General features: G+C 72.5%; 55 protein-coding genes (2 of these 55 cut by a window edge). 28 read left to right on the top strand and 27 right to left on the bottom strand.

Going from position 1 to position 55,395, the window contains the following annotated elements:
• The 5 genes in view from SACE_RS17120 to cysC are tightly spaced (at most 2 nt apart) and all read right to left on the bottom strand, a layout consistent with a single transcriptional unit that may run on beyond the window.
• Positions 1 to 1,015 carry the 5' portion of a sulfate adenylyltransferase subunit 1 gene (locus SACE_RS17120; RefSeq protein ID WP_009942183.1) on the bottom strand. 287 nt of this gene lie to the left of the window's left edge, so only the first 1,015 of its 1,302 coding nucleotides appear in the window; the start codon lies at positions 1,013 to 1,015; its stop codon lies off the left edge, out of view.
• Positions 1,015 to 1,917 carry a sulfate adenylyltransferase subunit CysD gene (gene cysD, locus SACE_RS17115; protein WP_009942185.1) on the bottom strand — a complete coding sequence of 301 codons (903 nt, stop codon included), beginning with the start codon at positions 1,915 to 1,917 and terminating at the stop codon, positions 1,015 to 1,017. Before cysD ends, SACE_RS17120 begins: the two co-directional genes overlap by 1 nt.
• A complete protein-coding gene (locus SACE_RS17110; RefSeq protein WP_009942187.1) occupies positions 1,917 to 2,678 on the bottom strand; it encodes a 3'(2'),5'-bisphosphate nucleotidase CysQ in 762 nt (253 codons plus the stop codon). Before SACE_RS17110 ends, cysD begins: the two co-directional genes overlap by 1 nt.
• Positions 2,675 to 3,535 (bottom strand): sulfite exporter TauE/SafE family protein, encoded by an 861-nt coding sequence (locus SACE_RS17105; RefSeq protein ID WP_009942188.1) that lies wholly within the window; start codon positions 3,533 to 3,535, stop codon positions 2,675 to 2,677. Before SACE_RS17105 ends, SACE_RS17110 begins: the two co-directional genes overlap by 4 nt.
• Positions 3,536 to 3,537: 2 nt before the next feature.
• On the bottom strand, positions 3,538 to 4,995 hold the full coding sequence (gene cysC, locus SACE_RS17100; RefSeq protein ID WP_009942189.1) for an adenylyl-sulfate kinase: 1,458 nt from the start codon (positions 4,993 to 4,995) through the stop codon (positions 3,538 to 3,540).
• A 264-nt stretch (positions 4,996 to 5,259) separates the two neighbouring features.
• Here cysC and SACE_RS17095 point away from each other — a divergent pair, with 264 nt between their 5' ends.
• The 3 genes from SACE_RS17095 to SACE_RS17085 are packed head-to-tail and all read left to right on the top strand — an operon-like array spanning position 5,260 to position 8,839.
• Positions 5,260 to 6,024: an alpha/beta fold hydrolase gene (locus SACE_RS17095; protein ID WP_009942190.1), complete on the top strand. Its 765-nt coding sequence runs from the start codon at positions 5,260 to 5,262 to the stop codon at positions 6,022 to 6,024.
• Positions 6,021 to 7,283 carry a cytochrome P450 gene (locus tag SACE_RS17090; protein ID WP_009942191.1) on the top strand — a complete coding sequence of 421 codons (1,263 nt, stop codon included), beginning with the start codon at positions 6,021 to 6,023 and terminating at the stop codon, positions 7,281 to 7,283. The genes SACE_RS17095 and SACE_RS17090 overlap by 4 nt, the downstream gene beginning before the upstream one ends.
• A gap of 41 nt (positions 7,284 to 7,324) precedes the next feature.
• Complete coding sequence (locus tag SACE_RS17085) at positions 7,325 to 8,839, top strand: MFS transporter (protein WP_044547412.1); 1,515 nt, start codon at positions 7,325 to 7,327, stop codon at positions 8,837 to 8,839.
• Between the two features lie 27 nt (positions 8,840 to 8,866).
• Here SACE_RS17085 and SACE_RS17080 read toward each other — a convergent pair whose 3' ends face one another.
• Positions 8,867 to 9,046, bottom strand: a complete 180-nt coding sequence (locus SACE_RS17080) for a hypothetical protein (protein WP_009942193.1) — start codon at positions 9,044 to 9,046, stop codon at positions 8,867 to 8,869.
• 175 nt (positions 9,047 to 9,221) lie between these two features.
• On the opposite strand from SACE_RS17080, the gene SACE_RS38330 reads away from it, so the two are divergent.
• The 5 genes from SACE_RS38330 (at position 9,222) to SACE_RS17060 (ending at position 13,622) form a co-directional block, all read left to right on the top strand.
• A complete protein-coding gene (locus SACE_RS38330; protein WP_009942195.1) occupies positions 9,222 to 9,389 on the top strand; it encodes a hypothetical protein in 168 nt (55 codons plus the stop codon).
• A 260-nt stretch (positions 9,390 to 9,649) separates the two neighbouring features.
• Positions 9,650 to 10,765, top strand: coding sequence for a Gfo/Idh/MocA family protein (locus SACE_RS17075; RefSeq protein ID WP_009942197.1), 1,116 nt, complete (start codon positions 9,650 to 9,652; stop codon positions 10,763 to 10,765).
• Between the two features lie 121 nt (positions 10,766 to 10,886).
• Entirely contained in the window at positions 10,887 to 11,372 is a 486-nt protein-coding gene (locus SACE_RS17070; protein WP_009942199.1) for an NUDIX hydrolase, read from the top strand.
• Positions 11,373 to 11,733: 361 nt separating this feature from the next.
• The gene (locus SACE_RS17065) at positions 11,734 to 12,720 is read left to right on the top strand and encodes a zinc-dependent alcohol dehydrogenase (protein ID WP_009942201.1); all 987 of its coding nucleotides are present in this window, start codon (positions 11,734 to 11,736) and stop codon (positions 12,718 to 12,720) included.
• Positions 12,717 to 13,622, top strand: coding sequence for a sugar phosphate isomerase/epimerase family protein (locus tag SACE_RS17060; protein WP_009942203.1), 906 nt, complete (start codon positions 12,717 to 12,719; stop codon positions 13,620 to 13,622). The genes SACE_RS17065 and SACE_RS17060 overlap by 4 nt, the downstream gene beginning before the upstream one ends.
• A gap of 6 nt (positions 13,623 to 13,628) precedes the next feature.
• Here the strand turns inward: SACE_RS17060 and SACE_RS17055 are convergent, their stop codons facing one another.
• A complete protein-coding gene (locus tag SACE_RS17055) occupies positions 13,629 to 14,414 on the bottom strand; it encodes an IclR family transcriptional regulator domain-containing protein (RefSeq protein ID WP_009942204.1) in 786 nt (261 codons plus the stop codon).
• A 187-nt stretch (positions 14,415 to 14,601) separates the two neighbouring features.
• Between SACE_RS17055 and SACE_RS17050 the strand changes: the two genes are divergently transcribed.
• From SACE_RS17050 to SACE_RS17015, 8 genes are all read left to right on the top strand, one after another.
• A complete protein-coding gene (locus tag SACE_RS17050; RefSeq protein ID WP_009942205.1) occupies positions 14,602 to 15,423 on the top strand; it encodes a CoA transferase subunit A in 822 nt (273 codons plus the stop codon).
• A complete protein-coding gene (locus tag SACE_RS17045; protein WP_009942206.1) occupies positions 15,420 to 16,184 on the top strand; it encodes a CoA-transferase subunit beta in 765 nt (254 codons plus the stop codon). The genes SACE_RS17050 and SACE_RS17045 overlap by 4 nt, the downstream gene beginning before the upstream one ends.
• A gap of 74 nt (positions 16,185 to 16,258) precedes the next feature.
• A complete protein-coding gene (pcaH, locus tag SACE_RS17040) occupies positions 16,259 to 17,011 on the top strand; it encodes a protocatechuate 3,4-dioxygenase subunit beta (RefSeq protein ID WP_009942207.1) in 753 nt (250 codons plus the stop codon).
• Positions 17,011 to 17,583 (top strand): protocatechuate 3,4-dioxygenase subunit alpha, encoded by a 573-nt coding sequence (pcaG, locus tag SACE_RS17035; RefSeq protein ID WP_009942208.1) that lies wholly within the window; start codon positions 17,011 to 17,013, stop codon positions 17,581 to 17,583. The genes pcaH and pcaG overlap by 1 nt, the downstream gene beginning before the upstream one ends.
• Before the next feature lie 11 nt (positions 17,584 to 17,594).
• The gene (gene pcaB, locus SACE_RS17030) at positions 17,595 to 18,911 is read left to right on the top strand and encodes a 3-carboxy-cis,cis-muconate cycloisomerase (protein WP_009942210.1); all 1,317 of its coding nucleotides are present in this window, start codon (positions 17,595 to 17,597) and stop codon (positions 18,909 to 18,911) included.
• Positions 18,908 to 19,669 (top strand): 3-oxoadipate enol-lactonase, encoded by a 762-nt coding sequence (gene pcaD / locus SACE_RS17025; protein ID WP_009942211.1) that lies wholly within the window; start codon positions 18,908 to 18,910, stop codon positions 19,667 to 19,669. The genes pcaB and pcaD overlap by 4 nt, the downstream gene beginning before the upstream one ends.
• On the top strand, positions 19,669 to 20,055 hold the full coding sequence (gene pcaC / locus SACE_RS17020; RefSeq protein WP_009942212.1) for a 4-carboxymuconolactone decarboxylase: 387 nt from the start codon (positions 19,669 to 19,671) through the stop codon (positions 20,053 to 20,055). Before pcaD ends, pcaC begins: the two co-directional genes overlap by 1 nt.
• A gap of 30 nt (positions 20,056 to 20,085) precedes the next feature.
• Entirely contained in the window at positions 20,086 to 20,889 is an 804-nt protein-coding gene (locus tag SACE_RS17015; RefSeq protein ID WP_009942213.1) for an IclR family transcriptional regulator, read from the top strand.
• 9 nt (positions 20,890 to 20,898) lie between these two features.
• Here the strand turns inward: SACE_RS17015 and SACE_RS17010 are convergent, their stop codons facing one another.
• Positions 20,899 to 21,663 (bottom strand): FadR/GntR family transcriptional regulator, encoded by a 765-nt coding sequence (locus SACE_RS17010; protein ID WP_009942214.1) that lies wholly within the window; start codon positions 21,661 to 21,663, stop codon positions 20,899 to 20,901.
• A gap of 220 nt (positions 21,664 to 21,883) precedes the next feature.
• Here SACE_RS17010 and SACE_RS17005 point away from each other — a divergent pair, with 220 nt between their 5' ends.
• The 4 genes from SACE_RS17005 (at position 21,884) to SACE_RS16990 (ending at position 25,973) form a co-directional block, all read left to right on the top strand.
• A complete protein-coding gene (locus tag SACE_RS17005; RefSeq protein WP_009942215.1) occupies positions 21,884 to 22,624 on the top strand; it encodes a (Fe-S)-binding protein in 741 nt (246 codons plus the stop codon).
• 14 nt (positions 22,625 to 22,638) lie between these two features.
• Positions 22,639 to 24,069 (top strand): LutB/LldF family L-lactate oxidation iron-sulfur protein, encoded by a 1,431-nt coding sequence (locus tag SACE_RS17000; RefSeq protein ID WP_197537771.1) that lies wholly within the window; start codon positions 22,639 to 22,641, stop codon positions 24,067 to 24,069.
• Positions 24,066 to 24,692: a LutC/YkgG family protein gene (locus SACE_RS16995; RefSeq protein WP_009942218.1), complete on the top strand. Its 627-nt coding sequence runs from the start codon at positions 24,066 to 24,068 to the stop codon at positions 24,690 to 24,692. The genes SACE_RS17000 and SACE_RS16995 overlap by 4 nt, the downstream gene beginning before the upstream one ends.
• Before the next feature lie 87 nt (positions 24,693 to 24,779).
• A complete protein-coding gene (locus SACE_RS16990) occupies positions 24,780 to 25,973 on the top strand; it encodes an acyl-CoA dehydrogenase family protein (protein ID WP_011874056.1) in 1,194 nt (397 codons plus the stop codon).
• 7 nt (positions 25,974 to 25,980) lie between these two features.
• On the opposite strand, the gene SACE_RS16985 is transcribed toward SACE_RS16990, so the two are convergent.
• Positions 25,981 to 27,024, bottom strand: a complete 1,044-nt coding sequence (locus tag SACE_RS16985; protein ID WP_009942221.1) for a DUF3616 domain-containing protein — start codon at positions 27,022 to 27,024, stop codon at positions 25,981 to 25,983.
• Between the two features lie 244 nt (positions 27,025 to 27,268).
• Here SACE_RS16985 and SACE_RS16980 point away from each other — a divergent pair, with 244 nt between their 5' ends.
• A complete protein-coding gene (locus SACE_RS16980; protein ID WP_009942222.1) occupies positions 27,269 to 27,499 on the top strand; it encodes a hypothetical protein in 231 nt (76 codons plus the stop codon).
• 198 nt (positions 27,500 to 27,697) lie between these two features.
• On the opposite strand, the gene SACE_RS16975 is transcribed toward SACE_RS16980, so the two are convergent.
• From SACE_RS16975 to SACE_RS16965, 3 genes are read right to left on the bottom strand one after another with little or no spacing between them, the layout of a single operon-like run.
• Positions 27,698 to 28,276: a GNAT family N-acetyltransferase gene (locus SACE_RS16975; protein ID WP_009942224.1), complete on the bottom strand. Its 579-nt coding sequence runs from the start codon at positions 28,274 to 28,276 to the stop codon at positions 27,698 to 27,700.
• Positions 28,266 to 29,750 (bottom strand): APC family permease, encoded by a 1,485-nt coding sequence (locus SACE_RS16970; RefSeq protein ID WP_021341883.1) that lies wholly within the window; start codon positions 29,748 to 29,750, stop codon positions 28,266 to 28,268. Before SACE_RS16970 ends, SACE_RS16975 begins: the two co-directional genes overlap by 11 nt.
• A 22-nt stretch (positions 29,751 to 29,772) precedes the next feature.
• Positions 29,773 to 30,468 (bottom strand): GOLPH3/VPS74 family protein, encoded by a 696-nt coding sequence (locus SACE_RS16965; protein ID WP_009942227.1) that lies wholly within the window; start codon positions 30,466 to 30,468, stop codon positions 29,773 to 29,775.
• A 400-nt stretch (positions 30,469 to 30,868) separates the two neighbouring features.
• Between SACE_RS16965 and SACE_RS16960 the strand changes: the two genes are divergently transcribed.
• Positions 30,869 to 32,755 (top strand): ABC transporter ATP-binding protein, encoded by a 1,887-nt coding sequence (locus SACE_RS16960; RefSeq protein WP_011874054.1) that lies wholly within the window; start codon positions 30,869 to 30,871, stop codon positions 32,753 to 32,755.
• Positions 32,756 to 33,033: 278 nt separating this feature from the next.
• On the opposite strand, the gene SACE_RS16955 is transcribed toward SACE_RS16960, so the two are convergent.
• Both SACE_RS16955 and SACE_RS16950 read right to left on the bottom strand, forming a co-directional pair.
• On the bottom strand, positions 33,034 to 33,519 hold the full coding sequence (locus SACE_RS16955; protein WP_011874053.1) for a MarR family winged helix-turn-helix transcriptional regulator: 486 nt from the start codon (positions 33,517 to 33,519) through the stop codon (positions 33,034 to 33,036).
• A 52-nt stretch (positions 33,520 to 33,571) separates the two neighbouring features.
• Entirely contained in the window at positions 33,572 to 34,561 is a 990-nt protein-coding gene (locus tag SACE_RS16950) for a PHP domain-containing protein (RefSeq protein WP_009942231.1), read from the bottom strand.
• 130 nt (positions 34,562 to 34,691) lie between these two features.
• Here SACE_RS16950 and SACE_RS16945 point away from each other — a divergent pair, with 130 nt between their 5' ends.
• On the top strand, positions 34,692 to 35,783 hold the full coding sequence (locus SACE_RS16945) for a tartrate dehydrogenase (RefSeq protein WP_009942233.1): 1,092 nt from the start codon (positions 34,692 to 34,694) through the stop codon (positions 35,781 to 35,783).
• 34 nt (positions 35,784 to 35,817) lie between these two features.
• On the opposite strand, the gene SACE_RS16940 is transcribed toward SACE_RS16945, so the two are convergent.
• From SACE_RS16940 to SACE_RS16930, 4 genes are all read right to left on the bottom strand, one after another.
• Positions 35,818 to 37,155, bottom strand: a complete 1,338-nt coding sequence (locus SACE_RS16940) for an amidase (RefSeq protein WP_009942234.1) — start codon at positions 37,153 to 37,155, stop codon at positions 35,818 to 35,820.
• A 61-nt stretch (positions 37,156 to 37,216) separates the two neighbouring features.
• Positions 37,217 to 37,381: a DUF5957 family protein gene (locus tag SACE_RS40170; protein WP_372491167.1), complete on the bottom strand. Its 165-nt coding sequence runs from the start codon at positions 37,379 to 37,381 to the stop codon at positions 37,217 to 37,219.
• Positions 37,382 to 37,465: 84 nt separating this feature from the next.
• On the bottom strand, positions 37,466 to 38,236 hold the full coding sequence (locus SACE_RS16935; RefSeq protein ID WP_009942236.1) for an ABC transporter permease: 771 nt from the start codon (positions 38,234 to 38,236) through the stop codon (positions 37,466 to 37,468).
• A gap of 118 nt (positions 38,237 to 38,354) precedes the next feature.
• Positions 38,355 to 39,323: a S1C family serine protease gene (locus tag SACE_RS16930; RefSeq protein ID WP_009942237.1), complete on the bottom strand. Its 969-nt coding sequence runs from the start codon at positions 39,321 to 39,323 to the stop codon at positions 38,355 to 38,357.
• Between the two features lie 252 nt (positions 39,324 to 39,575).
• Here SACE_RS16930 and SACE_RS39750 point away from each other — a divergent pair, with 252 nt between their 5' ends.
• Positions 39,576 to 39,704, top strand: a complete 129-nt coding sequence (locus tag SACE_RS39750; protein ID WP_011874051.1) for a hypothetical protein — start codon at positions 39,576 to 39,578, stop codon at positions 39,702 to 39,704.
• A gap of 15 nt (positions 39,705 to 39,719) precedes the next feature.
• On the opposite strand, the gene SACE_RS16925 is transcribed toward SACE_RS39750, so the two are convergent.
• Entirely contained in the window at positions 39,720 to 43,700 is a 3,981-nt protein-coding gene (locus SACE_RS16925) for a HAMP domain-containing protein (protein ID WP_011874050.1), read from the bottom strand.
• A 90-nt stretch (positions 43,701 to 43,790) separates the two neighbouring features.
• Positions 43,791 to 44,444, bottom strand: a complete 654-nt coding sequence (locus tag SACE_RS16920) for a response regulator (protein ID WP_011874049.1) — start codon at positions 44,442 to 44,444, stop codon at positions 43,791 to 43,793.
• 234 nt (positions 44,445 to 44,678) lie between these two features.
• On the opposite strand from SACE_RS16920, the gene SACE_RS40165 reads away from it, so the two are divergent.
• The gene (locus SACE_RS40165; protein WP_372491166.1) at positions 44,679 to 45,107 is read left to right on the top strand and encodes an ATP-binding cassette domain-containing protein; all 429 of its coding nucleotides are present in this window, start codon (positions 44,679 to 44,681) and stop codon (positions 45,105 to 45,107) included.
• Positions 45,108 to 45,467: 360 nt separating this feature from the next.
• Here SACE_RS40165 and SACE_RS16910 read toward each other — a convergent pair whose 3' ends face one another.
• From SACE_RS16910 to ureA, 5 genes are all read right to left on the bottom strand, one after another.
• Positions 45,468 to 45,890, bottom strand: a complete 423-nt coding sequence (locus SACE_RS16910; protein ID WP_009942240.1) for a CBS domain-containing protein — start codon at positions 45,888 to 45,890, stop codon at positions 45,468 to 45,470.
• A gap of 140 nt (positions 45,891 to 46,030) precedes the next feature.
• On the bottom strand, positions 46,031 to 47,338 hold the full coding sequence (locus SACE_RS16905) for an MFS transporter (protein WP_009942241.1): 1,308 nt from the start codon (positions 47,336 to 47,338) through the stop codon (positions 46,031 to 46,033).
• Positions 47,335 to 49,032, bottom strand: coding sequence for an amidohydrolase (locus SACE_RS16900; RefSeq protein ID WP_009942242.1), 1,698 nt, complete (start codon positions 49,030 to 49,032; stop codon positions 47,335 to 47,337). Before SACE_RS16900 ends, SACE_RS16905 begins: the two co-directional genes overlap by 4 nt.
• A 9-nt stretch (positions 49,033 to 49,041) precedes the next feature.
• Entirely contained in the window at positions 49,042 to 50,733 is a 1,692-nt protein-coding gene (locus SACE_RS16895; RefSeq protein ID WP_011874048.1) for an urease subunit alpha, read from the bottom strand.
• The gene (gene ureA, locus SACE_RS39265; protein WP_009942245.1) at positions 50,730 to 51,308 is read right to left on the bottom strand and encodes an urease subunit gamma; all 579 of its coding nucleotides are present in this window, start codon (positions 51,306 to 51,308) and stop codon (positions 50,730 to 50,732) included. Before ureA ends, SACE_RS16895 begins: the two co-directional genes overlap by 4 nt.
• 112 nt (positions 51,309 to 51,420) lie before the next feature.
• On the opposite strand from ureA, the gene SACE_RS16885 reads away from it, so the two are divergent.
• Both SACE_RS16885 and SACE_RS16880 read left to right on the top strand, forming a co-directional pair.
• Positions 51,421 to 52,635 carry an RsbRD N-terminal domain-containing protein gene (locus SACE_RS16885; RefSeq protein WP_009942247.1) on the top strand — a complete coding sequence of 405 codons (1,215 nt, stop codon included), beginning with the start codon at positions 51,421 to 51,423 and terminating at the stop codon, positions 52,633 to 52,635.
• Positions 52,636 to 52,766: 131 nt separating this feature from the next.
• Complete coding sequence (locus SACE_RS16880; RefSeq protein ID WP_009942249.1) at positions 52,767 to 53,384, top strand: dioxygenase family protein; 618 nt, start codon at positions 52,767 to 52,769, stop codon at positions 53,382 to 53,384.
• A 109-nt stretch (positions 53,385 to 53,493) separates the two neighbouring features.
• Here the strand turns inward: SACE_RS16880 and SACE_RS16875 are convergent, their stop codons facing one another.
• Together SACE_RS16875 and SACE_RS16870 are read right to left on the bottom strand one after the other, a co-directional pair.
• The gene (locus SACE_RS16875) at positions 53,494 to 53,730 is read right to left on the bottom strand and encodes a hypothetical protein (protein ID WP_143538156.1); all 237 of its coding nucleotides are present in this window, start codon (positions 53,728 to 53,730) and stop codon (positions 53,494 to 53,496) included.
• A 99-nt stretch (positions 53,731 to 53,829) separates the two neighbouring features.
• Positions 53,830 to 54,570 (bottom strand): FadR/GntR family transcriptional regulator, encoded by a 741-nt coding sequence (locus tag SACE_RS16870; RefSeq protein WP_009942252.1) that lies wholly within the window; start codon positions 54,568 to 54,570, stop codon positions 53,830 to 53,832.
• Positions 54,571 to 54,772: 202 nt separating this feature from the next.
• Here SACE_RS16870 and SACE_RS16865 point away from each other — a divergent pair, with 202 nt between their 5' ends.
• A protein-coding gene (locus SACE_RS16865) for a TetR/AcrR family transcriptional regulator (protein WP_009942253.1) crosses the window boundary here: on the top strand, positions 54,773 to 55,395 show its 5' portion. Its footprint extends 10 nt past the window's final position; the window shows 623 of its 633 coding nt (coding positions 1–623); the start codon lies at positions 54,773 to 54,775; the stop codon falls past the right edge of the window.

Genomic DNA, 55,395 nt, shown 5'->3' with positions numbered 1-55,395 from the left:
GCCGCGAGCCGGCTTCCAGGGGCCGTCCGGCCGACATCCAGCAGACCGTCGCGTCCACGCGGTCCGCTGCCACGGGCGGGGAGTCGACGGCGCAGAGCAGGTCGCCGCGCCGCACGTCGATGTCGTCGGCGAGGCGCACGGTCACCGACAGCGGCGCGCCCGCACGCCGGACCGGGCCGTCGGGCGAATCGAGCGCCGCGATCCGCGTGCGCGTCCCGGACGGCAGGTGCAGCACCTCCTGGCCCTCGACCGCCACCCCGGCGGCCAGTTGCCCGGCGCAGCCGGTGTAGCCGTCCGCGGCTCGGATCACGTACTGCACGGGCAGCCGCAGCGGAGCGCCGTCTCCGGTCGTCGTGGCGACGGTTTCGAGGTGTTCCAGCAGCGTGGGCCCCTCGTACCAGGGCATGGCGGGCGACGGGTCCACGACGTTGTCCCCGTGCAACGCCGCGATCGGGATCGCGGTGACCGCACCGAGTCCGATGCGCTCGGCCCGGTCGCCGAAATCCGCGGCGATCCGGTCGAACACCGACCGGTCGTAGCCGACCAGGTCCATCTTGTTCACCGCCAGCACGACGTGGCGCACCCGCAGCAGACCGGCCAGCACCGCGTGCCGGTGGCTCTGCCCGGTCAGCCCGTGGCGGGCGTCGGCGAGCACGATCGCCAGGTCCGCCGTGGACGCGCCGGTCACCATGTTGCGGGTGTACTGCGCGTGCCCCGGCGTGTCGGCGATGATGAACGCACGCCGCGCGGTCTCGAAGTAGCGGTGCGCCACGTCGATCGTGATGCCCTGCTCCCGCTCGGCGCGCAGCCCGTCGGTCAGCATCGCCAGGTCGAGGTGCTCGTCGCCGCGTTCGAGGCTCGCCTGCCGCACCGCGTCGAGCTGGTCGGCCAGCAGCGAGCGCGAGTCGTGCAGCAGCCTGCCGATCAGCGTGCTCTTGCCGTCGTCGACGGCTCCGGCCGTGGCGAAGCGCAGCAGCCCGGAGGCCGGCAGCGAGGTCGCGGTGGTCGTGCTCATCAGAAGTAGCCCTCCCGCTTGCGGTCCTCCATGGCCGCGGCGCCCGCGCGGTCGTCGGCGCGGGTCTGGCCTCGCTCGGTCACCGGGGTCGCGGCGATCTCGGCGATGACCTCGGCGACCGTGCCCGCCCGCGACGGCACCGCCCCGGTGCAGGTCATGTCCCCGACCGTGCGGAAGCGCACCGAACGCTCCACCAGCGGCTCGTCCGGGGACCGGTCGACGAACCGGCTGTCGGCCAGCAGCATCCCGTCGCGCTCGAAGACCTTGCGCATGTGGGCGAAGTACAGCGGCGGCAGCTCGATCCCGTCGCGCTCGACGTAGGCCCACACGTCGCGTTCGGTCCAGTTCGACAACGGGAACGCCCGGACGTGCTCGCCCGGCCGCACCCGCCCGTTGTAGAGGTTCCACAGCTCCGGGCGCTGGTTGCGCGGGTCCCACTGCCCGAAGGCGTCGCGGAACGACAGCACCCGCTCCTTGGCCCGCGCCCGTTCCTCGTCGCGGCGGGCGCCGCCGAACAAGGCGTCGAAGCCGTGCTCGGCGACCGTGTCGAGCAGGGTGACCGTCTGCGCGCGGTTGCGGCTCGGCCACCGCCCGGCCGGTTCGGCGACCCGGCCCGCGTCGATCGAGTCCTGCACCGAGCCGACCACCAGCCGCACCCCGAGCTCGGCGACCCGCCGGTCGCGGAACTCGATCACCTCGTCGAAGTTGTGCCCGGTGTCGACGTGCAGCACCGGGAACGGGATCGGCGCGGGCCGGAACGCCTTCTCGGCCAGCCGGAGCAGGACCGCGGAGTCCTTGCCCCCGGAGAACAGCAGCGCCGGGCGGTCGAGCTCGGCGGCGACCTCCCGCAGCACGTGCACCGCCTCGGCCTCCAGCACCGCCAGCCTGTCCGCTTCCGGCATCACGCCTCCCCCGCCCGCTCCAGCCGCGCCAGTTCGGCCAGCAGCGGCTCCGCCAGCGCGGGACGGCACACCACCAGGTCGGGCAGCCACGGATCGGGCCGGTTGTAGACCAGCTCCGAGCCGTCCAGCCGCGAGGTGTGCATCCCGGCGGCCCTGGCCACCGCGATCGGCGCGGCGCTGTCCCACTCGTACTGGCCACCCGCGTGGACGTAGGCGTCGACGTCGCCGAGCACGACCGCGGCGATCTTCGCCCCGGCCGACCCCAGCGGCACCGTGACCGCACCGAGGGCTTCGGTCAGCGTCTCGACGAACGCCGGCGGGCGGGTGCGGCTCACCGCGATGCGGGGCCGCGCGCCCCCGGAGTCGAAGTGCCGCGGCGGGTCGGCGGTGCTGAGCACCACGTCCCGGGCGGGCAGGGCCACCGCCCCGGCCACCAGCCGCCGGCCCTGCGCGAGCGCGACGTGCACCGCCCAGTCCTGCCTGTCACGCTCGCCGAACTCCCTGGTGCCGTCGAGGGGATCGACGATCCAGGTGCGGCCGTCCGCCCGCCGCGGCGGGCCGGCGGTGCCGTGCTCGGACAGGACCGTGTCGGCGGGGCGCTGCTCGGTCAGCTCCGCCAGGAGCAGTTCGTGCGCTCCCCGGTCCCCCGCCTCGCCCAGCGCCTTCGGGTCGGCCGGGTCACCGCGCCCGCGCAGGTCGACGAGGTGGCGGCCCGCCGCCTCGGCCAGCCGCGCCGCCAGCACGTGGTCGTTGTCGGTCAACTTCGTCCTCCTTCGTCGCCCACCCGCGCCGGGGTGGGTTGGCCGACCCGCAGAACCGCGGCCGCGGCACCGGCGGCGGCCACGGCGGGCACCACCGCGACGGCCACCGGCACCCCGAGCAGCACGAGTCCGGTCAGGATCAGCATCGTGCCCAGCGCCACCCTGATCGGGACGTCCGGCGTCCGGGCCGACAGCACCGCGCCGGCCAGCACACCCGGCACCGACCCTGCCAGCAGCGAGGCGACCAGGCCGAACTCGACGTCGCCGACCAGCAGGTGCCCGCCCGCCGCGACCAGCACCAGCGGCACGGCCTGCGCCAGGTCGGTTCCGACCAGCCGGGCGGAGGGCAGGCGCCGCTGGAGCAGCAGCAGGCACACGATCACGATCGAGCCGGAGCCGACCGAGGTCGTGCCCACGACCAGTCCGGCCACCGCGCCTAGCGCGACGGTGGCCACCGGCCGGGCGCGCGGGTGCTCCGGCGGGTCCGGCGCACGCGTCCGGTCCAGGTACATGCGGACGAACAGCGTCCCGGCCGCGACCACGACGGCCGCACCGGCCACGATCCTGAGCACGTCCTGGGTCCGCTCGCCCAGCGTTCCGGCCAGCACAGAGCCGACCGCCGCGCAGGGCAGCGAGCCGAGGCAGAGCAGGCCCACCAGTCGCAGGTCCACGGTTCGCCTGCGCAGGTGCACCGCGGCGCCGATGGGCTTGGTGACGGCGCTCGCGACCAGGTCGGTGGACACCGCCGCCAGCGGAGGAACGCCGAAAACCAGCGTCAGCAGCGGCATCGCCAGCGCGCCGCCGCCCATCCCGGTCAGGCCCACGAGCACCCCGGTGAGCAGGCCGGTGGCCGTCACGCCTAGGTCCACGGTCGCACCCAGCCCCGCTCCCGCAGCAACGCGAGCACCTGCGCGACGCAGTCGCGCACCGGCAGGCGCGAGGTGTCGAGCACCAGGTCGGCGTCCTCCGGCGACTCGTACGGCGCGGAGACGCCGGTGAACTGCGGGAGGTCCCCGCTGCGCGCCCGCGCGTAGAGGCCCTTGCGGTCCCGCCGCTCGCACTCCCGAAGCGGTGTCGCGACGTGCACCAGCAGGAACTCCCCGACCTCGCCGACGCGGGCGCGCACGTCGGCCCGGTCGGCGCCGTAGGGCGCGATCGGCGCGCAGATGGCCACGCCGCCGTGCCGGGTGACCTCGGCCGCCACCCACCCGATGCGGCGCACGTTGCGGCTGCGGTCCTCGGCGGAGAACCCGAGCCCCGCGCACAGCGACCGGCGCACCACGTCGCCGTCGAGCAGCGTGACCTCGCGGGCGTCGCACTGGGCCAGCTCGTCGCGCAGCTCCCTGGCAAGCGTCGACTTGCCCGCGCCGGACAGTCCGGTGAAAAAGACGGTGAAACCGCGCCGGTGCAGCGGCGGGGACAACCGGGACCACTCGCGCGCGACCGGCTCGGAGGCGAACCAACCCGGCAGCTCCTTCCCTGCCGCGAGCCGCTCGCTCAGCTCGTCCTCATCGAGTCCTCGACGCCGCTGGGCGGCAGGCACGTCCGCGGCCGGGCGCCAGCGATCCGCCTGGTCCCGGGCCATCTCCGGCGGTTCCACCACCGGGATGGGCGCGTGCTCCACGACCTGCTCGCTCAGCAGGTGCGTCGCGCCGTAGGCGGCCGCGACGTGGGCGGCCAGCAGTTCGTCCCGTTTCCCGTCGCCGTGGGAACGCAGCGGGACCGGCACGACCGTGGTGCCTCCGGGCAGTTCGGCCATCGCCGCGAAGGTGGCCCGCACCAGCGCCTGCGGCCTCGGGCCGGTGAGCCGCGGCAGGAGCAGGACCGTCGCACCGAGCTCCGCGCACAGGTGCCGGATCTGCGCCAGGCGCCTGCGGTCCAGCGGGCGCTGCGGCGCCAGCCCCAGCACCGGCCCCGGCGGCAGGCCGGCGCGGACGGCCGGTGCCGGTGGCCGCAGCGTGCGCAACGTCCGGCCCCGCTCGGCGCTCGCCGGTCGCACCGGACCCGCCAGGTGGGCCGCCCGTCCGTCCCACCACGGCGACACGTTGTCGACGACGGCGACCGGAGCGCCCTCCTCGTCGCGGAGCTCGACCCGTTCGTGGCGCGCGAGGTCGTCGGGGACTTCCAGCACGATCGGCACCGGCCACCGCGTGCCATCGGGCAGCTCGCCCGAATTGCGCACCGACTCCACCTCGTCGGCGGCCAGAAACCCGTGCAGGCAAGGGAAAGCGCCGTCGAGCAGGAGCTCCACATCGGACAGTCCTGCGGGATCGGGCACCCACACCGGACAGTCGGACTCCGTCGCGTTCGCGCTCACGTGCACCTCGGGTCGGCCGTTGCTCTACGAGAGGACCAGACCACCCTGTCCGACCGGTCCGCCGCCGGAGAACCCCGCTGACCACTTCTCGCCAACCCGCACGGCACCGCGTCCCGCCTGCCATCGCGGCAGTGGCGGGGGAACGTGAAATCCGGCAACCCCACTTCGAGTCCACTATGGATCACCGTTATGCGGCATTGACGATCGGTGAACCGGGCGACAAGGTGTGAACACCTCGTCGTGAGACCCGCGAAGGAGCCGAGAATGGCAGCGCACGTCCTCCCCCACGACCGCGTCGGAAACGGCGACCATGCGGTGCTGGTCGTGCACGGCTGGTTTGGCGACCGGACCAGCTTCGCCTCGGTGCAGGCCCACCTCAACCGGTCGGCGCACTCCTACGTCTTCGTCGACCTGCGCGGTTACGGCGAGGCCGTCGACGTCGCGGGCGAGAACACCGTCGGCGAGGCCGCCGACGACCTGCTGGCCACCGCGGACTCGCTCGGGCTGGAGCGGTTCTCCCTCGTGGGGCACTCGATGGGCGGCATGATCGCCCAGCACGTCCTGCTCAAGGCCCCCGAACGGGTGCGCAGGCTGGTCGGCATCTCCCCGGTGCCCGCCTCCGGCGTCCCGTTCGACGAGCAGACCTGGGAACTGTTCGCCGGTGCGGCCGAACGCCCGCAGAACCGCCGGGCGATCATCGACAGCACCTCCGGCAACCGGCTGCCCGACGCCTGGCTGGACGCGATGACGCGCCGCTCGGTCGAGCACACCGACAGCCGGGCGTTCCGGAGGATCCTGGACTCCTGGTCGGGAACCGACATCCACCAGGAGGTCGACGGCAACCCGACACCGGTCCTGGTGTGCGCCGGTGCGCACGACAAGTCGCTGACGCCCGAGGTGATGAAGGCGACCTGGATGCAGTGGTACCCCAACGCCGAGCTGGAGGTCTACGCCGACGCGGGCCACTACGCGCCCGACGAGGTGCCGCTGGCGCTGGTCGCCCGCATCGAGACGTTCCTGTCGTCGTGACCGCGACCGGGGTCCCCGACGTCTTCGACCCGCGCCGGTACTCCTCGGGCATCCCGCACGCCGACTTCGCCTGGTTGCGCGCGAACGCGCCGGTGAGCTGGCAGCCCGAGCACGCGGTCGGCGACTGGCCCGCCGGGCCCGGTTTCTGGGCTGTGACCGGGTACGACGACGTGGTCCGGGTGCTGCGTTCGCCCGGCGAGTTCTCGTCGTGGCTCGGTGCGACCCAGATCCGCGACCCCGCGCCCGCGGACCTGCCGTTCATCCGGCGGATGATGCTCAACCTCGATCCGCCCGAACACGGCAAACTGCGCCGCATCGTCAGCCGGGCGTTCACGCCTCGCCGCGTCGAGCGGTTCCGGGCCGAGGTGGCCGCCAGGGCGCGGCGGCTGGTCGACGCGGTGGCCGAGCGCGGCGGGTGCGACGTGCCGCCGGATCTCACCGACGACTTCCCGCTGCTGAACCTGGCCGACCTGATGGGTGTGCCGGAGGCGGACCGGCGGATGCTGCTGGAGTGGACCAACCGGATCATCGGATACCAGGACCCGGAGCACTCCGAGGTGGTCCGCGACGCCGACGGCCGCCCGCTGAACCCGCGCTCGCCGGCGATGCTCGCCGACATGTTCGGCTATGCCCAGGAACTCGCCGCGCACAAGCGCCGCCACCCCGCCGACGACCTGATGACCGCGCTGGCCACCGCCGAGGTCGACGGCGGGCGCCTGTCCGGCGCCGAGCTCGAGATGTTCTTCTTCCTGCTGTCGGTCGCGGGCAACGACACCGTCCGCAGCGCGCTGCCCGGCGGGCTGCGCGCGTTCGCCGAACACCCCGGCCAGCACCGGCTGCTGCTGGAGTCGCCGGAGCTGCTCGATCGGGCCATCGAGGAGACGCTGCGCTACCACCCGCCGGTGCTCAGCTTCCGCCGCACCGCCACCACCGACGTCGAACTGGCCGGGCAGGCGATCCCGGTGGGCGCCAAGGTCGTGGTGTTCCACTGCTCGGCCAACTTCGACCCGGCGCGCTTCGACGACCCGCTGCGCTTCGACATCCGGCGCGACCCGAACGAACAGCTCTCGTTCGGCACCGGACCGCACGTGTGCCTCGGCGCCCACTTCGCCCGGCTGCAACTGCGGGCGTTCTACTCCGAGGCCCTGTGGCGGTTGCGCGACCTGCACGTGACCGGACCGGTGCGCCACCTGGTGTCGAACTTCATCAACGGCATCAAGCACCTGCCGGTGGCGTTCACCGCGGTCCGCCCGCGCTGATCGGCACCGCCGCCCGCGGCGGGCACCCCTATCCTCGACGGATGGCATCCGACTTGCCGCGGGCGGCGACGGGGGCCGCGGTGGCGTTGCGCTCACCACAGGGGCGCTGGGTCATCGTGGCGACCATCCTGGGCTCTGGCGTGGCCTTCCTCGACGGTTCGGTTGTCAACGTCGCGCTGCCCGCCATCGGTCGTGACGTCGGCGGCGACTTCTCCGTCCTGCAGTGGGTGCTCGACGCTTACCTGCTCACGCTCAGCGCTCTGCTGTTGCTCGGCGGTGCGCTCGGCGACCGCTACGGGCGCAGGGTGGTGTTCAACATCGGGCTGGTGGTCTTCACGCTGGCCTCGCTGGCCTGCGGGCTCGCGCCGACCGGCGGCGCCCTGATCGCCGCCCGCCTGGTGCAGGGCATCGGCGGGGCGCTGCTGATCCCCGGGAGCCTGGCGCTGATCAACGCCTCGATCCGCCGCGAGGACCGCGGCCGGGCGGTGGGCACCTGGGCCGGGTTGACCGGTGTCTCCTCGGCGATCGGCCCGTTCGTCGGGGGCTGGCTGGTGGACGCCGTCTCCTGGCGCTGGGTGTTCTACATCAACGTCCCGCTGGCGGCGTTGGCGCTGCTGGTGACCACACGCCGGGTGCCGGAGAGCCGCAACCCCGACATGTCCGGGAAGCCGGACATCGCCGGTGCGGCGGCGGTGACCGCGGGCCTGGCGGGCACCGTCTACGCGCTGATCGAGGTCCCGGTCCGCGGCTGGAACGGCGTCACCGCGGCCGCGGCGGTCGTCGGAGTGGCGTGCCTGGTGACCTTCCCGGTGATCGAGTCCCGCAAGGCGGAGCCCCTGATGCCGCTGTCGCTGTTCGGCTCGCGGCAGTTCGCCGGGGCGAACCTGGTCACCTTCACCGTCTACTCCGCGCTCAGCGGTGCGCTGTTCCTGCTGTCGCTCCAGCTCCAGCAGACGCTGGGCTACGACGCGCTGCAGGCCGGGATCGCGACCCTGCCGATCACCATCATCATGCTGCTGCTCTCCGGCAGGATGGGTGCGCTGGCGCAGCGCACCGGACCCCGGCTGCCGATGACCGCGGGCCCGCTGGTGTGCGCGGCGGGGCTGGCCCTGATGACGCTGGCGGTGCCGGGAAGCACCTATCCCGGCGGGGTGCTGCCCGGAGTCGGCGTGTTCGGCCTCGGGCTGGCGATCACGGTCGCGCCCCTGACCTCGGCGGTCCTCGGCGCGGTCGACGAGCACCACGGCGGTACCGCGTCCGGCGTGAACAACGCGGTGTCCAGGGTCGCGGGCCTGCTGGCGATCGCGGTGCTGCCCCTGGTCGCCGGGCTCACGCACACCGGCGCGGGCGCACCGCTGGGCGCGGGCTTCGGGCGGGCCATGCTGATCTCGTCCGCCCTGTGCGCGCTGGGCGGTGTCCTGGCCTGGTTCACGATCGACCGCGCGCGGCGGGTCGAGAACATGCCGGTGCCGGGGCTGAACCACGCGTGCCAGGATCCGTGCACGTGCGCCTACCGTTCCGGTGAGCGCCGCGGGAGCGGTCCCGCGGTCAGCTGATCCGCACCCCCGTGGTCGCGGACCGCCTCACGCGGCCCGCTCGACTTCGCCCATGCGCCCGATCCTGCTCATCCACATCTCGAGCTCGACGAGCTGGCCGTCCAGGATCTCGCTGCCGTACATGTCCGGGCCCGCGCTCAGCACCATCAACTCCTCCCAGCGGAGGCGCATCTGTTCAGCGAGCTCACGCAGCGTACTCGGTCCCATCCGGCTGCCCCTTTCGTTCAGTCACCCAGGCGACAGTACGAACTTGGGACGTGTGTTCGGTAAGGCCTAAAGTCACGAGTCCGGTCACTCGGAGATCACCTTCCCCGCACGGCGGGGCTGTGGTCTGATCGAGAAGGTGGGAACATCCCCCGCTCGACCCCGAGGAGGGCGCGGTATGCGAAAAGGCCGGCGGGGGCATCCGTGCGACCCCGACACATCGCGGATCGGCCTGTGGCGCTGCGACCAGTGCGGCCAGCAGTGGGAGATCCACGGCGTGGAGGGCGACGTGCGGGTGCGCAGGGTGAGCAGGGTCGCGCAGTTCTTCATGTGGCTGCTCGGCTGACCGCCTCCACCCGACCGGCGGCGCCCGCCGAACGCGCCGCGGGTGTCTCACGCCCGGCGCCGCGGCATCGAACGTAACCGCTGCCGTCGCGGCGGACAAGATCGCGGGCCTGCTCCGTCCCGGCATTGCTGCATTCGCGCGCATGTCGGGCGCCGACCTTGACACCGTTCCGGAACGCCGATCACGATTCTTTCGTCTCACGCCCGAATTCCGCGCCGCCACAACGGGAAACGGCACGGATGCTTCAGGTGGGAGACGCGATGAGCCAGGCCCGCGAGCGGCTGAACATCGGAATCCTCGGAACCGGGACCATTTTCGGGGCGTACGCGCGAGGACTCTCGCTGTTCCCCCACCTGCCGGTCGTGCGCATCGCCGACCTCGACCAGGACCGCGCGCGCGACGCCGCGCGGCAGTGGCGCATCCCCGCGTGGGGCACCGGTGAGGAGCTGCTCGCCGACGACGAGGTCGACGTCGTCGTCAACATCACCCCGCCGTCCGCGCACGCCCGGCTCACCGACGCCGCGCTACGCGCAGGCAAGCACGTCTACGTCGAGAAGCCGCTCGCGGCGACCATGCGGGAAGCGCTGGACAACCTCGCGACCGCGAAGGAGACCGGGCGCGTGCTCGGGTCGGCACCGGACACCTTCCTCGGCACCGCCGGGCAGACCGCGCGCGCCGCCATCGACGCCGGGCTGATCGGCCGGCCGTTCGCGGGCACCTCGTTCGTCCGGTCTTCGAAGGCCCAGACGTGGCACCCCGACCCGTCGTTCCTGTTCCAGACAGGTGGCGGCCCGGTGCTGGACTGGGGTCCCTACCACGTCGCCGCGCTGGTCAACCTGCTCGGCCCGGTCGGCCAGGTCGCCGGAGCCACGCTCACCGCCGAGGGCGAGATCGACGTGACGGCACCACAACGCCGCGTCGAACGCATCCGCGTCGAGGTCCCCTCCCACGCCACCGGTGTGCTGCGGTTCGAGTCGGGTGCATTGGTGACGATGATGTACAGCTTCGACGTCTGGGACACCGAGCTGCCGCACCTGGAGATCTACGGCACCGAGGGCACCCTGCAGCTGCCCGACCCCAACACCTTCGACCGCCCGGTGCGCATCAGGCGCCGCACCGACGACGCCTGGTCTCAGCTACCCCCGGTGATCGAGCGCACCACCCCCGAGCCGCCCAAGCCGTTCCGCGCGCTGGGCGTGGCCGACCTGGCCGCACACCTCGAAGGCGACGACCACCGCACCAGCGGCGAGTTCGCCTACCACGTGTGCGAGGTCCTCGACGCGCTGCAGGCCATCACCCTCGACCAGGGACCCGTGGACGTCGCCAGCCGGACGGAGCGTCCGGCACCCGCGCTCGGGGCCCGCCGCCTCACCTGAGCCCGGCGGCGACGGCGTTCCGGAAGCGGACGACGCCCACCGGCGACGCGCGGCGATCACCCTGCGCCACCGGGAAATCCGTTAATGTGATCGGTCGCGCAGCCCACGGAAGGAGTGCACTATGGCCAGGTTCCGGTGGTTCACCCACTCCGTGCCGGACGGCCTCCCCGTGCGCCAGGTCTACGGGTTCCTGTTCGCCTCGGACGGGCGCGTGCTGATCCGCGTCGACGGCGCGAAGCACTCTCTGCCCGGCGGCCGTCCCGAACCCGGTGAGAGCACCTACGCCGACATCCTGCGCCGCGAGACCTACGAGGAGGTCACCGCCGACATCTCCGAGCCGCACTACCTCGGATACCAGCGGGTCGACGACGGCATCGCCCCCTACGCGCAGGTCCGGATGGTCGCGTCGCTGGCCAAGGTCTACCCGCCCGCACCGGACCCGGACAACGGCCGCACCTACCGGCGCCTGCTGGTTCCGCCCGGCCGGGCAGGCGAGCTGCTCAACTGGGGCGTCAGCGGCCGCAAGCAGGCGTCGGCGGCGGCAGCGGCGGCGATCGCGGTCCTCGGGCTGCCGCACCACGACCTGCCGGCACCGAGCTACATCTGACCCTCTCGGACGCACCCGAGTACTTCCGGCGACGTGCCGGCTGCATCCCGCGCAATGGCGGCTTCCCGCTCCGGCGACCCCGGTCACAGGCATGCCTCTGCACGCGCGTTCGCATCTCCGATAGCTCGTTCGCATAGCGCACATACCTGGGCGAGTCGCCGATCGTCGGCCGCGGCTCCGCGTTTCCGAACGTACTCGCACGTAGGTCGCGCATTGACGTCATCATTGAGGACGGCTAACGTCTTGTTCGCATGATGAAACTATGTTCGTATCGCGTTACGACGGGAGTGGCGATGACGGTGTCCGGTTCGCACGGCTACCTTCGACCCGAGGCGTACGCGCGACCGCGCGGAGCGTGGCGATGAAGGCACTCACCCTGACCTCGGCCCTGCACCTCGAGCAGGTGGACGGCTGGCCCGACCCGGAGCCCGGCGAGCACGACGTGGTCGTCGAGATGCTCGGCGTGGGCCTGTGCGGCTCGGACCTGTCGGTGTACGACGGAAAACGCGAGCCGGCCGCCATGCCCTGGATCATCGGCCACGAGGGGTGCGGCCGGATCGTGGAAGTGGGCCCCGCCGTCACCGACCGGTCCGTCGGCGAGCTGGTCGTGATCGAGCCGAACTACTGCTGCCTGCTCTGCCAGTGGTGCCGCCGGGGTCGCACGGCGCAGTGCGAGCGCCGCGGGATCGTCGGCATCAACCGCCCCGGGCTGCTGTCGCAGTTCGCCGCGGTCCCGGCCCGGTTCGCCTGGCCCGTGCCCGAGCAGTGGCCCGTCGAACGCCTGGTGTGCTTCGAACCGCTGGCCGTCGCCCAGGGCGTCGTGCGCCGCTCCGGCGTGCGGGCCGGCGAGAGCTGCCTGGTGGTCGGCGCCGGGTCCCAGGGGCTGCTCATCTGCCTGAGCCTGCTGGCGGCCGGGATCACGCCGGTGGTCAGCGAACCCCAACCCGGCCGGCTCGCGCTCGCGGTGTCCCTCGGTGCGAAGCCCGCCGACGACACCGACCGCCGCTACTCCTACGTCTTCGAGTCCTCCGGCGTGGAGCCGGGTTTCCACGACGCGCTGCGCGCCGCGGACAAGACCGCCGTGGTCTCGCTGGTCGGGCAGAACACGGCGCCGTTCTCGGTGGTCACGCAGGACATCGTGCAGCGCCAGCTCACGTTGCTGGGCGCGCTGATCTACGACCACCCCGTCGACTTCGACCACACCAGGACCGCGCTGGGAGACCTCGACCTGGCGCCCGAGCGGATCCTGCGCTCCCGCGCCACGCCCGCGCGCGCCGACGAGGCGCTCGCGGCGGCGCGCGAGATCCCCGGCAAGTCCTGGATCGACCTCTCCGACTGGTCCGCATGAACCCCCGCGCCACCGAGGAGACCCCGGTGTCCCACCCCTCGCGCCCGCTCGGCGTCGGCCACCTCACCGCGCTCGGCCTCGCCCCGCCCGCTCTGGTCACGACCGCGGCCGAAGCCGGGTTCGACTCGGTCGGGCTGCGCGTGCTCACCGGCAACGGGACGGAACGGCGCTGGCCGGTCGACGTCGGTTCGCCGATGCTGCTGGAAACCGTGCGGCGCCTGGAGGACACCGGCGTCTCGGTCCTCGACGTCGAGATCGTCGCGCTGAAGCCCGGCACCGCTCCCGCCGACTACGAGCAGGCCCTCGAGGTCGGCGTCCGGCTGGGCGCGCGGTTCCTGAACGTGATGTGCGACGACCCCGACCTCGACCGGGCCTCCGACACCTTCGCCGGCGTCGTGGAGCGCGCCAGGATCTACGGCATCCGCCCGGCGATCGAGCCGATGGCCTACAAGCGGGTCTCGAGCCTGTCGCAGGCGGCCGGCATCGCTCGCCGGTCCGACGGCGGCGGAGTGCTGCTAGACTCGCTGCACCTGCGGCGCTGCGGCGAGACCCTCGACGACGTCCGCGCGCTGGATCCCGACCTGCTGACCTACGTCCAGATCTCCGACGCGCCGCGCCGGCTCCCGCGTCTGGATCGCCCTGCGGAACCGCTGCCACGCGAGCAGGTGTGCGGCGACGACCCCGCCCAGGTGGAGAGCCTCACCGCGCGGCTGCCCGCCGGGGACGGCGAGCTGGGTCTGCGCGAACTGCTCGATGTCCTGCCACCGGACCTCGCCGTCAGCGTCGAGGCGCCGAACCTCGAGCTGATCGGCTCGCTCGGACCGCGTCGCTTCCTGCGGCGCCACCGCGACGCGGCACGCGCGCTGCTGCACTCCGGCACGCCCGGTCGCCGCAGCGCATGACCACCGCTACACCGGGGCCGACGGCTGCAGGTTCACCTCGGCCTCGATCCGCGAGGCCGTGGCCAGCAGCGGCGGCACCACCTCGCGCCGCACGTGGGACTCGTCGGCGCTGTGGGTCTGGAGGGAGACGTTGACCGCCGCCGTCACGCGCGCCGTGCGGTCCCGCAGCGGCGCGGCGACGCCGTGCAGGCCCTCCTCCAGCTCACCGTCGGAGATCGCCCAGCCGCGCTCCCGGACCCGTTCGATCTCGGCGGTGAGCACCTCGCGCGAGGTGATCGTGCGCGGGGTGAGCGCCCTGAGCTCCATCCCGTCGAGGCGTCGGGCCAGCTCGTCACCGGGGAGCCCGGCGAGCAGGACCTTGCCCATGGACGTGGCGTGCGCCGGGAACCGGGTCCCGACGGTGATGGCCACCGACAGCAGGCGGGAGCTGGGCACCCTGGCGACGTAGTAGATGTCGGTGCCGTCCAGGATCGCGACCGACGTGGTCTCGTGCAGCTCCCCGGCGAGCTGGTGCAGGTGGGGCTCGGCGATCTTGGGCAGCGGCCTGCCGGACAGGAACGCGTAACCGAACTCCAGCACGCGCGGCGTCAGCGCGAAGCGTCGTCCCTCCACCCGCAGGTATCCCAGGTCGACCAGCGTGAGCAGGAACCGCCGGGCGCCGGCGCGGGTCAGCCCGGTCGCGGCGGCGACCTCCGAGAGCGTCAGCTCAGGGTGCTCGGCGGAGAAGGCCCGCAGCACCGAGAGCCCCCGCTCGAAGGACTTGACGAAGTGCTCGCCGCGTTCCTCAGCCATCCCGAACCTCTCTCGTGCGCCGGCACAGGCGTGTCCCGGGTCGGCGGGCCATCGCCAGCAGGGGTGTTCGCATTATGAACTTCCGGATAGCCGGGCGGCCGAGCAGGTCCGGACCTTGACCGCGGAACAAGACTCGCCCTATCGTTCGTATAAAGCACATGTGTTCTCTATGCGCACGGAGGTTGGGGTGGCGCGGATCCTGTCGCTGGAAGAGGCGATCGCGGAACTGGTGCACGACGGCGACACGGTCGCGCTCGAGGGCTTCACACACCTGATCCCGGTGGCCGCCGGGCACGAGATCATCCGCCAGGGGCGTCGCGGCCTGACGCTGTGCCGGATGACGCCCGACATCGTCTACGACCAGATGATCGGCGCGGGCTGCGCGAGCAAGCTCGTCTTCTCCTGGGGCGGCAACCCGGGCGTGGGGTCGCTGCACCGCTTCCGCGACGCCATCCAGAACTCCTGGCCGGTGCCGCTGGAGATCGAGGAGCACAGCCACGCCGGGATGGCCAACCGCTACGTCGCGGGAGCGTCCGGTCTGCCGTTCGCCGTGCTCCGCGGCTACACCGGCACCGACCTGCCCGACCACACCGCGAACATCAAGACCATCGAATGCCCGTTCACCGGGGAGGCGCTGACCGCGGTGCCCGCGCTCAACCCCGACGTCGGGATCGTGCACGCCCAGCAGGCCGACCGCTCCGGCAACGTGCAGCTGTGGGGCATCACCGGGGTGCAGAAGGAGGCGGTGCTGGCCTCGCGGCGCAGCCTGGTCACCGTCGAGGAGATCGTCGACGAGCTGCGGCCCCGGCCGGGCGCGGTGGTGCTGCCGAAGTGGGCGATCACCGCCGTGGCCGAGGTCCCGGGCGGCGCACATCCTTCCTACGCGCAGGGGTACTCCGAACGCGACAACGCCTTCTACCGCGAATGGGACCCCATCGCCCGCGACCGCGAGACGTTCGAGAACTGGCTGGGCACCGATGTGCTGCGAGCGGAGAGGAGCACCCGATGACCGCGCGGGAGTACACCGCCGACGAGATGATGACGGTCTCGGCGTCCCGGTCGCTGCGCGACGGCACCGCGTGCTTCGTCGGCATCGGCCTGCCGAGCACGGCGGCCAACCTGGCCCGGCGCACCCACGCGCCGGAGCTGGTGCTGATCTACGAGTCGGGCACGCTCGGGGCCAAGCCGGACCGGCTGCCGCTGTCGATCGGCGACGGCGTGCTCGCCGACACCGCCGACGCGGTGGTGGGCGTGGCGGAGATCTTCAACTACTGGCTGCAGCCCGGCCGCATCGAGACCGGCTTCCTCGGCGGTGCCCAGGTGGACCGCTTCGGCAACATCAACACGACGGTGATCGGCGGCGACTACGAGCACCCGAAGGTGCGGCTGCCCGGTGCCGGGGGCGCGCCCGAGATCGCCGCGTCCTGCCGGGAGGTGCTGATCGTCATGCGCCAGAGCACCCGGGCCTTCGTCGACCGGCTCGACTTCGTCACCTCGGTGGGATACGGGGACGGGCCGGGCAGCCGCGAGCGGCACGGGCTGCGCGGCCGCGGCCCGGTCAAGGTGATCACCGACCTCGGCGTGCTGGAACCGGACCCGCGGACCCTCGAGCTCACCCTGACCAGGTTGAACCCGGGCGTGGAGGTGGAGCAGGCACGCGCGGCGACGGGCTGGGACCTGCGCGTCGCCGACGAGCTCACCGTCCAGGAACCGCCCACCGGCGAGGAGCTCGACGTCCTGCGGCGGCTCAAAGCCACGATCGAGGAGTAGCCCGCCCGCACCCCGCCGAGGCGCTTCGCGCCCACCGAGCACCAGCCGATGTCCCATCGGCACGAGGAGTCGCCATGACGCAATCCACCCAGTCCCGGTCGGAGTCCGGGCTGATCCTGCCCTCCTACCGGCGCGACGTCGGCTCGCACCCGCCGCTGGACTTCGCCGGGTACGGCTCGACCGCGCTGCGGCACCCCAAGCAGCCGTTGCAGTTGCTCCCCCACTACCTCACCGAGGTCACCGGGCCGCTGCTCGGGCACGACCGGGTCGGCGAGACCGACCACGACCTGACCGTCCAGCACGACGGCGAGCCGCTGGGCGAGCGCATCGTGGTGAGCGGCCGGGTGCTGGACTCCGGCGGACATCCGGTCCCGAACACGCTCGTCGAGCTGTGGCAGGCCAACGCCGCCGGCCGCTACCGGCACTCCGGGGACCGCCACCCCGCGCCGCTGGACCCCAACTTCTCCGGCGTCGGGCGGTGCATGACCGACGGCGACGGCAACTACCGGTTCGTCACGATCAAGCCCGGTGCCTACCCGTGGCGCAACCACGACAACGCGTGGCGTCCGGCGCACCTGCACTTCTCGCTGTTCGGCCAGGCGTTCACCCAGCGCCTGATCACCCAGATGTACTTCCCGGGCGACCCGCTGTTCGGCCAGGACCCCATCTTCAACTCGGTGCGCGACCCGAAGGCCCGGGATCGGATGATCTCGCGGTTCGACCTGGAGACAACCGTGCCGGAGTGGGCGCTCGGATACCGTTTCGACATCGTGCTGCGGGGCACCGAGGCCAGCGTGTTCGAGGACGAGGAAGAGGACGACGACTGATGGCGGCTGAAAGCCTCGAGACCACGCCGTCGCAGACGGTGGGTCCGTTCTACGCGCTGCCCGACGGCCTGCTGTGGCCGGACGGCCCGGACGTGGTGCCCGAAGGCACCGCCGGCGCCGTCGTGCTGCACGGCCGGGTGCTGGACGGCAACGGCGACCCGGTGCCGGACGCCGTCCTGGAGATCTGGCAGGCCGACGCCGAAGGGCGGTTCGACCACCCCGACGACCCGCGGCCCGGCACGTCCGGCGGGTTCCGCGGCTTCGGGCGGTGCGGAACCGATCCCGAGGGCCGGTTCCGATTCCGCACGGTCAAGCCGGGGCCGCTGCCCACACCGGACGGCGGGACGGAGGCACCGCACATCGACGTCACCGTGCTGGCGCGCGGCCTGCTCAACCGCGTCGTCACCCGGGTGTACTTCCCCGACGAGGAGCAGGCCAACGCCGCCGACCCGGTCCTGGGCGCGGTGGCCGAAGACCGCAGGCCGACGCTGATCGCGGCGGCGGACGAGGACGGCCTGCGCTTCGACATCCGGTTGCAGGGCCCCGGCGAGACCGTCTTCTTCGCGCTCTGAGGAGGCAATCGTTGTTCGGTCCGATGTTCGGCACGCCGGAAGTCACCGCGGCGACCGACCGCACCGCGTGGCTGCAGGCCATGCTGGACTTCGAGGCCGCGCTGGCCGCCGCGCAGGCCTCGGCGGGGGTCTTCCCCGCGGAGGCCGCTCGCGAGATCGTCCGGCACTGCCGGGCCGAGCTGTTCGACGCCGACTCGATCGCGCGCCGCGCGGCCTCCTCGGCGACACCGGTCATCGCCCTGGTCCGCGACCTGACCGAGCTGGTCGGGCCGTCGGCCGCCGCGCACGTGCACCGGGGAGCGACCAGCCAGGACGTCGTCGACACCGCCGCGATGCTGGTGGTGCGCCGCGCCCTGGAAACGGTCGTCGCCGACCTGCACGAGGTCGCGCGGCAGTGCGAGCGGCTGGCCCGCGAGCACCGGGGAACCGTGATGATCGCGCGGTCGCTGCTCCAGCAGGCGCTGCCCACGACCTTCGGCTGCCGCTGCGCGACCTGGCTGACGGCGGTGCGGGAGGCGACGGCCGCGCTCGAACGGGTGCGCCGGGAGCGCCTCGCCGTGCAGTTCGGCGGGGCGGCGGGAACCCTCGCCTCGCTCGGTGCCGACGGCCCGAAGGTGCTCGGGCTGCTGGCGGGTGAGCTCGGACTGGCCGAGCCCGTCGTGCCGTGGCACACCGACCGCACCCGCGTCGGCGAGCTCGCCGGCGCGCTCGGTACCGCGGCCGGCGTCCTGGGCAAGATCGCGCTCGACGTGAAGCTGCACGCCCAGACCGAGGTCGGCGAGCTGGCCGAGGGCGCGCCCGGCGGGTCCTCGGCGATGCCGCACAAGCGCAACCCGGTCGACGCGGTGCTCGTCTCCGCGGCGACCGAGCGGGTGCCGGGCCTGGTGTCCTCGCTGCTGTCGGCCATGCCGCAGGAGTACGAACGGGCCGCCGGGGCCTGGCAGGCCGAGTGGGAACCGCTCACCGAGCTGCTCGGGCTCATCGGGTCGGCGGCGTCGCGGACCCGGCACCTGCTGTCGGACCTGCGCGTGGACGCCGACCGCATGGCGGCCAACCTCGAACTCACCCGCGGCCTGGTGATGGCCGAGAGCGCGGCTGCCGCGCTCACGCCGTCGCTGGGCCGCAACGACGCGCAGGACCTCGTCGGACGGCTGTGCCGCCAGTCCGTCGAGCGGGGAACCACCCTGCGCGACGAACTGCTCGACGACCCCCGCGTGCGCGGGGTGCTCTCGCGCGACGACGTGCTCGGGGCCACCGACCCGTCGGCCTACCTCGGCTCGGCCACCGCCTTCGTGGACCGCGCCCTCGCCGAACAGGAGGAGTGTTGACCGTCCACCACGAGCTGACCGGACCCGAGGACGCCGACGTCGTCGTGCTGTCCAACTCGATCGGCACCGACCTCGCGCTGTGGGACGAGCAGGTGCCCGCGCTGGCGCGGCGCTTCCGCGTGCTGCGCTACGACCAGCGCGGACACGGCGGCACCCCGGCCAAACCCGGTCCGTACGACCTGCGGGACCTCGCCGGTGACGTGCTCGAGCTGCTGGATCACCTCGAGATCGGGCGGGCGCACTTCGCCGGGGTCTCGATCGGCGGCATGACGGGGATGTGGCTGGCCGAGCACGCCCCGGACCGGATCGCCGCGCTGGCGCTGATCTGCACCTCCGCCGAGCTGGGCCCGCCGCGGAACTGGCGCGACCGGGCCGCGCTGGTGCGCGAACATGGCACCACAGCCGTGGTGGAAGCGTCCTTGCCCAGGTGGTTCACCCCTGCCCTCGCCGAACGGCCGGACGTCGTCGCCAAGTTCGGCGGGATGCTCCGCGGCTGCGACGACGAGGGCTACGCCGGCTGCTGCGAAGCCATCGCGTCCATGGACCTGCTGGAGGAGCTGCCCCGGATCACGGCTCCGACGCTGGTCATCGCCGGACGCGACGACCCGGCCACTCCCCCGCCGCACGCCGAGCGCATCGCGTCGGCGGTCCCGGGTGCCAGGCTGGAAGTGCTCGGCGACGCGGCCCACCTGGCCAACGCCGAGCAGCCGGAGCTGGTCAACGACCTCCTGCTGGACCACTTCACGAGGAGCAGCTGATGCCGCAGGACGCCGACCGCCACGCCCGCGGCATGCGGGTGCGCCGGGAGGTCCTCGGGGACGCCCACGTGGACCGGGCCGTCGAGGGCACCACCGAGTTCACCGCCCCGTTCCAGGAGTTCATCACCCACTACGCCTGGGGTGAACTGTGGAGCGGCGACGGCGTCGACCGGCCCACGCGCAGCATGCTGACGCTCGCCGTCCTGGCCGCCACCGGCTGCGAGGAGGAGTTCGCGATGCACGTGCGCGCCGCGCGCCGCAACGGGGTGAGCCCCGAGCAGATCCGCGAGGTGCTGATGCACGTCGCGGTCTACGCCGGGGTGCCCCGCGCGAACCGCGCCTTCGCGATCGCCAATACGATCGTGCGGGAGGAGACCGGGAGCTGACCGGTCGACGAGCACCGCGAGGAGACGACGTTGGACGAGACCACCGAGCCGACCACCGGTTACGTGCAGTCGCTCGCGCGCGGACTGCTGGTGATCCGCGCGTTCAACGAGTCGCACCCGCAGATGTCGCTCAGCGAGGTCGCCCGCGCGACCGGCCTCTCGCGGGCCGCCGCCCGGCGGTTCCTGCACACGCTGGTGCACCTGGGCTACGTCTGGACCGACGGGCGGGTCTTCGGCCTCACCCCCCGCGTGCTCGAGCTCGGCTTCGCCTACCTCTCGAGCGTCTCCCTGCCCGAGATCGCCCAGCCGCACCTGGAGCGGCTGGTCGCCGAGGTGCACGAGTCGGCGTCGGTGTCGGTGCTCGACGGCACCGACATCGTCTACGTCGCCCGCGTGCCCACCTCGCGGATCATGACGGTTTCGATCAACATCGGCACCCGGTTCCCGGCCTACGCCACCTCGATGGGCCGGGTGATGCTCGCCCACCTGCCCGAGGAGGAGCTCGACGCCTACTTCGACCAGGTCCAGCTCGAGCAGCTCGCACCGCACACCATCACCACCGCCTCCGGCCTGCGCCGCGAGCTCGAACGCATCCGGGCGCAGGGGTGGTCGCTGGTCGACCAGGAGCTCGAGGCGGGACTGCGCTCGATCGCCGCACCGATCCGCGGCAAGAGCGACCGCGTGGTGGCCGCGATCAACGTCTCCTCGCACGCCGCGCGAACCAGCGACACCCACGCCCGGCAGGTGTTCCTACCGCCGCTGCTGGAGACCGCCGCCCGCATCGGGGCCGACCTGCGGATGGCGCCTTCCGGGGCGAACCCGCTCGCGCGCTGAGCGGTCCGGTCAGCCGAAGCCGGCGGTGCCGGGGACCCGGGCGTAGAAGCCCCGGATGTGCTCGACCATCCGCTGCTCGGCCAGCGCCTCGTCGCGGTCCCGCAACGCCTGGTGGATCGCGCGGTGGTCGTCGCGCAGGCCGTCGGCGACCGACGGCCACGACTCGCCCAGCTCGACGAACGCCCGCAGCAGCGGTCGGCGCATCGACTCCCGGATGGCGATCGTCATGTCGGCGACCAGGCGGTTGCCTCCCGCCTCGGCGATCGCCACGTGGAAGGCGGTGTCCAGCTCGTTGAAGCGCTCCCGGTCCGAGCCGGCCTCGTCCATCGCGTCGAGCAGCCCGGCCAGCTCCTCCAGGTCCTCGGCAGTGGCCCGGAGGGCGGCGTTGCGCGCGCTCTCGCGCTCGAGCATCACGCGCGCCTCGACGACGTTGTGCATCGGGAAGTTGGCCAGCGCGACGTGCAGCCGCAGGAACCGGGTGAGCGCCTGGCTCGGCATCGCGGCCACGATCGTGCCCGACTCCGGCCCGGTGCCCACCGACATGCGCAGCACGCCCTGCGCCTCCAGCGCGCGCAGCGCCTCGCGCACCGCGGCCCGGCTGACGCCGAGCATGCCCGCCAGGTCCCGCTCGGCGGGCAACCGGTCGCCGACGCGCAGCGCGCCGGTGCGGATCTGCTCCTCGACCCGGTCGATGACCAGCTCGTAGGTGCGCGCCCGCGCGACCGGCCGCCAGCCCGCCGCGTCGTCGCGCCCCGGGTCGTCCTGTCCCGCCATCGGCCCCCCAGGGTTCACATCCGCTCCATCGGTCTCTACAGTACGTCCTTGCTGTGGTCTGACCATAGATTGGTCGGCGGACGAGCGTGCTCGCGCCGCACCGGCCACAGTTCCGGTAGTGGTTCCCGGCCGGTGGTCGTTCGCCGGTGGTGGTTCGACGCCGGCGACGGTTCCGGGCCGGCACCGGTCCCGGCTCCCGCACACCAGGAGTGATGCCGCAATGAGGGTTGCCCTGTTCGCGACGTGTCTGGGCGACACCGTGTTCCCGGAAGCACCGAAGGCGACCGTGCGACTGCTGGAGCGGCTCGGGTGCGAGGTCGAGTTCCCCGCCGCGCAGACCTGCTGCGGGCAGATGCACACCAACACCGGTTACCGGCGCCAGGCCGTCTCCTCCGTGCGCACCTTCGTCGACGCCTTCGCCGGCTACGACGCGGTGGTGGCGCCGTCGGGCTCGTGCGTCGGGTCGGTCCGCCACCAGCACGCGGCGGTCGCCGACAGCTCCGGCGACTCCCGGCTCTCGCGCGCGGTGCGCGGGCTCGCCCCGCGCGTGCACGAGCTGTCGGAGTTCCTCGTCTCGGTGCTCGGCACGACCGACGTCGGCGCGTACTTCCCGCACCGGGTCACCTACCACCCCACCTGCCACTCCGTCCGGCTGCTGCGCGTCGGAGACCGGCCGCTGCAACTCCTGCGCGAGGTGCGGGCCCTTGACCTGGTCGAGCTGCCGCAGGCCGAGCAGTGCTGCGGGTTCGGCGGCACGTTCGCGCTGAAGAACCCGGACGTGTCGGTGGCGATGGGCGCGGACAAGGCCCGGCACGTGCGGGAGACCGGCGCGGAGCTGCTCTGCGCCGGCGACAGCTCGTGCCTGATGCACATCGGCGGCCTGCTGTCCCGGCAGCGTTCGGGCATCCGGGTCGTGCACCTGGCCGAGATCCTGGCCTCGACCGAAGGAGACCGAGCGTGAGCACGTTCCTCGGCATGCCGCCGTTCCCGGAGGCGGCCAAGCGGGCGGTCGCCGACTCCCAGCTCCGCCACAACCTGGCCGGCGCGACCGCGACGATCCGCCGCAAGCGCGCGTCGGTCGTCGGCGAGCTCGACGACTGGGCCGAGCTGCGCGAGGCGGGCGCGGCGATCAAGGCCCACACCCTGTCGCACCTGGACACCTACCTGGAGCGCTTCGAGGCGGCCGTCACCGCCGCGGGCGGCGTCGTGCACTGGGCGCGCGACGCCGAGGAGGCCAACCGGATCGTCGTCGACCTGGTCCGGGCCACCGGCGAGCGCGAGGTGGTCAAGGTCAAGTCCATGGCCACGCAGGAGATCGAGCTCAACGAGGCGCTGGGCGATGCCGGGATCTCGGCGTGGGAGACCGACCTCGCCGAGCTGATCGTGCAGCTCGGGAACGACGCCCCCAGCCACATCCTGGTGCCCGCCATCCACCGCAACCGCGCCGAGGTCCGCGAGATCTTCCGCCGCGAGATGGGCGGGGCCGGGGTGCCCGCGCCCGACGACCTCACCGACGAGCCGGCCCGGCTCGCCGACGTCGCCCGGCGCCACCTGCGGGAGAAGTTCCTGCGGGCCAAGGTCGCGGTCTCGGGCGTGAACTTCGCCGTGGCCGACACCGGCACCCTCGTGGTGGTGGAGTCGGAGGGCAACGGCCGGATGTGCCTGACACTGCCCGAGACGCTGATCAGCGTGGTGGGGATCGAGAAGCTCGTGCCGAGCTGGCGGGACCTGGAGGTGTTCCTGCAGCTGCTGCCCCGGTCGAGCACCGGGGAGCGGATGAACCCCTACACCTCGACGTGGACGGGCGTGACGCCGGGCGACGGTCCGCAGTCCTTCCACGTGGTGCTGCTCGACAACGGGCGGACCAACGCCCTGGCCGACGAGGTCGGGCGGCAGGCACTGCGCTGCATCCGCTGCTCGGCATGCCTGAACGTGTGCCCGGTGTACGAGCGCACCGGCGGCCACGCCTACGGCTCGGTCTACCCCGGACCGATCGGCGCGGTGCTCACCCCCCAGCTGCGCGGCACCGCCTCGCCCGTCGACCAGGCGCTTCCCTACGCGTCCTCGCTGTGCGGAGCCTGCTACGACGTCTGCCCGGTCGCCATCGACATCCCGGACCTGCTGGTGCACCTGCGCACCCGCGTGGTCGAGGAACACCACGGCGTCCGGTCCAGGCCGCTGGACCTGCTGATGGGGCTGGCGAGCTGGGTGCTGGGCGATGCCAGGCGGCTGGCCGCCGTCCAGCGCGTCGCGTCCTGGAGCAGGCGCTTCATCGGCCGGCGCGGCACCATCGGGCGGCTGCCGGCACCGCTGTCGCGCTGGACCGATGCCCGCGACGCACCCGCGCCCGCGCGGGAGTCCTTCCGCGCCTGGTGGGAGCGCACCCGAGGAGGCAAGCAGCCATGAGTTCCGCACGCGAGGTCGTTCTCGGCCGGGTCCGCAGCGCCCTGGCGCACGCGGACCGGCAACCCCTGGAGTCCGTCCCCCGCGCCTATGCCGCTCAGCGGCCGTCCGCCGACGTGGTTGCGCTGTTCTGCGAGCGCGTCGCCGACTACAGGGCGACCGTGCAGCGGGTGGCGGCTCCGGAGCTGGTGGACGCGATCGCCTCGGCGGCCCGGCGCTACTCGGCACGCCGCCTGCTCGTTCCGGCCGGCGTGCCCGAGCAGTGGCCGAGCGCGCTCGGCGGAGAGTTCGAAGTGGACGACGGCACCGCCACCGGCACCGCCGGGTTGGACCGCGTCGACGCCGTGGTCACCACCGCGACCGCGGGCATCGCCTCCACCGGCACGATCGTGCTCGACCACGGTCCCGGCCAGGGCCGCAGAGCCGCCACGCTGGTGCCCGACGTCCACCTCTGCGTGGTCGAGGAGTCCCGGATCGCCGACGACGTGCCCAGCGCGCTGGCCGACTTGGACCCCGCGCGGCCGCTGACGTTCATCAGCGGTCCGTCGGCTACCAGCGACATCGAGCTCGACCGCGTCGAGGGAGTGCACGGTCCGCGGACCCTGCACGTCCTGGTCACTCCATAGTGGACCGCGCTAGCCCTTCCAGTCGTCACCCTTCACCCTTGCGGGTGTGCAATGATCGATGTGCACATACCCGTGAAAGGGGACGACATGCCTGGTGGCGATGGGGGCGGACACGGCTCGGACGAAGCCGTGCGGCGCGCGGCGGGTCTGCGCGCCGTGCTCGCCGACCACCGGGCCACCGGCGACCAGGAGCGCAGGCTCGCTGACGAGGCGCTGCAGGCCCTCACCGACGCCGGCCTCTTCCGCGCCTGGGTCCCGCGCCGGTTCGGCGGGCTGGAGTACGACCTGCGCACGATCGTCGACTCGACCGCGGCGCTGGCCACCGCCGACCCGTCGGCGGCGTGGCTGGTGATGATCCTCAGCTGCGGCGACTGGCTGACGGGCCTGTTCCCGGAGCGCGCCCAGCACGACGTCTTCGGCGAGGACCCCGACACCCGGGTGTGCCAGGTGCTCACCCCCCACTCCACCGCGCGGCGCGTCGACGGCGGCTGGGTCGCCGGCGGGCGGTGGGGGCCGGCGTCGGGATGCCTGCACGCGCAGTGGGCGATGCTCGGGATCCGGCTGCCCGAGCACGACGGCCGGCCCGCGGGCAGCGCCTACGGGCTGGTGCCGATGCGGGAGCTGACCGTCAAGGACACCTGGTTCACCCTCGGCATGCGCGCCACCGGCAGCAACCTGCTGGTCGGCGAGGAGCTCTTCTTCCCCGACCACCGCATCCTGCCGGTCGGGCCGGCCACCGAGGGCAGGTACGCCCGCGAGGACGAGGAGAACGTCCGCTACCGGGCGGCGCTGGTGCCCACGCTCAGCACGCACCTGATCGCCCCGTTCGTGGGCATGGCCACCGCGGCGCTGGACTACGTGGTCGGCGAGTCGGACCGCCGCGGCATCTCGTTCACCAACTACGAGCGCATGACCGACTCGACGGCCTTCCAGATGGCCGTCGCCGAGGCGGCCACCAGGGCCGACGTCGCCCGCATGATCGCCTACCAGTGCGCGTCCACGGTGGAGTCCCACGCGCGGGCGGGCACCTACCCCTCCTACGTCGAACGCGCCCGGATCCGCCAGCACGCCAGCCACGCCGTGCAGCAGTGCCGCGAGGCGGTGGACCTGCTGGTCTCGGCCTACGGCGCGTCGGCTGTGGCCGACTCCAACCCGCTGCAGGGCCTGCTGCGCGACATCCACACCGGCAGCAGGCACGCCATCGCGAGCACGCTGGGCAACCCGGAGCTGTTCGGCCGCGCCATGCTCGGGGTGCGGCCCAACATCACCGAGCTGATCTGACCAGGCGTCAACGGCCGCCCGCCGCGACGACGTCGGCGAGCACGGTTCCCGGATCGGTCAGCCGCGACCGCGCCGGGCTGTCGTAGACGACCAGCAGCTCACCGCTGGGCAGCAGCGCGATCCCCTCGGCGTGGTCGTCGCCCTCGCCGTAGGGCAGGTCGATCTCGCGGCGCAGTTCGTCCCGGTGCACGACGTCGGGGGCCTCGATGCGCGCCGCGCCCGGCCACCGGTAGACCCGGACCGGGCCGTCGAGGTCCATCGAGGGCCCGGCCAGGACCAGCAGGTCGTCGCCCTGCGGGCACAGGTCGCGGATGCCCAGGCCGTCGAGGTCGAGGAAGTGCTTGAGGTAGCGCTGCTTGCCCTCCACGGGTGCCAGCCGCAGTTCGTCGCCGTCCTCCCTCGGGGCGACCTGCAGCACCACCGCCCATCCGCGCAGCACCGGTCCGCGCAGCCCGAGGAAGACCCGCTCCGCGCCGGGTTCACCCGCCACCGCGATGCCCTCGACGTCGAGCCCGTTGTCCTTGCCCGGGATCGCCAGGAACGGGGCCAGGTGCTCGTCCTCGTCGAGCAGGTCCACCAGCCCGGGCCCGCTGAGCGCCGCGCTGCGGTGGCCTTCCGGCGTGGCCCCGGCGGGCACGTGGTCGGAGAGCGCGATGCGTGCCAGCACGCGTCGGCTGGGTTCGTCGGTGACCGCCGCCAGGCGCTTGGCGGCCTTCCGGTCGGAATGGTTCGACTTGACCCGTTTGCGCCTGCGGCTGTGCGAGCCGACCGCCCACAGGTACGGGCCGTTGAGCGCCAATCCCTCGACGTCGACCTCCTCGTCGGCCTCGCCGGGCAGCGCCACGACGTCGGCCAGCGCGAACTCCACGTGGTCGGTGTAGACCACCGGCCGCTGCGGAGAGTCGCAGGTCAGCCGCTCGACGGTCGCGGTCTCGTCACCGGCGATCCACAGGTGCTCGCCGTCGGTGCGCACCGCGGAGAGGTTCACGTGCGTGCCGGCCTCGACCGCGCCGGGCGCGAACCGCAGGGCCACCGTTCGTTCGACGCTCATCCCCGATTTCTACCAGCAGCTTCACCGCCCGGCAGGCAGAACGGCGACCCCCGCCCCGAACACTGCGTACTCGCCGGTAGAGAGCACTCCACAATGGAGCCGGGCAAGGCACTCGAACGGTTCTGGAGCGTTGATCGACTTTCTGGGAGCATGGCGCCACACGATCAAGTGACAGCCGGAACGAACCGGCGGTGCCGGAAGTCGGAACGGGTTGTCGTTGCTCGTTTCAAGGAAGGGAGTTCCGGTGGGAGATGTCCGCGTACGCCTGCGCGGCGGTCCGGAGGACGGGCGGGAGATCAGCGTGGCCGCCGACGCCTCCGGGATGCCGGTTCCGCGGGTCACCCTCCCCGCACGCCGTGCGCACGGCACCCCGGGCGCCGCGGACCAGCACGCTCCGCTGCTGGCCTACGAGCGCAGGCGCAGCGGGTCCGACGGTGTCTGGGAGTTCGGCTTCGTAGGCACCGAGACCGACTAGGAACCGACGCGCGACGGGTCGATGTGACGTGTTGCCCGGCCTCCAGAACGGGGAGCACGCCACATCGGCGCGGAAATCGCGGCGCCTTCGGGCCGGCGGCGCCGCCTCAGGACCCGGGTTCGATCTTCGAGTCAGCGGTGCCGCTCGCCCACCCCCGCAACCGGCACCGCCACGCACGGCGAGTTCGAAGACAGGCGCTCAGGCCGCGTTCGGCTCCCGCCACATCGGATACAGCGAAGGGCCGTCCGGCAGCTCGATGGGCGCGCCCCGGTCGCGGAAGCCCAGCCGTGCGTACAGCCCGCGGCTGCGTGGCGTGCTGGCCTCCAGGTAGGTCGCCACGCCCTCGGCGTCCCAGCGCCGCAGTGCGGCGGTCAGCTCGCGGGTGCCGATCCCCGAGGCCTGCACGGCCGGGTCGACGGCGATGAGCGCGAGGTACTGGTGCGGCTCGTCGGGGTGGTTCGCCGAGGTCAGCTCCCCGAACTCGCGGAAGCGCGGCGCGGCTGCGCCCGCGATCTCCAGGAGCCGCCCGCGGCCTGCCTCGTCCAGCAGCTCCGGCGGCCCGTGCAGCGCGGAGAGCCAGACCTGCACCGCATCGCCGTCCTCACCGGTCAGCACCGAGCCCTCGCGCTCTGCGTGCTCCAGGACCATCCCGAACCATTCGCGGTAGACGGCGGGCCGGGCGCTCGGGTCGGGCAGCAGCCACCGGGCTATCCCGTCGTCGCCGAAGGCCCGCAGCAGGGTGCGCAACCGGACGTCGGCGACCTCCTCACCGGACATCGACCGCTTCCTGCTCCACGCGGACGGTCGCCGACCGCGCTCCCATCCCGATCCGCGCGTAGGCGTCGGGCCGGTTGCGCCTGAGCACCAGCCCCCAGCCGAGCCCGGCCACGACGACGACCAGGTAGGCCAGCGGCAACGCCCACGCCACCGGGTCGCCCTCCTCGACGCCGAGCACCGTGCCGAACGACAGCAGCGTCAGCACCAGGACCGCGCCCAGCGCGACCGCCGCCACGGCGGGCGCCACCAGCGTCTTCCAGCGGCCGTGCGCGTTCGGTTCCGCGCGCAGGAAGTAGCCGACCACCGCCACCGAGGTGAAGGTGACCAGCACCAGGACGCCCAGCGCACCGATGGAGGCGCACCAGTAGAACAGATGGGTGATCGGGTCGAGCCCGGTCACCACCACCGCGAGCACGACCACCGCCGACACCGCGGTCTGCGACAGCGAACCCGGCACCGGGGCTCCGGTGCGGGCGCTGGTGGTGCCCCACCACCGCGGGCCGACGCCCTCGCGGCCGAGCGCGAAGAAGTACCGGGCGCACACGTGGTGGAACGACAGCATGCCCGCGAACAGGCTGGTGACGTAGAGGGCCGAGCCGATGGTGACCAGCAGGCCCGGCAGGCGCTCGCCCGCCAGCACGAACATCAGCTCGGTGGAGTGCGCCCTGGCCTGGTCCACGATCTGCGACGGCCCGGTCGCCACCGTCATCGCCCAGGTCGAGACGCTGTAGAGCCCGCCGATGACCGCCAGCGAGATGTAGGTGGCGTAGACGACCGTGCGCGGGTCGCGCGCCTCCTCGGCGAGCACCGTGGAGTTCTCGAAGCCGATGAAGCCGGTGAAGGCGATCACCAGGATCACGCCTGCCGCCCCGGTGGCCAGCTGCGCAGGGTTCAGCGTGGTGAGCACGATGCCCTGCGGCGAGGGTGAGGACACGAATGCCAGGTCGAACAGCACGAGCACGGCGATCTCCGCGGCCAGCAGGACGCCGAGCACCTTGCCGTTGACGTCGATCCGCAGCCCGCCAAGGACGGCGATGGCCAGCACGCCCGCCCCGGCGAACAGCCACCACGGGATGTCGGCACCGCTGAGCTGGCGCACGAAGTCCGAGGCTCCGACGCCGAAACCGCCGACGAGGCTGACCTCCAGGACGTTGTAGGAGACCAGGGCGAGTCCACCCGCCGCGGTACCGCTGACCTTGCCCAGGCCCTTGGCGATGTAGGCGTAGAACGCGCCCGCGTTCTCGACGTGGCGGGCCATGGTGACGTAGCCGACCGCGAACAGCCCGAGCACCACCGCGATGGCCAGGTAGCCGATCGGGATACCGCTGATCCCGCTGACCGCGAAGCCGCTGACCGCGCCACCGCCGACCACGGTCTCCGGCGCGGCGGCGGCGACCGTGAAGAACACGATCGACGTCACGCCCAGCCTGGCGCCGGCCAGCGAAGTGGACACTTTGGACGGTGGCAAGGCCACCCACCCCTTCCGCTTCAGTTCCTCAGTACCTCGGCGTCATGGCCGACTGCTCCCGCGCGGCGGCCACCTCGTTGACGACGGTGCGCAGCGGTCCCGGAATGCGGGGCTCCCACGACTCCATGCGGTGCTCGCCCTGGCGCGCGACCTGGCGGGGCAGCAGCTGCCGCACCACGCCGGTCTCCCTGGCCAAAAGCGCGAAGGTGATCTCGACCAGCGCCTCCGGTGCGGTGATCATGCCGTTGCGCCCGTTGGCCGGGTCCGGTTCGGTGAACAGGCGTTCCAGGTCCTCGGCAGGCGCCTGCGGACCGGGCGCGGCCAGCCGCCACGCGCTGGCCGGGCTGCCGCGCCAGCCGGCCGACACCGGAACCTCGTGCAGCACGTCGGTGATCGTCAGCCGCGCCCGCACCTTCTGCGCGGCGGACTGGGCCAGGTACTCCAGCCAGGTCCGCAGTTCGTGGCCGCCTTCTTCCCGGATTTCCCGCAGCACCACCCAGGACAGGTAGTCGGGGCAGCGCCCGAGACCGCTGGCGCGCACGGTCGGGGTGACGGTGATCTCCTCGTCGAGGATGAGCTCGCCCAGCAGGCCGCCTGCGCAGCCCAGCGCGAGCAGGCCCGGGTCGACGCGGCTGGCCAGTCGTTGTTCACCGGTGTGGGCTGCGAGGAAGATCCTGTCGGCGAGCCGGAGGGGAATCCCGGTGGACTCCGGCGTGTCGTTCATCGCCGGGCACCTCCCGCGGGTACCGTCCGTCCACTCCCCACCGTCGAGCCTTTCGGCGGCATGCACACCCCAGCCGTTTTCCCTCCCGTCCCACTACCGGGACGGACAGCGCGCACTTCCGGGGCCCCGCACCTTTTCCAAGCCCCGAAACGTGTTCGAGTATGCGCACACAGTAACGCATGATCAGGTTAATTCAAGGTCCTCCCGATGGGACGCTCGCTACACCCGGTCGCCCCCCGCCTGGTTGAACGGACAAGGATTCTCACTCAAAGTGATGGGGCCGGAGCGGTCGCCGTCGCATCGCCGCAACCCGCGGTGCCGGCCCCGCCGCCTTGACTTCGAGCTAACGTGAAGTTCGAGGATCGGTGCCACCACATTCCCGCCCGGAAGGACCGCGACCATGACCGTGAGCTGGGAGACGATGCGCTCATTCGCCAGCGACGACTCGGTGACCCGCCAGCGGCTGGCACCCGGCACCGCCCGCCGCATCCTCGGCTACGCCCGCCCGTACGTGCGCGACATCGTGCCGTTCCTGCTCGTGGTCGCCGTCGCGGCGGTGCTGGGAATCGTCACTCCCCTGCTGTTCAAGGCCATCATCGACAACGGCATCCAGGCCAGGAACCTGCCGGTCGTGGTGTGGCTGTCGCTGGTGGTGGCCGGTGTGGCGCTGGCCGAGGCGGCGCTGTCGCTGCTGCAGCGCTGGTACTCGGCCAAGCTCGGCGAGGGCCTGATCTACGACCTGCGCGCGCAGGTCTTCGACCACGTCCAGCGGATGCCGGTGGCCTTCTTCGTCCGCGCCCAGACCGGATCGCTGGTCAGCAGGCTCAACAACGACGTCATCGGCGCGCAGCGCGCGCTCACCAGCACGCTGTCCTCGGTGGTCTCCAACGTGCTGAGCCTGGTGCTGGTGCTGGCCACGATGTTCACGCTGTCCTGGCAGATCACGCTGGTCGCGCTGGTGCTGCTGCCGCTCTTCCTGCTGCCGGTGCGCTGGATCGGCCGCAGGCTGCAGCGGGTGACCCGCGAGCAGATGAAGGTGAACTCCGAGATGAGCTCGCTGATGACCGAGCGCTTCGGGGTCGCGGGCGCGATGCTGACCAAGCTCTACGGCAGGGCCGACGAGGAGTCGGGCCGGTTCACCGAGCGCGCGGGCCGGGTCCGCGACCTCGGGGTGGTCTCGGCGATGTACAGCCGGGTCTTCTTCGTCGCGCTGACGCTGCTGGCCGCGCTGGCCACGGCGATCGTCTACGGCCTGGGCGGCGGCCTGGTGCTGGCCGGGGTCTTCCAGCTCGGCACGCTTGTCGCGCTGGCGGCGCTGCTCAACCGCCTCTACGGACCGCTGACCGCGTTGTCCAATGTGCACGTCGACGTGATGACCGCGCTGGTCAGCTTCGACCGCGTCTTCGAGGTGCTGGACCTTCGGCCGATGATCGAGGAGAAGCCCGGAGCCCGGGAGCTGCCCGCCGGCGCCTCCGACGTCGAGTTCGACGGGGTCTCCTTCCGCTACCCGGCCGCCAGCGAGGTGTCGCTGGCGTCGCTGGAGTCGGTGGCCCGCAACGACAACGCCCCGGCCCACGAGGTGCTGCACGACATCTCCTTCCGCGCCGAACCCGGTCAGACGATCGCGCTGGTCGGCCCGTCGGGCGCGGGCAAGACGACGATCACGCACCTGGCGGGCCGGCTCTACGACGCCGACTCGGGTGCGGTGCGCATCGGTGGCACCGACGTCCGCGACGTCCGGCTGGCGTCGCTGTACTCCACCGTCGGCGTGGTCACCCAGGACCCGCACCTGTTCCACGACACGATCCGGGCCAACCTCACCTTCGCCCGGCCCGGCGCCACCGACGCCGAACTGCTGGAGGCCCTGCGCACCGCGCAGCTCCAGCACCTGGTGGAAGGCCTGCCCGACGGGCTGGACACCGTCGTCGGCGACCGCGGCTACCGACTCTCAGGCGGGGAGAAGCAGCGGCTGGCGATCGCGCGCCTGCTGCTCAAGGCACCGCCGATCGTGGTGCTCGACGAGGCCACCGCGCACCTCGACTCCGAGTCCGAGGCCGCCGTGCAGAAGGCGCTGCGCACGGCGCTGTCCGGGCGGACCGCGCTGGTGATCGCCCACCGGTTGTCGACCATCCGGGAGGCCGACCGGATCCTGGTGGTCTCCGGGGGCCGCATCACCGAGGACGGCACGCACGAGGAGCTGCTGGCGCGCGGCGGGCTCTACGCCGAGCTGTACCGCACGCAGTTCGCGCAGGGCGGCACCGGTGACGACGACCTGCTGACCGCCTGACCCTCGGGGACAGGCAGCGAGTGCCTGTCTTCGATCTTGCCTGGATTTTGAGTCGGCGGGTCATGAGCGTGATCATGGCCGAGTTGACGACGGCCTCGGAGTGGTCTGGAAGACGTTCGTAGCCGCGGACATTGCGACGACCTTGGCTGATCCAGGACTGGGTGCGTCCGACGCCCCAGCTATCCAAGGCCCTCTCCTATCCCCAGCGGAGGATCAGGGACAGGCAGCGAAGTTCCGCCGCCGGAACCACCGCGCGAGGCGGGTCCGAAGACGGGCGCTCAGCGGCCGACCTGCGTGCACAGGCGGCCTCCGGGGTCCAGGTGCGCCAGCACCGCGCCGCAGATCTCGTCGAGCCGGCGCACCTGGTCCTCGTCGAGCCCGTCGAAGATCATCGAGCGGACCTGCTCGACGTGGCCGGGAGCGGCCTCCCGGACCTTCTGGTAGCCGGCTTCGGTCAGTTCGGCGACGTTGCCCCTGCCGTCGGCCGCGGCCCGGTGGCGGCGCACCCAGCCGCGCGCCTCCAGCTTCGACACGACGTGCGACACCCGGGACGGCGATGCGTTGGCCTGCGCGGCGAGGTGGCTCATGCGCAGCGCGCGGTCCGGGTCCTCCGACAGCATGGCCAGCACCCAGTAGCCGAAGTGGGTCAGGTCGGAGTCGCGCTGCAACTGCGCGTCCAGACCGGCGGGCACCACCGTCATCAGGGCCGCGAACTTGCGCCATGCACGCTGCTGCTCGTCGCTCAACCACCGGGGCTCGTCCACGACGGCGAGCTTACCGGGAATGGTCCTACCAGCGGCCACGTCCGCTTCTCCCTCACTTCCAGCTCAGCAGCTCGTCGGCGCGACGCGTGTTGATCAGGCGGTCCGCGGGGACCTCGCACTCCTGCGCGCGGGCGCACCCCAGATGCAGCCAGTCCAGCTGGCCCGGGGCGTGGCTGTCGGAGTCGATGCTGAACACGCAGCCCAGCTCCAGAGCCCGGCGCAGCAGCGTGCGGGGCGGGTCGAGCCGGTCGGGCCTGGAGTTGATCTCGACCGCCGTGCCGTGGTCGCGGCAGGCGCGGAAGACCTCGTCGGCGTCGAACTCCGACTGCGGGCGCGGTGTCCCCGCCACCCGCCGTCCGGTGCAGTGCCCGAGGACGTCGACGTGCGGGTTGCGCACCGCGGCGCACATCCGCCGGGTCATCGCCGCCGAGTCCATCCGGAGCTTGGAGTGCACGCTGGCCACCACCACGTCGAGCTCGGCCAGCAGCGCCTCCTCCTGGTCCAGCGAGCCGTCGTCGAGGATGTCGACCTCGATCCCGGTCAGGATCCGGAACGGCGCCAGGCGCTCGTTGATCTCGGCGATCACCTCCAGCTGCTGCCGCAGCCGCTCGGCGGAGAGCCCGTTGGCCACGGTCAGCCGCGGCGAGTGGTCGGTGAGCACCATCCACTCGTGGCCGAGGTCGCGCGCGGTCTCGGCCATCTCCTCGATCGGGCTGCCGCCGTCGGACCAGTCGGAGTGGGTGTGGCAGTCGCCGCGCAGCGCCGCACGCAGCTCGCGCCCCTCCTCCGGTCGTTCGGCCTCCGAGCGAAGCCGCCGCAGGTAGTCGGGCACGTCTCCGCGGTGGGCCTGCTCGACGACCTTCGCCGTGGTCTTGCCGACGCCGGGCAGGTCGGTCAGCCGGCCCGACTCCAGCCGCTGCGCGACGTCGTCGGCCGAGGCCACCGCCTCGGCCGCGCGGCGGAACGCACGCACCCGGTAGGTCGGCTCCCCGGCGCGCTCCAGCCAGAACGCGACCTCCCGCAACGCACGCACCGGATCCATCCGTCCTTGGTAACGCCTGCCGCCCCGCGACGCACTCCGGCGATCGGAGCTCCCAGCGGTCTTGGCCGCACCCGCCCTCCGGGCGTTAGATGGCGACCGAAAGGTAGAACCACTAGACGCGAGGTGGCAGTTGCGGGAAGAGGGAACGACCCAACGAACCGGTCAGAGCTACGAGCTGGCGATCCTGCCCGGTGACGGGATCGGCAACGAGGTCATGCCGGAGGCGCTGCGGGTGCTCGACGCGGTCGGCGCCAAGCACGGGATCCGGTTCCGGTACCGGAATTTCGACTGGAACTGCGAGACCTACAAGATCACCGGCCGGATGATGCCCGAGGACGGCCTCGACCGGCTGCGCGACCACGACTCGATCCTGCTCGGGGCGGTCGGCTGGCCCGGCGTGCCCGACCACATCTCGCTGTGGGGGCTGCTGCTGCCGATCCGCCGGGCGTTCGACCAGTACGTCAACCTGCGGCCGGTGCGCCTGCTGCCGGGCGTGACACCGCCGGTGCGGGACAAGGCGCCGGGCGACATCGACTTCTGGGTGGTGCGGGAGAACACCGAGGGCGAGTACTCCCAGCTCGGCGGGCGCCAGGGCGAGGGCACCGAGAACGAGATGGTGCTGCAGACCGCCGCCTTCACCCGGCGCGGGACCGACCGGATCCTGCGCTACGCCTTCGAGCTGGCCCGCAGGCTGGGCAAGCCGCACGTCACCTCGGCCACCAAGTCCAACGGCATCTACTACTCGATGCCGTACTGGGACGAGCGCTTCGCGGCGATCGCGGCCGAGTACCCCGACGTGCGGGTGGACCAGGACCACATCGACATCCTGTGCGCGCGGTTCGTCATGTCGCCCGAGCGGTTCGACGTGGTCGTGGCCAGCAACCTCTTCGGCGACATCCTGTCCGACCTCGGCCCCGGGGTCACCGGGACGATCGGCGTGGCGCCCTCGGGCAACATCAACCCGGAGCGAGTGCACCCGTCGACGTTCGAGCCGGTGCACGGTTCGGCGCCGGACATCGCGGGCAAGGGCATCGCCAACCCGATCGGCCAGATCTGGTCGGCCGCGCTGATGCTGGACCACCTCGGCGAGGCCGAGGCGGGCGCCGACGTCGTCGCCGCCATCGAGTCGGTGCTCTCCGACGACTCGGCTCCGCGCACGCCGGACCTGGGCGGGACCGCCTCGACCGAGGACCTGGGCAAGGCGGTGGCCGCCGCGGTGTGAGGCACGCGGTGGGTGCCCGCGGGCACCCACCGCCTCAGCCGGCGATCCCGGCGGCGAAGGCGAACAGCAGGTCCTCGTCGCCGGGCCGGCAGACGAGCTGGAGCCCTACCGGCAGTCCCCGCGAGGTGCCGACCGGCACGGTCAGGGCGGGGACTCCGGCGATGTTCCAGGGGCTGGTGAGCGAGAGCAGTCCCCACCGGACCTCGACCTCGCGGCCGTTGACCTCGATCTCGCGCTGCCCGACCGCGGGCGCGGCGAAGGGTGTCGTGGGCAGCGCGAGCAGGTCGTGGTGCGACAGCAGGCGCGCGACCTCCGCGCGCCACCGCTGCCGCTCCTCGAACGCCCGGACGTGACGCCACCCCGGTGTCCGCGCGGCGGCTTGGAGGCGTTCGAGGACTTCCGGGGTGAACAGCTCGGGCGCGTCGGCCACCCGCTCGGCGTGCACGGCGTAGGCCTCGGCGTCCTGGATTCCGTTGTAGGTCTGGCGAAGTCCCGCCGCGTCGCCGAGCTCGACCTCCTGCACCGCACGTCCGGACAGCGCCGCGCGGGCGAGTTCCTCGACCTCGCGGTCGGTCTCGAACAGCGCCCCGGGAGCGATCCAGCCCACCGTCGCGGGCCCGCCCGCGGACCGCGGCGGCCCGGCGCGCAGGCCGGCCAGGACGCGGTAGGCGGTGCGGCAGTCCCGGGGTGTCCGGGCGATGACGCCGACGTGGTCCAGCGAACGCGAGAGCGGGAACACCCCGTCGGCAGGGACGGCGCCGTAGGCGGGCTTGAAACCGGCGACACCGCACAGTGCCGCCGGGATTCGCACCGAGCCGCCGGTGTCGGTGCCGACCGCGAGCGGGACCATCCCGGCGGCCACGGCGGCGGCGCTGCCTCCGCTGGACCCACCGGACATCGCGGCGGGGTCGTGCGGGTTGCGCGACGCGCCACCGGCGGCGCGGTCGCCGGTCGGCCCGTAGGCGAACTCGTGCGTTGTGGTCTTGCCGACGATCACCGCTCCGCCCGCCCGGAGCCTGCGCACGCACTCGGCGTCCGCTGTGGACACGTGGTCGGCGAAGTGCGCCGAGCCCATCGTCGTGCGCATCCCGGCGGTCTCGATGATGTCCTTCACGGCCACCGGAATCCCGTGCAGCGGGCCCAGGTCGTCACCTGCCGCGAGCTCCGCGTCTGCCTTGCGCGCCGACTCCAGCGCGCCCTCGGCGTCCACGGACACGAACGCGTTGAGCTCCTGGTCGAGGCCGCGGACGGCGTCCAGCGCGTGCGCGGTGAGCTCAGCCGAGGTGACCGCGCCCTCGCGGAGCCGGTCGGCCAGGCCCTGGAGGTCCTGTCCCGCGAAGTAGCCCCGCTCAGGCGTTTTCCGAGATGACACCCGAACCCCTTTCCCCGGGAGCGGTGGAGGACAGGATCATCCGCCGCGGGTCGTTCATCCGTCAACGTTCCGGTGAGTGGACTCCGTCCCTCCTCCGGAGGACAAGCGGTGCGGCCACAGCGCCGCCGACGGCGAGCACGGCGGGGAGCAACTTCAGCCCGCACGACCGCCTCGCCGGACCGGAACGCGCAGGCCAGCCGGTCGTCCACCACAACCGTGGTGGCACCGCGCCGGTGGTCGAACACGCTCGTCAGCACCTCGTCGGCCAGGCCCGGCGATCTCTCCGGGCAGGGGCCGCGATCGGCCGGTTTCAGCGCCGGCGGCGGCGGGCGGGCTCGGTCGTGCGGGTGAGCAGGCCCCGGGCGACGATCTCCAGCACCACGACGATGGCCACCGACTCCACCGCGAGCAGTCCCACCAGTACGAAGAGCTGCACCAGACCCGCCTCGACCGGACCCGCCCCACCGAGCATCATCCCCACGAAGGCGCCCGGAAGGGTGACGGTGCCGACCGTCCGGGTCTGGTCCAGCGCTGGGACCAGCGCCGAGCCCGCGACGGGACGGGCCACCTCCATGCGCGCGTCCCGCTCGGTCATGCCCAGTGCCAGTGCCGCCTCCACCTCGCCCTTGCGCTGGGAAAGCTCGTCGAGCAGCCGCCTCCCGGCCAGGGCCGTGGCGGTGAGCGCCCCGCCGATCAGTTGCCCGACCAGCGGGATCAGCACCAGACCGGTCACCGGCACCGCCGCGCTGACCAGCAGCAACGCCACCACCGGCGCCACCCCGGCGGCGATCGGCAGGGCCGTCCACCACCAGGTCCGGTCGCGGGTGATGCGCCGACCCGCCGTGCGGGTGGCGACCGCGAACATCACGAAGATGAACAGGCCGACCAGGGCGCCGAAGCCGACGATGTAGGCGATGACGAGCGCGACCGCGAGCAGCTGGACGGCACCGCGCACCCCCGCGACCAGGATCGGCCGGTAGTGCCCGATCCCGCCGAGCCGGACCACCGCCGCGGCGGCGACCAGCAGGACGGCGACGACCACCCCCAGGGCCGGGGTGATCGGAATCGAACCCGACGACACCGGCCGACCTTACGTCGTCGGCGCCCGGGCCGACGTGTCGAGCGTTCGCTCAGGGCGACCTGTCCGCGCCGGCTCAGGCCGGTGTGCCGGGCGCCAGACGCTGCCGCGTCCGTCCGGCTCAGGCCGACGTGTCGAGCAGCTCGGTCGGCTCGGTGATGACGTCGACGAGCGCGCCGTTGCGGGTCACCGTGATCTGCAGCGGCTTGCCGATGGCCTCGGCGAACATCAGGCGCTGCAGGCCCTGCGCGTCGCGCACCGGGCGCCCGCCCGCGGTGAGCACGAGGTCGCCGGGGTGCAGCCCGGCGCGGGCCGCGGGGCTCTGGCGCACCACGTCGACCACCCGCAGCCCCGTGCGCTGGCCGATCCGCGCGGCCAGGTCCTCCGGCAGCGGGGCGGGCGTGGTCACCAGCCCCAGGAAGGCGCGGCGGACGCGGCGGAAGCGCACCAGCGAGTCGATGATGCGCCGGGTCGTGGAGTTGACGGGGATCGCCAGTCCGAGCCCCACGCCGGCGACGGCGGTGTTGATCCCCACGACGACGCCGCGCGAGTCGGCCAGCGCACCGCCGGAGTTGCCGGGGTTGAGCGCGGCGTCGGTCTGGATGACGTCCTCGATGATGCGCCCCGCGTGGCCGCTGCGGGCCGGCAGCGACCGGCCGAGTCCGCTCACCACTCCCGCGGTCACCGAACCCGCGAGCCCGAGCGGGTTGCCCACCGCCACCACCAGCTGCCCGACCACGAGGCCGTCGCTGTCGCCCAGCCGCACCGGTCCGGGCGTGGGGCCCTCGGCCCGCACCACCGCAAGGTCCGACAGCGGGTCGGAGCCGGTGACCGCGAAGGGTGAGGTGGTGCCGTCGGCGAACGCGGCCGTGCCGCCCCGCGCCCCGCCCACGACGTGGGCGTTGGTGAGCAGGAACCCGTCGGAGGTGAACACGACCGCCGAACCGCTGCCGTCGCCGCGCTCGCCCGGCACGTGCAGGCTCGCGACCTTCGGCGTGATGGCCGAGGCCACCGCGGCCACGGTGCGGGAGTAGGCGTCGAGTGCCTCGCCGTCGAAGGGCTCGGGCGGGAGTCCTGATGCGGTGGTCATCGCGGCCTCCGGTCACGGGAGCGATGCTGGTGCCTGCGCAACACCGGCCGTCCCCGCCGCATTCCCGGGCCCGGTGCCCGGACCGGCGGGGCGCCCCCGTACCGCGGTGCGTCCCACATGGCGGGCGGTTCGGTGCCCCTGGCGCCACTGCGACCACATGCGCCACGAGTTCGCGGCCCGCCCGTGGAAACGCCGCTACCAGCGACTATCGTTTTCCGGTCACCGATTTGGAGCCGATCGTTGGGAACGGCCATGGCGCAACCGCACGGCATCGACCACTACGACGCGACCTTCGCGCGCGATCTCGCGTGGGCGCAGAAGCTGCACGAGCAGCTCGACGAGCTGCCCACCACCCCCGAACCCGTGGACTCGACCGACTGACCGGCGTCGGCACCCCTACGCCTCCTCGTGCCCGTAGCCGGCGGGCAGGTAGACCGAGAGCAGGTCCAGCAGCCGGTTGACGTCGACCGGTTTCGTGATGATGTCGGTGGCCCCCGCGGCCAGGCTGCGCTCCCGGTCGCCCTTCATCGCCTTCGCCGTGACCGCGATGACCGTCAGGTCCCGGTAGCGCGGCATCTGCCGGATCGTCTCGATGGTGGCGTTGCCGTCGAGCTCGGGCATCATCACGTCCATCAGCACCACCGTGATGTCGCAGTGCTCCTGCAGCGCCTGCAGCCCTGCGATGCCGCTGTCGGCGTAGACCACCTGGAGGCCGTGCTGCTCCAGCAGCGAGGTCATCGCGTAGACGCTGCGCTGGTCGTCGTCGACCAGCAGCACCTTCTCGCCGTTGAACCGGATCGAGTCCTGCGGCGGCACGACCTCCTGCTCGGCCGGCTCGTGGGAGTGCGCCTCCCGGCGGGCCAGCTCCGAGACCCGGAACGGCGGGTCGATGCCCTCGGCGGAGACGTCGAACGCCGTCTCCGAGGTGATCTGGGCCGGCTTGCGCTCGTCGGCCTCGTGGCCCGGTGGCAGCTGCTGCCCGCCGTCGCGCGCGGGCTCCGGCACGAGCTCCCCGCCCACGACCTCGGTTTCGACCGGCAGGTACAGGGTGAAGGTGCTGCCGACCCCGACGTCGCTGCGGACCTGCAACTCCCCGCCCAGCAGCGTGGTCAGCTCCCTGCTGATGGACAGGCCGAGCCCCGTGCCGCCGTACTTGCGCGAGGTCGTGCCGTCGAGCTGCTGGAAGGCCTCGAAGATCCGGCTGAGCTTGTCGGAGGGGATGCCGATCCCGGTGTCGCGCACCGCGAAGGCGACCCGCCGCGCGGCAGAGCGCAGCGCCGGGACGGTGACCTCGGTGGCCGGGGCCGGGCGGATCCGCAGCTCCACCTTGCCCTTGTCGGTGAACTTCACCGCGTTGGACAGCATGTTGCGCAGGATCTGCTCCAGCCGGTTGCGGTCGGTGCGCAGACTGGGCGGCAGCGACGGGGAGAGCACCACCGAGAACTCCAGGCCCTTGTCCTCGGTCAGCGGCCGGTACAGCGACTCCACGTGCTCGGTCAGCTCGCTGAGCTCGACGTCCTCGGGCAGCAGGCTCATGTGCCCGGCCTCCACCTTGGACAGGTCGAGCACGTCGTTGATGAGCTGGAGCAGATCGGTGCCCGCGGAGTGGATCGTCTTGGCCAGGTCGACCTGCTGCGGGGTGAGGTTGCCCTCCATGTTGTCGGCGAGCAGCTTGGCCAGGATGAGCGCGCTGTTGAGCGGGGTCCGCAGCTCGTGGGACATGTTGGCCAGGAAGTCCGACTTGTAGGTCGAGGCCTGCGACAGCTCGTGCGCGCGCTCCTCCAGCTCCTGGCGGGCCTGCTCGATCTCGATGTTCTTGAGCTCGATGTCGCGGTTGCGGCTGGCCAGCAGCGCCGCCTTCTCCTCCAGCTCGGTGTTGGAGCGCTGGAGCTCGATCTGCTGGCGCTGCAACTGCTCCGAGCGCGCTTGCAGCTCCTGGGCCAGGTGCTGCGACTCGCCGAGCAGGGCCTCGGTCCGGGAGTTGGCGACGATGGTGTTGACGTCGACGCCGATGGTCTCCTTCAGCCGTTCCAGCAGGTCCAGGTGCAGCGAGGTGAACGGCCGCAGAGAGGCCAGCTCGATGACGCCCAGCACCTCCCCCTCGAACAGCACCGGCACCACGACGACGTTGACCGGCGCGGAGCCGCCGAGACCGGAGCCGATGCGGATGTAGTCGGGCGGGGCGTCGGTGACCAGGATGGTCTGCTTGTCCACCGCGGCCTGGCCGACCAGCGACTCGCCGAGGACGAAGCGCACCGGTGAGCCGTTGTGCGAGACCGGCCTGCCGTAGCCCGCGGTGTGCTCCAGAGCTACCTCGTCGTCCTGCTGCCGGATGAGGAAGAACGCCCCGTACTGCGCCGAGACCAGCGGTGTCAGCTCGCTCATGATCAGTGAGGAGAGCGCGTCGAGGTCGTGCAGTCCCTGCATCAGCGCCGACATCCGGGCCAGGTTCGTCTTGAGCCAGTCCTGCTCCTGGTTGGTGCGGGTGGTCTCCTTGAGGTTGCCGATCATCCGGTTGATGTTGTCCTTGAGATCGGCCAGCTCACCGGAGGCGTCGATGGTGATCTGGCGGGTCATGTCGCCCTCGGTGACCGCGGTGGCCACCGCGGCGATCGCGCGGACCTGCGCGGTCAGGTTGCCCGCCAGCCTGTTGACGCTCTCGGTCAGCCGCCGCCAGGTGCCCGAGACGTCGGCGACCTCGGCCTGGCCGCCGAGCTTGCCCTCGGTGCCGACCTCGCGGGCCACCCGCGTCACCTCGGAGGCGAAGGCCGAGAGCTGGTCGACCATCGTGTTGATGGTGGTCTTGAGCTCCAGGATCTCGCCGCGGGCGTCGACGTCGATCTTCTTGGACAGGTCGCCGCGCGCCACCGCCGTGGTCACCTGCGCGATGTTGCGGACCTGGCTGGTCAGGTTGCGGGCCATGAAGTTGACGTTGTCGGTGAGGTCCTTCCAGGTCCCCGCCACGTTGGGCACCCTGGCCTGACCGCCGAGCATGCCCTCGGTGCCGACTTCCCGGGCCACCAGCGTGACCTGCTCGGCGAAGGCGCGCAGCGTCTCGACCATGCCGTTGATCGTCTCGGCCAGCGCGGCCACCTCGCCCTTGGCCTCGACGGTGATCTTCTTGGACAGGTCGCCGCCGGCGACCGCGGTGGCCACCGTGGCGATGCTGCGGACCTGGCTGGTCAGGTTGTCGGCCATGATGTTGACGTTGTCGGTGAGGTCCTTCCAGGTCCCCGCGACGCCGTGCACCCTGGCCTGGCCGCCGAGCTTGCCCTCGGTGCCGACCTCGCGGGCCACCCGGGTCACCTCGTCGGCGAACGCCGAGAGCTGGTCGACCATCGTGTTCAGCGTGTTCTTCAGCTGCAGGATCTCCCCGCGGGCGTCCACGTCGATCTTCTGCGTCAGGTCGCCGCGGGCGACCGCGGTGGCCACCTGGGCGATGTTGCGGACCTGGGCGGTGAGGTTGTTGGCCATGAAGTTGACCGAGTCGACCAGCGCGCGCCAGGTGCCCGCGGCGGCGGGCACCTCCGCCTGACCGCCGAGCCTGCCCTCGCTGGCGACCTCCCGGGACACCCGGGTCACCTCGTCGGCGAACGCCGAGAGCTGGTCGACCATCGTGTTCAGCGTGTTCTTCAGCTCCAACGTCTCGCCGGAGACCTCCACGGTGATCTTGCGGGTGAGGTCGCCCGCGGCGACCGCCTTGGCCACCTGGGAGATGTCGCGGAGCTGCCCGGTCAGGTCGGCGGCCATCTCGTTGACCGAGTCCGCCAGCTCCCGCCAGGCCCCCTCCAGCCCCGGCACCTGCGCCTGCCCGCCGAGGCGGCCGTGCGTGCCGATCTCACCGGTCACCCGGCTGATCTCGGTGGTCAGCGTGGAGAGCTGGTCCAGCATCGCGTTGACGGTCCGGGTCAGCGAACCGAGCCTGCCGGGCAGCGCGCGGTCACCGGCCCGGCGCGGCAGCCGCTGGCTGAGGTCCCCCCTGGCGACCGCGTCGAGCACCCGGCTCAGCTCGGTCGCGGGGCCGAGGACGTTGCGCACGATGCCGTTCACCGCGGCGGCGCTGTCCGACCACCTGCCCCCGGAGGGGCCCATCTCGGCCACCGGCTCGATCGGCCACTCGCCCTCGTTGGCCGCGCGGCCCACCCGCTCCAGCTCGGCGGCCAGACCCTGGTTGCGCTCGGCCAGCTCGTTGAACGTTGAGGCGATCTCGGACCACAGGCCGTCGTCGGTGACCACGAGCCTGCGCCGGAAGTTGCCGTCCCGCAGGTCCCGCAGACCGGCCAGCAGCCGCTGCGCCATCGCCTGGTTGACGGTCTGTCCCACCGCGTCGCCGCGCTGCTCGAAGCGCGCCGCGCCGCGCTGCGACGGTAGTGCCATGAGAGCCCTCCGACCAGCCGTTGCTCTTGAGCGGAATCTAGGTGACGCCGCGGCGGCCCGCACAGGGCAACAATGCCCAGCGCCGCAAGGTCAGTGCTTCCGCGAGTCCTTGTCCAGCCGCAGCTCGGTGGCCAGCACGGCCGCCTCGCTGCGGTGGCGCATCGCCAGCTTCGACAGCATCTGCGAGACGTAGTTCTTGACCGTCTTCTCCGCCAGGAACATGCGCTGGGAGATCTCGCGGTTGGTCAGGCCCTCGCCGATCAGCTCCAGCACCTCGCGCTCCCGGGCGGTGAGCTCGCGCAGCGGATCGGCCTGCTCCTGCTCGCGGCGCAGCCACGCCAGCATCGCCTCGGTCTTCTTCGCGCTGAGCAGCGACTCGCCCGAGCCCGCGGTGCGGATGGCGTTGACCAGTTCCTCGCTCACCACACCCTTGAGGACGAACCCCGCCGCACCGGCGATGATCGCGTCCATGAGCGCGTCGTGATCGTCGAACGAGGTGAGCATCAGGCAGCGAAGTCCGGGCCGGCGCGACTGCAGCTCCCGGCACAGCTCCACGCCGTTGCCGTCGGGCAGCCGGACGTCGAGCACCGCCACGTCCGGGTTCGCCTGCGGTACCAGCGCCAGCGACTCGGCGACCGTGGACGCCTCGCCGATGAGCTCCAGGTCGCTCTCGGCGTTGACCAGTGCGGCGATGCCGCGACGAATCACCTCGTGGTCGTCCACCACGAACACGCGTGTCGTCATGTCGCTCCCCCTGCCCTTCCAACCGCCGCAGCCCGCCCCTTCGGTCTCGGGGGCGGTGCAGCACGCTTTCGGCGCCGGCCGTGCGGAGGCAGTGACCAGGATAAATACCCTGAAGACTCTGTGCCCACCACGATGGGGCGCGCTCGACACCGCCGCACCGCCCCACAGCCACGCGGCGTCCCCGACTACTGCCCATTCGGGTGACGCACGCCACGATGCGGGTCCGGATCCGCGATGTGGAGGGGGCTCCATGACAGTGCGAGCACCCGGCCCATCCGATCCTGGTGCTCGGCGATGCCAGGGCGGTACTCGACGCGGTTGCGCCCACCACGAGGGCCGCACCTGGCGCGAGGCCCACGAGGACAGTGGCTCTCCGCCGGCACCGCGCCGCGCCCACTTCCGCCAACACGACCCCCAGCACCCGACCGTCCGTCCCCCGGCGGACCGCCGCCCGCCGTCGAACTGGAGGCGGTGACGATGACCTTCCCGTCGTCGCGCGGCTCCGGGTACACCGCGGTCCGAGACGTGGACTTCGCGATTCCGCGGGGACGTTTCGTCTCCGTCGTCGGCCCTACCGGGTGCGGCAAGTCCACCGTGCTCAACGCGGTCGCGGGGCTGCGCGTCCGTCACGTGGGCAGGTCAGAATCCACGGCGAGGTGCTGACCGGCCTCAACAGCCACGCCGGCTACCTGTTCCAGCGGGACGCGCTGCTGCCGTGGAAGACCGTCGCCTTCGGACTCCAGCTGCGCGGCGTGGCCAAGGCCGAACGCCAGGAGCGCGCCCGCCGCGGTCCTGTACTCGTCGCGGGAATGGCTCGACGCGCACCCCGACCAGGCCAGGCGTCTCGCGTCGGCGATCGTTCGGCGCCGAGGCGGTGCGTTCGGTGCTGGCCCGGTTCATCCCGGAGGTCGCCGGGCCGGCATCGACCTCGCGCGCACCTACACCAACGACTACCTCCCGCCCGCTCCCTGACCCGCACGGCGGCGGCGGAGCGAACTCCGCCGCCGCCGCCGTGCGGTCGTGTCAGCCGCTGGTCGCGTAGACGTTCTCCACGAAGTGCGCCAACTGCTCGTCGCTGAGGTTGCGAGCCAGGTCGGCCTCGCTGATCATGCCGACCAGCCGGTGGTCGGCGATCACCGGGAGCCGGCGGATCTGGTGCTGCTCCATCAGGTTGAGCACCTGCTTCAAGTCGGCGTCGGCATCGACCCAGTGCGGGGTCCCCTGCGCGAGCTCACCGGCCTTGACCTGGGACAGGTCCTTGCCCTCCGCGCAGCACTTCACCACGATGTCGCGATCGGTGATCATGCCGTGCAACCGGTCGTCGTTGCCGCAGATGGGCAGCGAGCCGACGTTGAGATCACGCATCATCTGGGCGGCCCTCTGCAGGCTTTCCCCCTCGTTCACGCACTTGGCGCCTGCGTGCATGATGTCGCGAGCCGTCGTCATGAGATCTCTCCTTTCGACGCTCAGCCAGTCGGCGGTGCGAACACCGCGGCCGGCTCGCTCGGCCGTCCGCGTGCGGCGGCCGCTACCGGGTCGGGTCGGCTGGGCGTCGCCTACCGCCCGAGCACCGCGGTGACGGCGGATCAGACGACGCTCACCTCGTCCCTTACCCGCAGGCGGCCACCGACCAAACCACCGACCGCGGTCAGCGCCGAAAGCCCCACCAGAAGCAGCGCGACCGCCCCCGAACCGCCGCCCGCGGCCATCAGCGAAGTGGCCGCCAACGGCACGAATCCGCTCACCACGCCGCCGAGGTTGAAGGAGATCGACACGCCGCTGTAGCGCAGGTGCGGCGGGAAAAGCTCGGTCAGCAGCGAGCCGGACACCGCGTAGGGCACCGACAGGCACGCCACTCCGAGCGTCACGGCGAGCACCACCAGCGGCGCGCTTCGGGTGTCGAGCATCCAGAAGACCGGGAAGGCCATCACCGCCGAGGCGACGCTGCCCACCACGCACACCGTCCCGGGCCCCAGGCGTTCGGCGAGCCTGCCGAAGACCAGCAGCACCGCGATCTCGACGACCGCCGCCACCAACGTGGCCGAGAGCATCAGCGACCGCGGCAGCCCCAGCGTCTCGGTGCCGTAGCTGATCGCGAAGGTGGTCAGCAGGTAGAACCCGCCCACGCCCAGCAGCGAGGCGCACAGCCCGGTCAGCACCCGGCCCAGCGAGTTGCGCAGCACCTCCAGCGCCGGCAGCGAGGCGCGTTCGTGCTGTTCGAGCAGCACGGTGAACAGCGGCGACTCCTCGACGCGGCGGCGCAGGTAGAGCGCGACGAACAGCAGCGGGATCGCCGCCAGGAACGGAAGCCGCCAGCCCCACGCGTCGAAGGCCTCCGGCGGCATCAGGGAGACGAGGGTGAACGCACCGGAGGACAGCAGCGTGCCGATCGGCGAGCCGACCTGCGGCAGCGCCGCGTAGCGGCCGCGGTGCTCCGGCGGGGCGTGCTCGACCGCCAAGGTCACCGCGCCGCCCCACTCGCCGCCCACCGCGACGCCCTGCAACACGCGCAGCAGCGTGAGCAGGACCGGCGCGGCCACGCCGATCGTGGTGTAGTCCGGCAGCAGGCCGATCAGCCCGGTGACCACACCGATCATGGTCACCGTGATGATCAGCGAGCGCCTGCGGCCGAACCGGTCGCCGACGTGGCCGAAGACCACCGCGCCGACCGGCCGGGCGACGAAGCCGACCGCGAACGACGCGAAGGCTGCCAGGGTCGCCACGACGGGATCGCCGGTGGAGAAGTACAGGCGGTTGAAGACGATCGACGCGGCCGTGCCGTAGAGGAAGTAGTCGTACCACTCGAGCGCGGTGCCCACGAACGCCGCGAAGGCGATCCGGCCGGCCTCGGCGTCGGTGACCCGTGGTGCCTGGTGGCTGTCTGTGCTGGTCATCTGGCGGCTCCGGAGGGGGTTGCGGGGGACGGGCTTGGTTGCGGTGAAGCGCCGGTGATCCGCGAGTCGACCCAGTCCGCGCCGTGCGCGCAGCGCCCTGCCACGAAGGTGGCCACGACGGGGACGGAGCCGATCCGCGAAGTGGGCACGCCGAGCGGGTCCGCGCCGAGCACCACCAGGTCGGCGTGCATGCCCGCCGCGAGGCGGCCCCGGTCGGACTCCTCGCACGAGGCCCACGCGGCTTCGGTGGTGTAGGCGCGCAACGCCTGCTCGGCGGTGACGCGCTCGCGTTCGCCGAGCAGCCGGCCGGTCCGGCTGGTGCGCTCGACCATGGACTGCACGCCCAGCAGGGGCGCTCCGGCCGCGACCGGCCGGTCGGAGCTGCCGGGAACTCGCAACCCGGCATCGAGGAAGGAGCGGTGCCGGTACAGCCACGGCGCCCGGTCCGGTCCGACCGCGTCGAACATCGTGTCGCCGATCTCGTGCAGGAACCGCGCCTGCGGCACCGGGATCAGCCCCAGCTCCGCCAGCCGCGAGATCTGGCCGGGGCGGACCAGACCGGCGTGCTCGACGCGGTGGCGGACACCCGGCCGCGGATACGCGCGCTGCGCGGCGGCGAACGCCTCGATCGCCACGTCCACCGCGGAGTCGCCGATCGCGTGCGCGGCGACCCGCCAGCCGCTGCGGTGCGCGTCGACCACGAGCCGGCGCATGGCGGCCGGATCGCTCTGGAAGTAGCCGGAGCCGTGCGCGTGGTCGCAGAACGGTTCGGTCAGCGCGGCGGTGCGTCCGACCATCGAGCCGTCCAGGAAGATCTTCATCGGCCCGATCCGCAGGTGGTCGTCGCCGAACCCGGTGCGGATGCCCAGGTCGAGGCCGACCCGCAGGTCGTCGTCGCGGTGACCGGCCAACGGGTGCAGCGCGTCGCCGGCGACCATGAGCTGCACCCGCAGCGGCAGCTCACCGCGTTCGCGGGCGAGCTGGTAGGCGGCCAGCTCGATGGGACTGCGCCCGATGAACCCGCCGCCGATGCCGGCCTCCACCACGTGGGTGAGCCCTTCGGCGACGTAGTTCCGCGCCGCTCTGGCGACCGCGTCGGCCAGCTCGCCTGCCGGAACCGGCGTGACGAGCGCGTTCACCAGCTGCTGCGCGCGCTCCTCGAGCAGCCCGGTGGGGCTGCCCGCCGCATCGCGCGCGACGACGCCGCCCTCCGGGACCTCGGCCGTCCCGTCGAGCACGCCCGCCCGCCGCAGCACCTCGCTGCTGACGCTGCACATGTGCCCGGAGCGGTGCTTGAGCCACACCGGCCTGCCACCGCCGGCGCGGTCCAGCTCCGCGCGGTGGGGATGGGCGCCCAGCACGGTGTCGTCGTAGCCGCTGCCCACCACCCAGGCGTCGTGGTCGAGGCCCGCGGCCCGCCTCGCCACCGCGGTGTGGACCTCCTCGAGGGTGGCGCACCCGGTCAGGTCCACTTCGGACAGCGCCATGCCGTACCAGGCCATGTGGTTGTGCGCGTCACCGAAACCCGGCAACAGCACCGCACCGTCGCAGTCGACGACGGTGCGCGCGGGCGCCTGCGCCACCTCTTCGTCGAGACCGACGACGCGTCCGGCCAGGATCCCGACCGCCGAGGCCGTCGGACGGCGGTCGTCCATGGTGCGGACCACGGCGTTGCGCAACAGCAGATCCAGCATCGGTCCTCCTCAGCCCAGGTGGTGCACGCGGGTCAGCGGCAGGGAGCTCGCGTGGTGCATCGCGATCGCCGCGCCGTCGACCAGGACCGGTTCCGGCCCGGTCGGCACCTCGACGCGGGGCGTGGCGGTGTTGGCGACCATGTCGTGGCGGGTGAGGCCCCGGCTGCGCCGGATCGGCGCGTAGCGGACGCCGTCGGGCAGCGCGGCGCGGGCCCGGGAGTCGGCCAGGCACTGCTCGGAGACGAAGACCGAAGCGAGCCCGCGCGGCGCCGAGCCCAGGCCGCCGAAGAACGGGCCCATCACGCGCGGCTGGGTCAGCCGCGTCGAACCGGAGCCCGAACCGCTCGCGCCCCACGCGACGAACCCGGACTTGAGCACAAGTTCGGGCTGGGTGCCGAACCACGCCGGGTGCCACAGCACGATGTCGGCCATGCTGCCCGGGGTGAGCGCACCGACCTCGTGGCCCATTCCGTGCGCGATGGCCGGGTTCAGGGTGATCTTGGCCAGGTAGCGCAGCACCCTGGCGTTGGCGGGCCGGTCCGGCCCGGTCTCCCCGGCCAGCGCGGCCTGGACGTGGGCGAGCTGCCAGGTGCGGCGGGCGGTCTCGGCGATGCGGCCCATGCCCATCGAGTCGGAGTTCACGATGCTGATCGCGCCCCGGTCGTGCAGCGCGTTCTCGGCCGCGATGGCGTGCTCGCGCAGCCGGCTGCGCGCGATGGCGACGTCGCTGCCGAGACTGCCGTGTCCCCTGTGAACGGTCATGGTCATCGGCAGCAGTTCGGCGGCGGTGGCCGGGGTCAGCGGCAGCGTCGGCGTGGTCGAGGAGGTGAGCACGTGCGGGTGGGAGACGATCTCCAGCAGGTCGGGGTGCCCGCCGCCGCCCTCCACGTGGTAGGCGTGCACCGTCCGCCCGCCGGTCGCGTCGAGGGTGTCTGCGAGGTAGCCCGACTCGTTGAGCGTGTCGGTGTGCAGGGCCACCGGCAGGTCCGAGTCCTCGGCGACGCCGAGGCAGGTGTCGACGATGTGCGGGGTGGCGCCCCAGTCCTCGTGGACCTTGAACCCGCCCGCACCCGAAAGCACGGCCTGGTCCAGCAGCTCTGCCGACGACGACGAGCCGCGCGCCAGGAACGCCACGTTGACCGGGACGTCGCGCCACGCCCGGATCAGCGTGTGCAGGTTCTGCCGGGGGTTGGCGCCGACGTCCCACACCCCGCCGAGGCCCATGCCGACCAGCGAGGTCACGCCCGCGCCGAGCGCGGCGGGCACGACCTCGGGGCTGGAGAGGTGCACGTGCGAGTCGACCACGCCCGGCGTGGCGATCAGCCCTTCACCGGTGATCATCGCGGTGTGGGAGTCCACGATTAGCTCGATGCCGTCGGCTGCGTCGGGATTTCCCGCCCGTCCGGTGCCGACCACGCGGCCGTCCTTGACCCCGATGTTGGTCTTGCGGATGCCCAGCACCGGGTCGAGCAGCAGCACCCCGAGCACGACGAGGTCCAGCGCGCTGTCACGCGGCGCCTTCCCCGCGACCAGCAGCCCGTCCCTGGCCGTCTTGCCGCACCCGCCGAGCAGCTCCTCGCCCGGCTCGGTGTCGTCGCCCTCGACCTCCACCCACAGGTCGGTGTCGGCCAGCCGCACCCGGTCCCCGGTCGTCGGCCCGTACAGCGTCGCGTACTCCGCGCGGGACATCCTCGCCGTCATCGCGCACCTCCCCTGGCGACCACCGACACCGTGCGCGCCGCGCCCGGCGGGAACTCCAGGGAGGTGCCCGCCGGGACGTCGAGCCGGTACCCGGCGGCCGCCGCCCGGTCCATCTCCAGCGCGGGGTTGGCCTGCTCCAGCGGGAAGTGCGACGACAACCAGATCGCCCGCGCTCCCCCGTTGCGCACCTCGAGGTGCTTGCGCTCCCGGCCGGGAGCCAGGACTACTTCCCCGGAGGCGACGCGCACCGCGCCGGCATCGTCGGGCTGGGCCGGCCCGAACGGCTCGTCGACGTGCACCAGCGAGCTGCCGTGCGGGAAGAGGGCCTCCACCTGGACGCGGGGCGCCGACGCGGCCACGCCCGGCAGCACCTGGTCCGGCCGGACGACCTCCTTGGCCATGGCCACCACCTCGTCGATCCCCACGCCGTCCCAGGCCATCTCCAGCACCTCGTCGCAGACCAGTGCGATGGCCTCGGCCGATCCGAGCCTGGACCCCCTGGCCAACCGCCTGCGAGCCAGCTCGGCGGCGGTGAAAAGCGTCAGGCGTTCCTGTTCCCGTGGCGTCAGATGCATCGAAACTCCCGGTGAAGTACCGAACAGTGCCGAGTTGTCCTGACACCCTCCTCGCGGTGCACGCCCAGCACAATGGTGAAATGCCGTCGATGCGGAAGGAGGGCTTGGGCACATGCACAGTTCGGGCCACTCCGCCGGGCCGCTGCGCCACCTCGTGCACGCGTGCCTGGACGATCTCGACGAGCTGGTGGACGCCTTCGTCGCCGAGATCGCCGTCCTGCCGCCCTATCGGGACGGGCTGATCCCCACCGCGGAGGTCCGCGCCGACGCCGAGGCCAGCTTCGAGATGCTGTTGCGGCTGATCGCGGGGCTTCCCGTCCCGCACCGGATCGCCGATGTCTCCGAACGCGTCGGGCGGCGCCGCGCCCAGGCTGGCATGCCGCTGGAGGTCCTGCTCCAGGCGGTGCGGCTGGACTTCCGCGTGCTGTGGTCGGCGCTGCTGCGACGCGCCGACCCCGACGACACGCAGGCGCTGATCGAGGGAGCCGTCACCGTCTGGGAAGCCGTCGAGCGCCACACGGTCGGCGTGCACGTCAGCTACCTCGACGAGGCCGCCGTGCTCGCGCGGGAGCGGGAACGCGAGCGGAACAGGCTCGTCGCGCAGCTGCTCGCCACCGACGGACGGGATCCGCAGGCCGTCAACCAGGTCGCCACCGCGCTGGAGGTCGACCCGAACGGACTGTTCGCCGTCGCCGCCGGCGCGCCGGCGAACCAGCGGGCGCTGCGCGGCGCGCTGGACCGCCTGCGCGCCAACGGGATCAGCGCGCACCTCCACTTCGAGGAACGCCGACCGGTCCTGCTGGCGGCGCTGCCGCGGGGCGTGCGCGCGATGCCCGCGCACTGGATGCAGGAGGTGCCCTGCGGCCTGGGCCCGGTCGCGGACGGACTGGCCGCGGTACCGCTGTCGGTGCGCGTCGCCGTGGAAGTGGCCGCGGCGCTCGGTCCGGAGACCACGCGTCCGATGCGGCTGCGGGAGGTCTGGGCCGACATCGCCGCCGCCCGGCTGGCAGAGCTCGGAGAGGCGCTCACCCGATCCGTTCTGTCCGAAGTGGACTCGGTGTCCCCGCACGAGCGCCGCAGGCTGCTCGAGACCGCCGAGAGCTTCCTCGCCTCAGGCTCGGTCGCCGACACCGCGCGCGAGGTCTTCTGCCACCGCAACACCGTGCTCAACCGGCTGCGCAGGCTGGGCGAGCTGACCGGCGGCGACCTGGGACGCCCGGAGCACGCCGCACTGGTGCTGCTGGCGTTGCGCGTGCGAGCCCGCGCGGAGGCGGGCAACGACCGGCCGTCCGACGACTCTCCGGCCCGGCATTCCCGCGCGGAATGAGCCGTGCGGCGCGCCGGATGCAGCGTCGTCCGGTGCAGCGCCGGCGTACTTTTCGCCGCGTTGACGGAAAAACGGCCCTACTGCAAAGGTCTGAATCAATAAGTTCTTCCGTCGAGAGAAAGCCCTGAGCCATGACCGAGGACGACAGGAAGTTCCGGCGCTCCACCTTTCTCAAAGCCGGACTCGCGACCGCGGCCGCCCTGCCCGCCGTCGCCGGGGTGTTGCGGCCACCGAAGGCCGGCGCCGACCGCTTCGACCCGACACCGCGGTGCGAGGACGGGGACGAGGAGACTCCCGAGCAGATCGAGGGCCCGTACTTCAAGCCCGACTCGCCGCAACGCACCGACATGCGTGAGCCCGGGATACCCGGGACCGCGCTGGCTGTGTCCGGGTTCGCCTACAGCCGGTCGTGCACCCCGCTGGGGCAGGTGCTGCTGGACTTCTGGCAGGCCGACGACACCGGCGTCTACGACAACACCGGCTACCGGCTGCGAGGCCACCAGTTCACCGGCGCCGACGGCCGGTACCGGCTCGACACCATCGTCCCCGGCCTCTACCCCGGCCGCACCAGGCACATCCACGTCAAGGTGCAGGCACCGAACCAGCCGGTGCTGACCACGCAGCTCTACTTCCCGGGCGAGCCGGGCAACGAGCACGACCAGATCTTCGACCCGCGGCTGCTGATGGAGGTCCAGGACGGGCCGTCGGGCAGGGCCGCGACGTTCGACTTCGTGCTCGACCTGCCCTGACCGCCTCCGGCGCGCGACCTGGCGGGATAGCACCGGGGCGGCAGCCCGGACGCACGTCCCCAGGCGCGACGCGCACCGGTCACCCGGGCGGCGTCGTCCGGGTGACCGGTCAGCACTCCCGCATCAGCCGTTCGAACGCGACGTTGGCCGAGGCCCATTCGTGGGTGATCACCTCGGAGGGCGCCTCCGGCCGCGACTCCACGTCGGCGGTGACGACGAAGCCCGGCTCCGAGACCCGCTTGCGCAACTGCACCAGGTGGCCGCCCGCGGAGCGGCCCATCCGCTCGCCGCTCTCGTTGGACTCGCTCTGCCCCGGTTGCAGGGAAGACACATCGATGTCGGCCATCACCCCGTTGTAGCGCATCGGGGCCGACCCCACAACGCGCGCGACCGCAATCGTCCGGCCAGCGGATTCGTTCGACGAGCGGCGAAATGCGGTGCGCCGTCAGCTCGCGGCGGCCTCGGCCGACTCGGCGGCTTCGGCGGACTTGACGGACTCGGTGAGGCTGCGCCACAGCTCGAAGTGCCGGGCCATCGCCGCACGCGCGGCGTCGGGGTCGCGCCGCTCGATCGCGTCGACGATGTCGTAATGCACGCGGTCGGTCTCGAAGCAGGGCTTGCCCGCGCGCTGCTCGATGCGCAGCGTCCGCGCGCGGCGCTCGGTCAGGTCCTCCCGCATGACGTGGGCGAAACCCTCGTGCAGGAAGTCGAACATCGGGTTGCCGACGATGCCGAACAGCAACCGGTGGAAGTCGAAGTCCGCCTCGGTGGCCTCCTCCACCGCGCCGACACCGGAGGCCTCGATCATCGCGTCGACCTGGTCGCGCAGGCTGCGCACGTCGGCGTCGGTCGCCCTGCGCGCGGCCTCGGCCACCACCGACATCTCCAGCAGCTCTCTGGCCTGCTCGAACTGCGCGGGCCCCAGATGGCCGAAGCGGCGGGCGAGGCTGAAGTAGACCTGCATGAAGCTCGCGTCCGGAACCTGCAGGTAGGTCCCCCTGCCCTGGGTCCGGTTGACGAACCCGAGCATCGCCAGGCAGGAGAGCTGCTCGCGCAGCGCGCCCCGGCTCATGTTCAGCTCGGCCCCGAGCTCGCGTTCCGGCGGCAGCCGCAGCAGGCCCGTCCTGCGCTCGCGGGTCGCGGTCCGCAGCAGCGCGTCCACCAACCCGATCAGTTCCGGGTCCACCTCGGCCTCCTCATTGGTCGGACCAATGCGCCGGAAGTTAACCGGACCGTAGCGGTGGCGTCAAGCACCAGTATGGCGCAGGCCGCCTTGCGTGCTCTCCGCGCGTGCGTTGAAGACCCGCCCGCGCCCGGGTGGCGGGGCGACCGCGGCCTCCGCGTCCGGCGCTCCGGCACCGCTGCCCCGCCGTAGACTCTGGCCCACCATGACCACCTTCGACGAGGCGTTCCTCGACGACCTGCGGAGCATGCCCGAGCCCGGCGACGAGTCCGTGCGGCGCATCCTCGACGCGGGCCTCGCCTGCTTCGTCACCCACGGCATCCGCCGCACCACGATGAACCGCATCGCCGAGCGCGCGGGACTCGGCGTCGCGACGGTCTACCGGCGCTTCCCGCAGAAGGACCAACTCGTCCAGGCAGTGCTGTTGCGCGAGGTGCGCGCGTTCATCGCCGGGGTCGACGCCAAGATCGCCCGGGTGGCCACCCCGGAGGAGCAGATGGCCGAGGGCTTCACCGCCTTCGTCACCGGAGTCGCCCGCAGTCCCCTGCTGCTGCGCGCGATGACGTCCGAGCCGGAGACCGCGCTGCCGTTCATGACCGCGCGCGGAGAGCCGGTCCTGGCGCTGGGCCGCGGCTTCATCGCGGGCAACATCCGCCGCTGGCAGCGGCAGGGCGCGGTGGCCGACTTCGACGCCGAGCTGGTGGCCGAGATCTTCGCCCGCCTGGCGCACTCCCTCGTGCTCACCCCCGGCGGTCTCATCCCCAGCGCGGACGACGACACGACCCGCGCGTTCGCCCGCAGACACCTGGTCCCCCTGCTGCGCCCCGG

The organism is Saccharopolyspora erythraea NRRL 2338, assembly GCF_000062885.1.
GTDB classification, from domain to species: domain Bacteria; phylum Actinomycetota; class Actinomycetes; order Mycobacteriales; family Pseudonocardiaceae; genus Saccharopolyspora_D; species Saccharopolyspora_D erythraea.
Note: the sequence above shows the minus strand (reverse complement) of the source record. Positions and strands in the feature narration are given on the sequence as shown.

Bases quoted from the DNA above. Each gene is read 5' to 3' on its own strand.
- cysD (WP_009942185.1), bottom strand. From the start codon at position 1,917: ATGCCGGAAGCGGACAGGCTGGCGGTGCTGGAGGCCGAGGCGGTGCAC.
- SACE_RS17095 (WP_009942190.1), top strand. From the start codon at position 5,260: ATGGCAGCGCACGTCCTCCCCCACGACCGCGTCGGAAACGGCGACCAT.
- SACE_RS17085 (WP_044547412.1), top strand. From the start codon at position 7,325: ATGGCATCCGACTTGCCGCGGGCGGCGACGGGGGCCGCGGTGGCGTTG.
- SACE_RS17080 (WP_009942193.1), bottom strand. From the start codon at position 9,046: ATGGGACCGAGTACGCTGCGTGAGCTCGCTGAACAGATGCGCCTCCGC.
- SACE_RS38330 (WP_009942195.1), top strand. From the start codon at position 9,222: ATGCGAAAAGGCCGGCGGGGGCATCCGTGCGACCCCGACACATCGCGG.
- SACE_RS17075 (WP_009942197.1), top strand. From the start codon at position 9,650: ATGAGCCAGGCCCGCGAGCGGCTGAACATCGGAATCCTCGGAACCGGG.
- SACE_RS17070 (WP_009942199.1), top strand. From the start codon at position 10,887: ATGGCCAGGTTCCGGTGGTTCACCCACTCCGTGCCGGACGGCCTCCCC.
- SACE_RS17065 (WP_009942201.1), top strand. From the start codon at position 11,734: ATGAAGGCACTCACCCTGACCTCGGCCCTGCACCTCGAGCAGGTGGAC.
- SACE_RS17060 (WP_009942203.1), top strand. From the start codon at position 12,717: ATGAACCCCCGCGCCACCGAGGAGACCCCGGTGTCCCACCCCTCGCGC.
- SACE_RS17055 (WP_009942204.1), bottom strand. From the start codon at position 14,414: ATGGCTGAGGAACGCGGCGAGCACTTCGTCAAGTCCTTCGAGCGGGGG.
- SACE_RS17045 (WP_009942206.1), top strand. From the start codon at position 15,420: ATGACCGCGCGGGAGTACACCGCCGACGAGATGATGACGGTCTCGGCG.
- pcaH (WP_009942207.1), top strand. From the start codon at position 16,259: ATGACGCAATCCACCCAGTCCCGGTCGGAGTCCGGGCTGATCCTGCCC.
- pcaG (WP_009942208.1), top strand. From the start codon at position 17,011: ATGGCGGCTGAAAGCCTCGAGACCACGCCGTCGCAGACGGTGGGTCCG.
- pcaC (WP_009942212.1), top strand. From the start codon at position 19,669: ATGCCGCAGGACGCCGACCGCCACGCCCGCGGCATGCGGGTGCGCCGG.
- SACE_RS17010 (WP_009942214.1), bottom strand. From the start codon at position 21,663: ATGGCGGGACAGGACGACCCGGGGCGCGACGACGCGGCGGGCTGGCGG.
- SACE_RS17005 (WP_009942215.1), top strand. From the start codon at position 21,884: ATGAGGGTTGCCCTGTTCGCGACGTGTCTGGGCGACACCGTGTTCCCG.
- SACE_RS17000 (WP_197537771.1), top strand. From the start codon at position 22,639: ATGCCGCCGTTCCCGGAGGCGGCCAAGCGGGCGGTCGCCGACTCCCAG.
- SACE_RS16995 (WP_009942218.1), top strand. From the start codon at position 24,066: ATGAGTTCCGCACGCGAGGTCGTTCTCGGCCGGGTCCGCAGCGCCCTG.
- SACE_RS16990 (WP_011874056.1), top strand. From the start codon at position 24,780: ATGCCTGGTGGCGATGGGGGCGGACACGGCTCGGACGAAGCCGTGCGG.
- SACE_RS16985 (WP_009942221.1), bottom strand. From the start codon at position 27,024: ATGAGCGTCGAACGAACGGTGGCCCTGCGGTTCGCGCCCGGCGCGGTC.
- SACE_RS16975 (WP_009942224.1), bottom strand. From the start codon at position 28,276: ATGTCCGGTGAGGAGGTCGCCGACGTCCGGTTGCGCACCCTGCTGCGG.
- SACE_RS16965 (WP_009942227.1), bottom strand. From the start codon at position 30,468: ATGAACGACACGCCGGAGTCCACCGGGATTCCCCTCCGGCTCGCCGAC.
- SACE_RS16960 (WP_011874054.1), top strand. From the start codon at position 30,869: ATGACCGTGAGCTGGGAGACGATGCGCTCATTCGCCAGCGACGACTCG.
- SACE_RS16950 (WP_009942231.1), bottom strand. From the start codon at position 34,561: ATGGATCCGGTGCGTGCGTTGCGGGAGGTCGCGTTCTGGCTGGAGCGC.
- SACE_RS16930 (WP_009942237.1), bottom strand. From the start codon at position 39,323: ATGACCACCGCATCAGGACTCCCGCCCGAGCCCTTCGACGGCGAGGCA.
- SACE_RS39750 (WP_011874051.1), top strand. From the start codon at position 39,576: ATGGCGCAACCGCACGGCATCGACCACTACGACGCGACCTTCGCGCGC.
- SACE_RS16925 (WP_011874050.1), bottom strand. From the start codon at position 43,700: ATGGCACTACCGTCGCAGCGCGGCGCGGCGCGCTTCGAGCAGCGCGGC.
- SACE_RS16920 (WP_011874049.1), bottom strand. From the start codon at position 44,444: ATGACGACACGCGTGTTCGTGGTGGACGACCACGAGGTGATTCGTCGC.
- SACE_RS40165 (WP_372491166.1), top strand. From the start codon at position 44,679: ATGTGGAGGGGGCTCCATGACAGTGCGAGCACCCGGCCCATCCGATCC.
- SACE_RS16910 (WP_009942240.1), bottom strand. From the start codon at position 45,890: ATGACGACGGCTCGCGACATCATGCACGCAGGCGCCAAGTGCGTGAAC.
- SACE_RS16905 (WP_009942241.1), bottom strand. From the start codon at position 47,338: ATGACCAGCACAGACAGCCACCAGGCACCACGGGTCACCGACGCCGAG.
- SACE_RS16900 (WP_009942242.1), bottom strand. From the start codon at position 49,032: ATGCTGGATCTGCTGTTGCGCAACGCCGTGGTCCGCACCATGGACGAC.
- SACE_RS16895 (WP_011874048.1), bottom strand. From the start codon at position 50,733: ATGACGGCGAGGATGTCCCGCGCGGAGTACGCGACGCTGTACGGGCCG.
- ureA (WP_009942245.1), bottom strand. From the start codon at position 51,308: ATGCATCTGACGCCACGGGAACAGGAACGCCTGACGCTTTTCACCGCC.
- SACE_RS16885 (WP_009942247.1), top strand. From the start codon at position 51,421: ATGCACAGTTCGGGCCACTCCGCCGGGCCGCTGCGCCACCTCGTGCAC.
- SACE_RS16880 (WP_009942249.1), top strand. From the start codon at position 52,767: ATGACCGAGGACGACAGGAAGTTCCGGCGCTCCACCTTTCTCAAAGCC.
- SACE_RS16875 (WP_143538156.1), bottom strand. From the start codon at position 53,730: ATGGCCGACATCGATGTGTCTTCCCTGCAACCGGGGCAGAGCGAGTCC.